A 57,671-nucleotide genomic window follows, 5' to 3' on the forward strand; every position below is an offset into this window, starting at 1 on the left:
AGACCCAGCTGCGCAAGGGCATCGAGGAGGGCCAGCTGGAGGTGTTCTACCAGCCCAAGCTGTGCCTGGCCGACGACAGCCTGAATGCGGCGGAGGCGCTGGTGCGCTGGCGCCATCCGCAGCTGGGGCTGGTGCCGCCCAGCGACTTCATCCCGCTGGCCGAGGAGACCGGGCTGATCGCGCCGATCGGCGAGTTCGTCCTGCGCCAGGCCTGTCGCCAGGCCCGCGAATGGCAGCGCCAGGGGCTGGCCGAGCTGCGCGTTTCGGTCAACCTGTCGGTGCACCAGCTGCGCCAGGGCAACCTGGTCGGCCTGGTGCGCCAGGTGCTCGACGAGACCGGGCTGGCGCCGCGCCTGCTGGAGCTGGAGCTGACCGAGAGCCAGCTGCTGGACAACGTGGAGAACGTCATCGCCACCTTCCAGCAGCTGCGCGACCTGGGGGTGAAGCTGGCGATCGACGACTTCGGCACCGGCTATTCCTCGCTCAGCTACCTCAAGCGGTTCCCGGTGGACTACGTGAAGATCGACCAGACCTTCGTCCGCGAGCTGGCCGCCGGTGGCGAGGACGCGGCGATCACCCGCGCCATCATCGCCATGGCCCACGGCCTGGAACTCAAGGTGGTGGCCGAGGGCGTGGAAACCCAGGCGCAGATGGATTTCCTCAAGCTGCAGCGCTGCGACGAGATCCAGGGCTTCCTGATCAGCCCGCCGGTGCCGGCCGAGCAGTTCGCCGCACTGCTCAGGGCGCAGGCGGAGATTTGCTGATCAGCCGTTCCAGCGCCCCGGCGCGTAGGAGAACACCGGCAGCGACCAGTGCCAGCGGATCGCCGCCAGGCGCAGGGCCAGGCCGGCGGCGAACGAGGCGAGCAGGTTGAGGTCCTCGTCGACGCCCAGGTGGCGCAGGCTCAGGTAGAGCAGGGCGACCAGCAGCGACACGCTGGCGTACAGCTCGTGGCGCAGCACCTGCGGCAGGCGGTTGCACAGGATGTCGCGCAGGATGCCGCCGAAGATGCCGGTGATCACCCCGGCCATCACCACCACCGGCAGCGGATAACCCAGCTTCAGGGCGACGTCACAGCCGATCACCGTGAAGGCGATCAGGCCCATGGCATCGAGCAGGAGGAACAGCCGGCGCAGGTGGTGCATGAAGCGCGCGATCAGCATGGTGAACAGGCCGGCGCAGATGGTCAGGTAGATGTAGCCGGGGTGCTGGGTCCAGCCCACCGGGAAGTTGCCCAGCAGGATGTCGCGCACGGTGCCGCCGCCGAGGGCGGTGATGAAGGCGATGAGGGCGACGCCGAACAGGTCCATGTTGCGTTTGCCGGCGGCAAGCGCCCCGGACATGGCTTCGGCGGTGATGGCGATCAGATAGACATAGAGCAGCACACAGAACTCCTGCGTCAGGTGCCTCTCCCCCTGTCCCCTGTACCTGAGAGTTTGCGCGGCGTGGCCGCTTGCCCCTTCGGTGGGTCGCTTGCAGCGACCGCTCTCCAGACGGCTATATCGGAATCTCGCAGTGCTGGGCCTGAGCGATCATGGGAGTTTGCGCCTTCGGCGGAGGCGCAGCGGGCGCCTCGCTCTCCTGCGAGGGCGCGCAGTATAGGGGCGTACCCGGCTCAGGCCAACTGGCGCAGCAGCAGGGCATGCTCCAGGGCGACCTCCGCCGGCAGCGGCAGGTAGACGATGTGGCTGTCGCCCGGCGCCAGCTCGGTGCGCTCGCCGCCGGCCTTCTCCAGGGCCGGCAGGCTGAACTGCAGGTTGCCGCGCGGGGTCATCAGCTCCAGCTGGTCGCCGACGGCGAAACGGTTCTTCACCCGCACCTCGGCCAGCTCGCCACGGCGCACGCCGGTGAATTCGCCGACGAACTGCTGGCGCTCGGCCAGCGAATTGCCGCGTTCGTAGTTCTGGTACTCGTCGTGCACGTGGCGGCGCAGGAAGCCCTCGGTGTAGCCGCGGTTGGCCAGTGATTCCAGGTCGTCCATCAGGCGCAGGTCGAACGGGCGGCCGGCCACGGCGTCATCGATGGCGCGGCGATACACCTGGGCGGTGCGCGCCACGTAGAAGTGGCTCTTGGTGCGGCCCTCGATCTTCAGCGAGTGCACGCCCATGCGCGTCAGCCGCTCGACGTGCTGCAGGGCGCGCAGGTCCTTGGAGTTCATGATGTAGGTGCCGTGCTCGTCCTCGAAGGCCTCCATCAGCTCGCCGGGACGGCTCTCGTCTTCCAGCAGGAACAGGCGCTCGGTCGCGGCGCCCGCGCCGAGGGTCGGCTGGCAGCCGCGCACGATGCCGCCCAGCTCATTCTCCTGGCCCTCGTGGGCCTGGTACTTCCAGCGGCAGGCGTTGGTGCAGGTACCCTGGTTGGGGTCGCGCTTGTTGATGTAGCCGGACAGCAGGCAGCGCCCGGAATAGGCCATGCACAGCGCGCCGTGGACGAACACCTCCAGTTCCATGTCCGGCACCTGCTGGCGGATCTCCTCGATCTCCTCCAGCGCCAGCTCGCGCGACAGGATCACCCGGGAGAGCCCCTGGCGGCGCCAGAATTCCACGCTGGCCCAGTTCACCGCATTGGCCTGCACCGACAGGTGCACCGGCAGCTGCGGGAAATGCTCGCGCACCAGCATGATCAGGCCCGGGTCGGACATGATCAGCGCATCCGGCCCCATCGCCACCACCGGCTCCAGGTCCTTGAGGAAGGTCTTCAGCTTGGCGTTGTGCGGCGCGATGTTGACCACCACGTAGAAGCGCTTGCCCTGCGCATGCGCCTCGGCGATGCCGATAGCCAGGTGGGCATGGTCGAACTCGTTGTTGCGCACCCGCAGGCTGTAGCGCGGCTGCCCGGCGTACACGGCATCGGCGCCATAGGCGAAGGCATGGCGCATGGCCTTGAGGGTGCCGGCGGGGGAGAGGAGTTCGGGGGCTGGGAGTGGGGACATGATGCGCGCGCATATGGAAGCGGGGCGCAGATGATGTCCGACCGGTCGTTACCGGGTTTTGATCCAGGGCAATGGGGTTCGCCGGAAGCAGGGCTAGATACAATCTGACGAGATGGCTGGGCTCGTCGTGCCGCAGGTTTCTGTGGCTCTGAACAATTGCCACGAGAAGCTAACTAGTAGCTGATTATTTCGGGCTGGCCGCGAATTGCGGTCAGCTTGCTTAGGAAGTCGCTCTCGTCGCTGAAGGTGTTCAGCCTTAGAAAATCCAGGAACCACTCGATATCCAGGGTAACGAAAAGATCCTGCCACTTGCTCAGGGAGGGGCTGTGCTGATCGATCTCGGCTCCCATGAGTCCATGCCCCTTGCCTTCCATGAACAGAAATGTTTTGTGCACAAATCTGTAGCCTATGAGTTTCGGCCACTCGGAGCTGTGGGGCTCAGCAGGATAGAGATCCTTTCCTGCAACGATGTAGTAGTACTTCATTACTCTATGGAGTGAGCTTTACTTCACGGCTGACAGCCATGCCTCGCACTGTTTGAACTTCTCATGATCAGACATAGTATGAGATATCTTCTTGTCGAGTTCTTCGAATTTAGCTGGTGAGTTTTCGCGATAAAATATTAACCAGCCGTCTCTCCCTTCGTGCTCAATCAGGTAGTTGTGCTCATCTTTTTTGATAGTAATCGACCAAGATGAGAAAAAATTCGGGTGGTCGGAAAATTGCACTACTTTAAAGCCGCAGCGCGAGGCCATATCATATAGCTCTCTCTGATTCACTGATGCTGACTCCAGATATATAATTTGGCAATTATTGTATTTTCTCAAAGTTGCTTTTTTTGCTGGTGAATATCTGTGTGCCTCCACCTGATGACGGTTGAGTTACACCCTTGACAGACCATGTATCATCAATCGCCTTTGCCGTGGACTTAAGGGCAGATGTCTTCTGATTTGTTCGGTATATACCCTGTAGCTTTAGCTCGACAGTGCCCGCTGCACGATTGTCACCCAATGGGCCTATGCCTAATTCAGATGGGCTAGTTTCTGAGTTCAATGAGTAGTAGTTGCCTTGAGGTGCGCCAGGGGACTGAAATTGATACACGGTTTTCCCTCTGTTTAAAGTCTCAATGCTTACAGGCTTGTTGAAATCTATCCCGTTCAAGTGGCCAGGAATACTGTCATCACTAAATCCTTGAGCTCGATAGAATTCGGTTGCTACCTCTTTACGTCCACGAGAGTTAATGTCGTCATTTAAGTTTCCTGTGCGACCGTATTTTTCGTTTAGCTGAGCCCTGTCAGGAGCAGGGCAATCCCCCTTTACCACCGCCAATCCCAACGGATCCACCCACCCTGTCGGGTTGGGCACATATTGATAGTTGTTCAACCCACCCGCCAGCTTGATCGGGTCCGGCGTCAGGAACGCTCCCGTACCTGGGTTGTAGTAACGATGGCGGTTGTAGTGAAGACCCGTTTCGGCGTCGAAATACTGGCCCTGGAAACGCAGTGGATTGTCGATTTCCGCGACTTCCACCTTGGCCAGGCTGCCATAGGCGCGGTACTTCACCGACCAGAGGATCTGTCCGCCTGCGCTGGTCAGCTCCTGCGGAGTGCCCAGGTGGTCGAGCTGGTAGTAGAAGGGCTGGCTAGCCTCTCCCTCGCCCTGCAGCAGCGCCAGCGGGCGGAAGGTGCTGGGTTCGTAGACATAGCTGCGGTAGTGCGCCGGGCCGCTTTCGGCGATCAGGCGTTCGCCCTGCCAGAGGAATTCAGTGGTCTGGCCATCCACTGTCTTGGCGATGCGTCGGCCGAAGGCGTCGTAGCGGTACTGGACCTGGCGGCCGTCCGGCAGGCTGGCGGCGATCAGGCGGTGCTGGCTGTCGTAGCGGTATTCGGTGACCAGTTTCTGCCCGGTGCCACGGCGTTCACGGACCAGGTTGCCGAAGGCGTCGTAGTCGTAGTGGCTGTCGCCCTGCATCAGCAGGCGGTTGCCCTTGACGTTGGCCAGGCCTTCCGACGCGGCGCTGTTCTGCGCCAGCAGGGTGCCGGCGGGGTCGTGGGCAAAACTCTCCGGCAGGTCGCCGCGCACCGCCACCAGGCGGTCCAGCGGGTCGTAGTGGAAGCTGCGGCTGCCCTTGCGCGAGTCCTCGATGGCGGCGAGGTTGCCGCTGGCATCGTAGCGGTACTGGCGTTGCAACAGCTGACGATGGTCGCTGCGTACCCGGTGAGCCTGCAGCCGGCCTTGCTCGTCGTAGTCATATTCACTGAGCAAGGTGCCCTGTCGCCGGTAGCGCTCGCGGCCCTTGTCGAACTGGTGGCGGGTCAATGGTTGACCGTTGAGGTCGATGCCTGCCAGTTCGCCGCCCGGCCGGTAGCGATAGTCCAGGCGGCTGCCATCGGGCAGGCGACAGTGACCGAGTTGACCGAGCGCGTCGTACTCGTAGCGCAGGGTGGCCCAGCCCTGGTGCTCCTCGATCAAGCGGTCACGCAAGTCGTAGGCGTAGGCCAGCGGCCATTGTCCGTCATCGACGCTGACCAGCCGCCCCAGGCCGTCATAGGCGTAGTGGATCTGTTCGCCATCGGGCAGGGTCTTGACCAGCAGGCGCCCGGCGCTGTCGCGCTGGTAGGCGGTGATTCGCTCGCTGCCGTCCTCGGCGAATTCCTTCTTCTCGATCAGATGTCCGGCCAGGTCGTAGCGGTACGCCGTCCTGCGCCCGTCGAAACCGGTCTCCTGGCTGATCAGGCCGTTGGGGTGGTAGTCCAGGCGGTAGTGCTCGCCGCGCTCGTTCTCGATAGCGGTGAGCAGCAGGCGGGCGTTGTCGTAGCGGTAGTGCAGCTGGCTGCCGTCGGGGTTGATGCGGCGGCTGACCAGATGCAAACCGTCGGCATACTCGTAGCGGGTGACGCGGCCCTGCTCGTCACGCTCGCTGGTGACCTTGCCATAGGCGTTGTAGCTGTAGGCACGGCTGGTGCCGCCGGGCAGGGTTACCTGCAGCAGCCGGCCGACGGCGTCCCACTGGTACTGGGTCAGCGCGCCATGCTCATCCTGTCGGGTGATCAGACGACCGAAGGCGTCGTAGCGATAGCGGCGGATACCCGAACCCGGCAGCTGTTCCTCGATCAGTTCGCCCTGGGCGTTCCACACCAGCAGGTGCTGGCTGCCGTCCGGATGCTGGACTTCCAGTAGGCGCCCGCGGGCGTCATAGCGGTAGCGGGTGCTCTGGCCGAGTGGGTCGATCTGCTCGGTGATGTCGCCCTGGGCGTTGCGTTCGTATTTCCAGATCGCCTTGCCGCGCCGCACGCTGCGCACCTGGCCATCGAAATAGCTGTAGTGAACCGCCTCGCCTTCAGCCGGGATGCGGCTCTCCAGGCGTCCGGCCTCGTCGTAGTGGTATTCGGTGATGGCGCCCAGTGGGTTCTGCTCGGCGACCAGCTGGCCTTTGTCGTCATAGCTGCGCAGCGTCTCGGCGCCATCCGGGTCGACCTGGCGCACCAGGCGGGCATTCTGGTCGTGGACGTAGGTTTCCTCGCTGCCATCGGCGTTGACGACGGTGACGCTACCCTGGTCGTCCCAGGTATAGCGGGCATCCATCTGGCCGAAGTTGGCCCAGTGGTGGACGCAACGTGCCTGCTTGCCCTGGCCCTGCCATTCCCAATAGAAGGCCGCGCCGCCGGCCAGGCGGCGTTCGAGAATCACGTGCTGGTCGTCGTAGCGATAGTGCTCGGTCTCACCGAGGGCGTTGCTGGCGCCGATCAGCTGGCCCTGCGCGTTGTACTGGTAGCGGACCAGGGTCTGCACGCTGTGCCAGCTGGCTTCCGCGTTCTCCGCCGGGCGCTGGATCTGGTAGTCCACGGCGACGATATGGCTGCCTTCGTAGCGCAGCAGCAGCGCGCGTCCGGCGCCGCTGAGACGCTGCAAGCGTCCGGCCAGGTCGCGACTGAGGCTGAGGCGGTTGCCATAGGCATCGCTGATGGCGATCAGGTAGCCGCCCAGAGCATCGCGTCGGAAGTGGTAGAAGCGTGGCGCCTCGCCGGCCTGGGCCAGGATCAGCTCGGCAGGATCCTGGCCGAGGTAGATGGCGGCGCGGGACAGGCGGTTGGTGATGGCCGGGCGCTGTTCACTGGGAATGGGAAAACGGGTGCGCCGATTTTCGTGGTCGGTCCACACCAGTTGGTCGCCGTCCAGCTCCAGGCGTTGGGCCAGGCTGTGGCTCCAGCCGAAACCCAGGCCACAATCCAGTTCTGCTGCGCTGGTGCGGTACAGCCGGTCCCAAGTGAAGGGCAGCACACCCTCCAGAGTACCGTCGGTGAGGGTGAGCAGCTCCTCGCCAGTGACCATCGATACCGGGCAGTTGTTGGTGCAGGTCTTGTCGGCCTGGTCCGCGGGTTTGCCGTTGGGTGTCTGGGCCGGGGCGGAGGCATCGTCCACCGGCTCGACCTGCTTGAGCGAGGTGGCATTCTGCGGCTTGCTGCGCGGATAGACGGTGGCGTCCGGTTCGATCTGCGGCGTGCCCGTCTTTGCTGCGGCGCTGGGGGGCACCTGGCTTGGCGGTTGGCTGGGTTTGCCCCCGCTGCGTCGCCCGGTCGGCTTGGCCGGAGGTTGTGCGCTTTGCGCCGGAGTCGGTGGGTCGATCTTCAACGTGGCTTTGCGCGTCGGTTGCATGCCGCCGCTGCCGTGGGCCAGCAGGGGCTTGGCCGAGCTGGCATGGGATTTCGCGTGACCCTGGCTGAACTTCATCAGCATGCTGGTGAAGTCTTCGATCAGCTTGACCACGCGCCCGCCGTTCTTGGCGGCGGTCAGTGCCTTGGTACCGACGCGCACGGCCAGGCCGATACCGCCGGTGAGCACCACGCCGAGCAAGATGTTCAGCAGTACCTCGCCGGTCAGCTCTGCCAGTACCTCGATGCAGGTTTGCGGCGGCAGCATGCTGACCCAGGCCACGATCGCGGCGACATAGATCCACAGCAAGGGTTCGTCGCTGGCGATCAGCAGGGCGGTTTCCAGGCCTTCCTTGGAGGCGTTGTAGATGCGCTTGATCTGCTCCTCGGTAAAGAACTTGCGCAGTTTCTGGTAGTTCTCGCGAGGGTGGGCGACCAGGTCGTAGAGCGACTTGATGTCTTCCCACAGCCCCATGATTACCTTGACCAGCCCCTTCCAGGCCGCTTCCAGTTGCTGCAGTGCCCGCTCACTCATGCTGGCGGCGTTATGGGCGCGCCACAGGGGCAGAAACTGGCTGCTCCATTCGCCGTTAAGCCAGCCTTCCAGTTGACCAATCACGCCCTGGTAAGAAGCGTACAGCGCGTCGATCTGGGCCCGGGTGGGATTGGGGAAGAAGGTCACCTTGTATTGCTGACCAGGCTTGCAGCCAGGGACCTCCTTGATCCCGCTGGGGCCGATGGTGACTTCGATGGCCTTGGCGATCTCGTTCTTGCCGAAGAAACTGCTGTCTTCGACCGCTACGATGCGCGCCGGGGTATTGCCGATGGGGACGAAGCGCGCGGCCTCGAAGCTGTGCACCAGGGTCAGCTTGCCGTTGGCCGGGCAGGTGGCATAGAGGGTAGCGGGGTCCTTGTCGTCCTTGTCCTGGGTGTCTACTTCGTCGCCGACCTTGAACTGCTGTTCGGCGTCGAGAACGCCGCCGTACCAGGCTTCGCTCTTCTCTCGATAATCGTGCAGACAGTTGCGGAATTGCTTGAGGATTACCTGGACATCGGGTTGCTTGGCGTTCAGTTGGCCGATCAGGGAGCCGATGACAAAGTTCATGGGGTGACCTCGTATTCCAGGTGGGCCAGTAGCTGCCCGCTGTAGTTGTCTTCCGTGATTGAGGTGCGGCGAACGAAGCGCTCGACCTTGTGCCGCAGATTCTGCTGCGGGATGGCGAAATAGAGCTCGGCGTGGTCTTCCAGCAGCCACTGCATGAGGTTGTCCACCAGGGTGGACGGGTCTTCCTCGGTGAGTGCCATGGCCACTGCGCCCGGTACCTGCCACCAGGGATATTCCCGGGGGGGCGGCAATGGTTTGCCGGCGATTTTCAGGGCCTGGCCATTGATCAGCAGGCGATCGAACATCGGCAGCAGTTCGCCGGCCGTATCGCCCAGATGGCGCAGGATCGGCAGCAGGTGACTGCCGTCCCAGTGGCGGAAGAACACCTCGGCACCATCGGGCATCAGCACCTGGGTCAGGCCGCGCAGGTGTTCGAGCACCCGGTCGGGCTCATGGTAGGAGAGGGCCAGCCAACCCCAGTCCTGGGTCGGGGCCTCGTCCACCCAGTCGAGAAAGCGGCTGTCGGGCTCCAGTTCGCCCAGGTAGGGCATGACTTCCTGCCAGCCGGCGTAGGGGGTGCCGCTCCAGATTGGCAGCGGTAGGAGGACGCTTTCCTGCTGGTAGTAGGCCTGCAGCGGATTGGCTTCGCTGGCGTTGCCCATCACCACATAGAGACGCTGTCCTTCCTGCCACTCCGTCTCCAGCCAGTCTCGGGGGGAACGGGCTTCAGATGGCACAGGCGCCTCCCTTGCACTTCTCGCACTCCTCGCAGAAGGGCGCGTTGCGCTTGAGTGTCTGGATCTGCGCCGGGGTCAGCAGGGCGCCTGCCTTGTCGGCATCGGCCTGCTGCAGTGCACCAGGCCGCAGGATGGCGATGCCGCTGCCTTTGCCCGGCGCGCCGCCGGAGTTCATCTTGATCGTCGCGCCGCTGAGGGTCACGCCGCTGGGGTCGAGTTTGAGCCAGCTGCCGCCGCCCTTGGCGGTGAGCTCCATGCCGGCGTCGATGACTACCTTGCTGCCGGCGTAGTAGTGGATCTCGTTGCCCGCCTCGACGAACTGCCCCGTACCCAGCTTCACGTGCTGATTGGTGGCCACGGTGAGGTGGTCGTTAGCGCGGACCTCGGTCTTGCGGTCCTGGTGGGTGGTGCGATGTTCCTCAGCCTTGAGCTCGGTGTAGCTGTTGGCCTCCACCGTGTCGTGGCGCTCGTGGCCGATGCGGATCTTCTGGTCGTGCTCGACGTTCTCGTCCCAATCCTTCTGGGCGTGGATGTAGATCTGCTCCTGGCCCTTGCGGTCTTCGATGCGCAGCTCGTTGTAGCCACCGCCACCGGGTGAGCTGAGGGTCTTGAACACGGTCCTGGTCTTGTTCGCCGGCAGGTCGTAGGGGACCACGTGTTCCTTGTGGTACAGGCAGCCGGTGACCAGCGGCTGGTCGGGGTCGCCTTCGAGGAAGGTGACCAGCACTTCCATGCCGATGCGCGGGATGGCGATGCCGCCGTAGCGGTCGCCGGCCCAGCTGGAGCTCACGCGCAGCCAGCAGCTGGTGCTGTCGTCGGCCTGGCCCTCGCGGTCCCAGTGGAACTGCACCTTGACCCGGCCGTATTGGTCGCAGTGGATTTCTTCGCCTTTGGGTCCGGTGACCACGGCGCTCTGGCTGCCGAGGATGCGCGGCTTGGGGTGGGCCAGCGGCGGGCGCCAGGGCTGGTCCCAGGGGGTGGCGCTGAAGCGGTTGCGGTAGCCCTGGTGGAAATCACCTGAGTTGGCGGATGCACCCTCTCCCCCGGCCCCTTTCCCATGAATGGGAGAGGGGAGAGGGCCGGCGCCGAAGCTGGTGATGGACTCTTCCAGCACCTGGGGCTGCTTGCCCTCGTGGTGGATCTCGTTCAGCAGCCACAGCTGGTTCCAGTCCGCGCGCGGGTGGGCGCAGAGGTCGAGGAAGTGGCCGGTTCTCAGCAGCGGCTGGTCGCTCTCGCCCTCGGCCAGCTGCTGGTCGGCGCGGTGGCGTTCCAGGGCGCGTTGCGACAGGTGCTTGCCGCGGGTGCGCTCGGTGAAGCGGCCGGGGTAGTCGTAGTCTTCCAGGTCTGGCTTGGCCTCACCCTTGTGCGCCGCTTCGAGCTGCAGGCGTGGCTTCTCGAAGTCGTAGTCGCGGCGGGTGACGCGGCTGGTGCGGGTAGCCAGGCGCAGGGCGAAGCGCTTGATCACCGGGTCGTCGGCCACCAGGCCGGAGTCCTGCTGGTAGGCGGTGGTCGGCAGCTTGGGAAAACCGGTCTGGTCATCGCCAAATACCAGCACATGGCCATCCGGGCCGTGCTGGAAGTGATAGTGGATGCCTTCTTCCTCGCACAGGCGCTGGATGAAGTGCAGGTCGGATTCGTCGTACTGCACGCAGTAGTCGCGGGCAGGGTAGGTCGCGCCGAGCTGGAAGCGCTGGCCGGAACCTTCGAGGATGCCGTGTTCGCTCAGCACCTGGGCGACGATCTGCGGCACCGTCAGGTGCTGGAAGATGCGCTGGTTGATGCGGTGACCGAGCCAGGCCAGCTGCGGGCGCAGGGTCAGGTGGTAGCGGGTCAGGCGCTGGCCGGAATCACCCTGGGCGCAGGCGTGCACCTGGGCATGGATGCCGCTGCCGTCGGCATTCAGGGCGAGAAAGGCCGGCTGGCCGAGCAGGGCTTCGAGGTCCAGGTCCGGGCGCTGGCTGACCAGGGTGACCTCGAACACGAAGGGCTGGCTGAGCGCCTCAAAGCCGGTGAACTCGAGCACCTGCAGGTCGTGCTCGACGCCGGGCAGGCTCAGGCTGAAATGCGTCTGGTTGGCGGGGGCGAACATCCGTTGTTCCTTCTGCCGAAAGGGCATCGGCCAGTCATGCTGGCCGATGGGGCGGCTCGCGTACCTGCGAGCCGGGGGCATTGTCGGGGATGCGCCACGGCGCTGCCGTGACGCGGGGGGCAAAAATGCCGCCCCGTCCCCGGTCGCCGATTAGGCGGAGATCGGCGAACGCCAGTCGTCGGAGCCGGAAGTGCCAGACACTTCGTGGGTCCAGATGATCTTGCGGTAGGTGAAGTAGACGTCTTCCAGATGGGTGAAGTGGGCCATGTTCGGGTCCTGGCAGTTGGGCATGCGCGACTGCACGTCGACGATCACGGCGTCTTCCAGTTCGATGGTGAAGTAGTGCTCCTGGGTGCCGGTGGAGGAGGTGCGGTACCACTCCAGGCGGCACTTGCTCAGACGCTCGCCGGAGGTCAGCGAGTTGAAGATCAGCGGCGAGGCCTTGTCGAACACCTTGGTGATCATCAGCGGCTTGTGCACGCGCTGGCCGGTCGGCTGGCCGGACTGCGGGTCGCGCGGGATGATCACCTGGTGGTTGAAGGCCTGCACCAGGATCTGGTCCTCGTGGCCTTCCTGGAAGATGTTGCCGACCGAGTCCTCGGTGAAGGTGCCGGCGGTGATCAGGCCTTGCTTGGTGCCTTCGAGGGACAGGTACGCGGGTGTTGGCATGGTGCTCTCCTTTGCATTGAGACGAGGACCGGGACTGGTCCGGGCGGCTGACTCAGTACAAGGGGCGTGCCAGGGGCGTGCGGGCCAGCAACGGCGGGGCTTGCGCGGATGGCGCGGGCTGCCCTGTGCGGGGCATCACGAAAGAGTGCGCAACAATTGGCGCAGGGCTGCGCAGGGGCTTGCGCAGAGGGGCTAGCCCGCGAAGAGTGGGGCCTGCAGCGTCGCCAGGGGTGAGGTGTGCGCAGAAAGTTGCGCAAAACGGGACGCGGGCTGCTTCCTCTCGATCTAGGTGGGGTTTCCCGGATTTCATTCGGGCTACAGGAGCTCCCTCTCCCCGGCCCTCTCCCATAAATGGGAGAGGGCGAGGTCCATACCGAGTTAAGAGGACTAGCAGGCGTAGGACGGGTAAGAGCGCGTCAGGCCAGACTCGATCCGCTCAGGACGAGCAGCTGATCTCCAGGTGCTTGCCCCATTCCGGCGGGCGCTCGGTGTAGCGCTGCATGCCGGGTTGTTCCTCGAAGGGGCGCGCCAGCACGGCGTGCAGTTCGCGCACCGGGCCGTAGTCGCCCTGTTCGGCGGCGCTGATGGCGTTCTGCGCCAGGTAGTTGCGCAGCACATAGAGCGGGTTGACCGCGTGCATGCGCGCCTGGCGTTCCTGCTGACTGCCGCCCTCCTGCTCGACGCGCGCCAGGTAGTCGCGGCCCCACTGGTCGAAGCCGGCGAGGTCGAGGAAGTCCTCGCGCAGCTGCACCAGGGCCTGCTCCGGGGCCTGCTCGCCGAGGCGGCGGAAGAACAGCGAGTAATCCACCGCGCCGCCCTGCATCAGTTGCAGCAGGCGCTCGACCAGCGCAGCGTCGCGCGCGTCCGCCGTGGTGAAGCCGAGGCGACGGCGCATCAGGTCGAGATGGTGGGCCTGGTACAGCGGCAGGAACAGGCCGAGGGTCTCGCGCAGCTGCTCTACCTCGACAAAGGGCGTCAATGCCTGGGCCAGGGCGGCCAGGTTCCAGTGCGCGATCGGCACCTGGTTGCTGAAGCTGTAGCGGCCGCTGTCGTCGGAGTGGTTGCAGATATGGTTGGCGTCGAAGTCGTCGAGGAAGGCGTAGGGGCCGTAGTCGAAGGTGATGCCGAGGATCGACATGTTGTCGCTGTTCATCACCCCGTGGCAGAAGCCGTAGGCCTGCCATTTGGCGATCAGCGCGGCGTTGCGCTCCACCACCTCGCGGAACATGGCCGCCCAGGGGTTCTCCGCCGCCAGGCAGTCGGGGAAATGACAGGCCAGCACGTGCTCGCCGAGTTCGCGCAGGCGCTCGTGCTGGTTGCTGTAGTAGAAGTACTCGAAGTGGCCGAAACGCACGTGGCTGGGCGCCAGGCGCAGCAGCATGGCGCCGCTCTCCTGGCGTTCGCGCCACACCGGGGTGCTGGAGCCGGTGACGCACAGAGCGCGGCTGGTGGGAATGCCGAGGGCGTGCAGGTATTCGCTGGCGAGGAATTCGCGGATCGATGAGCGCAGCACGGCGCGGCCGTCGCCCATGCGCGAGTAGGGCGTCTGCCCGGCGCCCTTGAGGTGCAGGTCCCAGTGCTCGCCGGCAGCGTTGACCACCTCGCCCAGCAGCAGGCCGCGACCGTCGCCCAGGCGCGGGTTGTAGACGCCGAACTGGTGCCCGGAATAGACCATGGCGCGCGGCTCGGCCTCGCTCCACAGCTTGTGCCCGGAGAACAGCTGGGCGAACAGCTCGGTGTTGGCCTCGCTCGGGTCGAGGTCGAGCAGGGCCATGGCCGCCGGGCTCGCCACCACCAGGCGCGGCTCGTCCAGCGGTTCGGGCAGCACGGGGCTGGAGAAGGCGTCGCCCAGGCGGGCGAAGCGGTTATCGAAGACGAGGTCGGCGAGGGCTTTCAACGGCGGGCTCCAACGAAAAAGCCCGAGCATTGTGCTCGGGCTTGTCGTGGGCCGTCCAGCGCCGCTATTCCTCGTCCAGCGCCGCCGGCGCGTCGGGCTTGCCGTCCTGGCCGGCGCTCTGCGGCTTGTTCTGGAGCAGCCGATACTCGCCGCCTTCCAGGTTCTTCACATGCACTTCGAGCTGGCGGAAGGAGATGTCGATGCCCTGCTTCTTGAACTCGCGGTCGATGAAGCGGTTGATCTCGTCGATCGCCGGATTGCGGTCGCCGAGGTCGCGCACGTGGACGCGCAGCTCATGGTTGAGGGTGCTCTCGCCGAAGGTCAGGAAGTACACCAGCGGCTCCGGCTCGCGCAGTACCCGCGGGTTCTCCCGGGCCGCCTGCAGCAGCAGCTTGCGCACCAGCTCCAGGTCCGAGCCGTAGCCGACGCCGATCTGGATGGTGACGCGTGTGACGGTGTCGGTCAGCGACCAGTTGACCAGCTGGCCGGTGATGAAGGTCTTGTTCGGGACGATGATTTCCTTGCGGTCGAAGTCGGTGATGGTGGTGGCGCGGATGCGGATGCGGCTGACCGTGCCGGACAGGTTGCCGATGGTGACCACGTCGCCGATGCGCACCGGGCGCTCGAACAGGATGATCAGGCCGGAGATGAAGTTGGCGAAGATCTCCTGCAGGCCGAAGCCGAGGCCCACCGAGAGTGCCGCCACCAGCCACTGCAGCTTGTCCCAGCTGACGCCGAGGGCCGACAGGGTGGCCACCGCGCCGATGCCGCTGATGGCATAGGACAGCAGGGTGGTGGTGGCGTAGGCGCTGCCCTGCGCCAGCTTCAGGCGCGACAGCACCAGCACCTCGAGCAGACCCGGCAGGTTGCTGGCCAGGGCCACGGTGATGGCCAGGATGATCAGGCCGCCGAGCAGGTCGAGCAGGCTGATCGGTACCATGCTCACGGCCTCGCCGCTGCCGCTGCTGTACTCGTACAGGGTGATGTTGTCGAGGTAGGTGAACACGCCGATCAGGTCGGCCCAGACCCAGTACAGGCAGGCGATGAAACCGCCCATCAGGGCCAGGCGCATCAGGCGCAGGGACTGCTGGTTGACCTGCTCGATGTCCAGGGTCGGCTCTTCCTGCGGTGCCTCGCCCTCCGGGCCTTCCTTGGGCTGCGCCTGGCGCTTGGCCAGGGCGCGGGCATAGGCCAGGCGCCGTGCGGCCACGGCCAGGCCGCGCTCGACGGCGGCCTCCAGCACCAGCCAGAAGATCAGCAGGTAGAGGGTGTCGATCAGGCGGTCGGTGAGCTTGAGCGCGGTGTAGTAGTAGCCGAAGCCCACCGCGACGATCAGGCCGATGGGCAGCGCGGTGAAGGCCAGGCCGATCAGCAGGCGGAACGGCGAGCTGTTCTCGCGCATCGGCCCGGACAGCAGCAGGCGGCTGAGCAGCCAGGCCATCAGGGCGAAGCCGGAGAGCACCACGAAGATGCCGATCACGTCGTCGGCCAGCACTGCCGGCTGGTGCTCGGCCACGGTGACCACCGCCACCAGGGCCAGTACCACCATGCCCAGGCGGCGCACCTGGGTACGCAGGTAGGCCACCAGCGGGCGGGTCCAGCGGAAGTGCAGTTCGGCCACGCCGCCCGGGGCGAGGATGCGGTACAGGGTGTAGAACACCAGCCAGGCCTGGGCCATCTCCAGCAGGGCGCTGCCGAGGGTGGCGTTCTGCCCGCGGGCGTCGATCAGCAGGGCCAGGCCGCAGAGGGCGAGGAACAGGGTCACCGGCAGGGCCAGCAGCACGTTGAGGAGGATCGCCAGCGGGGTATGCAGCTGGCTGTCGCGCTTGTAGTGGCCGATGTCCTCGTGCAGCGCCTGCAGCTTGCCGAACAGCCAGCTGCGCCGCCACAGCAGGGCGCCGATCACCAGCAGCAGCGGGATGAACAGCCAGGGCCGGTCGAGCAGGCCGGCGCCCAGCTCGCGCACGCCGGAGCCCCAGGGCATGGCCGCCAGCTGGCGTTCCAGCAGGTGCGGCACCTGCTTCAGCCAGGCCAGGTCCAGCGGCTTGTTGCTGGGAATCCAGAACATCTGCTCGTCGAGGGTGGCGCGCAGGCTGCTGATGGTGTCCTGCAGCTGCTTCTGGTTGAGCTGCAGGGTGATGGACTCGTTGAGCAGGGCGTTGAGCTCACGGTTCATCCGTTCCAGCAGCTCGCTGCGGGTGGTGGCCAGCTCCAGCAGGGTGCGGCGCAGCTCGGGGGTGACCTGCTCGGCGGGCTGGTCGGCGAGCAGACCGTCGACGTAGTCCTGCAGGTTGCCCAGCTTGTCGCGCTGCTGGTTCAGCTCGAACTGGTAGAGACGGATGTCGGCGATCTCGTCGGCCAGGTTGCGGTCCAGCTGCAGCTTGGGCAGGCCTTCCTTCTGCTGGTAGAGGATGCGCGCCAGCAGCAGGCTGCCGCGCAGCACGTCGATCTGCTCGTCCAGGGCCTGGTCAGCCTGGTTGACGCTGTCCAGCTGCTGCTTGGTCTCCAGGTTCTGCCGGGTCAGCTCGTTGAGCCGCTCGGTGGCGCGCAGCAGGTAGTCGGAAATCTTCAGGTTGGCCGCGCTTTCCCTGGCCAGCAGGCTGTCCGGGGTGGCCTTCTCGGCCTCGCGCGAGAGTTCGGCGACGGTCTGTTCCGAGCTCTCGCGGCGCTTGTCGCTGATCAGTGCCTGCAGGTCCAGGCTCTCCTGCTCCAGGCGGCGGATGCGTTCCTGCAGCAGCTCATGGCGGGCGCTGCCGAGGTCCTGCAGCAGGCTGTTGCCGGCCAGCTCCTGGCGGCGCAGCTCGGTCTGCGCCTCCAGCTGCGCCAGTTCGGCACCCAGCTGGTCGCGCTGCTCGGCGGACAGTGGCTTGCCGGCCTCCTTGCCGACCTTGAGCAGGTTGTTGATCTGCAGGCTGCGGCTCTGGTTGGCGCTGATTTCCGCCTGGGCCCGCTCCGGGCGGGTCTGCGCGGTGATCAGCAGGCTGTTGGCCTCGGCCAGCTCCTGTTGCCAGCTGCTCAGCTGGCTGCTGCGCTCGGCGAGCATCTGCTCCAGCTGCGGCACGCTGGACTTGGCGTAGCGCTTGGCCACCTCGACCGGCGCGGTGGCCTTGAGGCGGTTCAGCTCGCGCTGCGCCGCGGCGATCAGGGTCGGGGCATCGCGCAGCTGGCGCTTGAGCGCCTCCAGCTTCTGCTGGCTGTCGTCACGCCCGGCGAGCAGCGCCAGGGTCTGCTCCAGGCGCGCCTGCAGGGCCTTGTGCTCGGCCTCCGGCAGCTTGCGCTCGGCGAGCTGGTCCAGGCTCTGCTGCACTTGCGCGCTGCTCGGCGGCTCGGCGGCGAAGGAAGGGAGGGTGATGCTGCAGCCAAGCAGCAGGCTGAGGACGAGGGGACGGAGGAAAGGCATGGTCGCTATCGCGGCTCGGTAAAAAGAATGCGGCTAATGATATGCCAGGCGGGCAGTCGTTGCCGCCAAGCATGGCTCAGAGTCGTGCGCCCCTTGGCCAGTGGCTGCGCCGCGGGCTTGCCGCGGCGGCGGACGCTCAGAGGAACAGGCCGGGGCCGGGCTTGCCCTGGCCTTCGGGGAATCTGACGCCGACCTTGCGCACCTTGTTCCCTTCCATCAGCGCCACGGTCCAGGTCAGGCCGTTCCACTCCACCTGGTCGCCCACCACAGGCTCGCCGCCGATCTCGTGGGCGATGAAGCGGCCCAGCGCCTGGCTGCCGTCCTCCTCGCCGAGCTTGAGGCCGTACAGGGTGGCGATGGCGGCGAGCTGGGCGTCGCCCTCCAGCACGAAGTCGCCGAAGAAGCGCAGATCCAGGCCGCGCTGCGGCGCCTGGCTGAACAGCTTGCCGAGGGCCGGCAGGTCGTGTTCGTGGCCGACCACGCAGAGGATGTCGCCGGCATCCAGGGTGGTGCTGCCGGACGGGTGCAGCAGTTCTTCGCCGCGGAACAGCGCGGCCACGCGGGTGCCCTCGGGCATCTTCAGTTCGCGCAGCGGCGCGCCGATGCACCATTTTTCCGCGCCGAGGCGGTAGACGAACAGCTCCCACTGGCTGGTCGGATGGATCTCCAGTCCGGCGCGCGAGATCGGTGCCGGGTCTGGCGGTACCGTCACCTTCATCAGCTTGGCCGCCCAGGGCAGGCTGGTGCCCTGCAGCAGCAGCGAGACCAGGACGATGAAGAAGGCCACGTTGAAGAACAGCTGGGCGTTGTCCAGCCCGGCCATCAACGGGAACACGGCCAGGATGATCGGCACCGCACCGCGTAGGCCGACCCAGGCGATGAAGGCCTTCTCGCGGTCATGGAAGGCACGGAATGGCAGCAGGCCGAGGAAGATCGACAACGGTCGGGCGAACAGGATCATCCACAGCGCCAGGCCCAGGGCCGGCAGGGCGATGGGCAGCAGCTCGCGCGGGGTGACCAGCAGGCCGAGCACCAGGAACATACCGATCTGCGACAGCCAGGTCAGGCCATCGAGCATGTGCAGGATGCCGTGGCGCGAGCGGATCGGCTGGTTGCCCAGCAGCAGGCCGCACAGGTAGATGGCGAGGATGCCGCTGCCGCCGACGGCGTTGGTGATGGCGAAGATGATCAGGCCGCCGCTGACCACCAGCAGCGGATAGAGGCCGCCGGCCAGGCTGATGCGGTTGACCAGTTGCAGCAGCAGCCAGCCGCCGCCGAGGCCAAACAGACCGCCGAGGCCGAACTGCTGCAGCAGTTGCACGGCGAAGCTCCAGCTGAAGCCGGCCTGGCCCTTGATCAGCATGTCGATCAGGGTGACGGTGAGGAACACCGCCATCGGGTCGTTGCTGCCGGACTCGATCTCCAGGGTGGCGCTGACCCGCTCGTTGAGCCCGCGCCCGCCGAGCAGGGAAAACACCGCGGCGGCGTCGGTGGAGCCGACGATGGCGCCGATCAGCAGGCCTTCCAGCCAGTGCAGGTTGAACAGCCAGGCGGCGGCCACGCCGGTCAGTCCGGCGGTGACCAGCACGCCGAGGGTGGCCAGCGACAGCGACGGCCACAGGGCCACGCGGAAACTGGAGACGCGGGTGCGCATGCCGCCGTCGAGGAGGATTACCGCCAGCGCCAGGTTGCCCACCAGGTAGGCGGTGGAATAGTCGTTGAAGACGATGCCGCCGGGGCCGTCGACGCCGGCCAGCATGCCGACGGCGAGGAAGATCACCAGAATCGGGATGCCGAAGCGCGAGCCGAATGCACTGACCAGGATGCTCATGCCCACCAGCAGCGCACCGATCAGAAACAGGCTGTTGATGGCGCTGGCGTCCAAGGCTTACTCCGGGGCAGAGGGGGCGGGTGGGGCGCCTCTGAGCATGCAGAGGTCATGCCGGATTCTAACCCGTGCCTTCGCGCCGCTGTCAAAGAAAAACGCCCCGCGATTGCGGGGCGTTCTTCGCAGCCAAATCAGAGACTTAGAACCAGGCGTCGCGCATGCCCAGGCAGGTGTCGTCGCGCGCTTCGAGGATGTTCAGCTCGTGCTGGCAGCTCGGCACTTCCCAGGTCAGGAAGTAGCGCGCGGCCTGCAGCTTGCCGCGGTAGAAGTCGGCGTCGGCCGGGTTGCCGTTCGCCAGGCCTTCCTCGGCGCGGATCGCCTGTTCCAGCCAGCGCCAGCCGATCACCGCGTGGCCGAAGGCCTTGAGGTACAGCGCGGAGTTGGCCAGGCCCTGGTTGACCTTGCCGGCCAGCAGGTCGCCGAGCAGGGCCAGGGTCACGCCGCCGAGGCGTTGCACCAGTTGCTCCAGCGGCTGGCGCAGGCGGTCCAGCGAGTCGAACTGGCTGGCGCGCTGGCAGGTGGCCTGGATCAGCGCCATCAGCTGCTTGAGGGCGGCGCCGCCGTTCATCGACACCTTGCGCCCGAGCAGGTCGAGCGACTGGATGCCGTGGGTGCCTTCGTGGATGGGGTTGAGGCGGTTGTCGCGGTAGTACTGCTCCACCGGGTACTCGCGGGTGTAGCCGTGGCCGCCGAGGATCTGGATGGCCAGCTCGTTGGCCTTCAGGCAGAACTCCGAGGGCCAGGATTTGACGATCGGAGTGAGCAGGTCGAGCAGCTCCAGGGCCTTCCTGCGCTCCTCTTCGGTGGCCAGGGTCTGGGTGTCGTCGAACAGCCGCGCGGCGTACAGGCCGAGGTCAAAGGCGCCTTCGACGTAGGCCTTCTGGGTCAGCAGCATGCGGCGCACGTCGGCGTGCTCGACGATGGAAATCTGCGGGCTGCTCGGGTCCTTGCCATCCGCGTGGCGCCCCTGTGGGCGGTTGCGCGCATAGTCCAGCGAATACAGGTAGCCGGCGTAGCCGAGCATGATCGCGCCCATGCCGACGCCGATGCGCGCCTCGTTCATCATCTGGAACATGTAGGACAGGCCGTGGTGCGGCTTGCCCACCAGGTAGCCGACGCACTCGCCGTTGTCGCCGAAGTTCAGCGCGGTGGAGGTGGTGCCGCGCCAGCCCATCTTGTGGAACAGGCCGGCCAGGGTCACGTCGTTGCGCGCGCCCAGCGAGCCGTCCGCGTTGACATGGAACTTGGGCACCAGGAACAGGCTGATGCCCTTCACCCCGGGCGGGGCGTCCGGCAGCTTGGCCAGCACCATGTGCACGATGTTCTCGGAGATCGGCTGGTCGCCGCCGGAGATGAAGATCTTGTTGCCCTTGATCCGGTAGCTGCCGTCGGCGTGCGGCTCGGCCTTGGTGCGGATATCCGACAGCGAGGAACCTGCATGCGGCTCGGTCAGGCACATGGTGCCGAAGAAGCGGCCGTCGATGATCGGCTGCAGGTAGCGGGCCTTCTGCTCGTCATTGCCGAAGGCTTCGATCAGGTTGGCCACGCCCATGGTCAGCATCGAGTAGGAGCTGGTGGCGATGTTGGCCGACTGGAAGTGGGCGAAGCAGGCCTGCGACAGCAGGTTGGGCAGCTGCATGCCGCCGTACTCGAAGTCGCGGGTGGCGTTGAGGAAGCCGGCCTCGTGGAAGGCGCGCAGGGCCGGCTCGACCTCGGGGATCAGCACCGCGGCGCCGTCCACATACTGCGGCTCGTGCTCGTCGTTCTTGCGGTTGTGCGGGGCGAACAGCTCCTCGGCGATACCGCGGGCGGTAGCGATGGCCGCGTCGAAGGTCTCGCGGTTGTGCTCGGCGAAGCGCTCGCGCTGGGTCAGGGCTTCGGCGTCGAGCACTTCGTAGAGCTCGAAGGCCAGGTTGCGGGAACTGAGCAGGGACTCGGACATGAAGAACGTCTCCGGTGGGATCTTCTCGGAGTCTAGAGTTGTGAATAGAGCGCGCCTAGCAAGATTCATCGCCCTGATGCCGGGCTAGAAACTGCTCGCGTCGTCCCTTCGAGCTACAATTCGCGCCCCGCTTCAGGTCCTGCTCCAGGTAATGCGCCCATGAACTACCGCCACGCCTTCCATGCCGGCAACCATGCCGACGTGCTCAAGCACCTCGTCATCAGCCGCATCATCGCCCTGCTGTCGCGCAAGGAGGCGCCCTTCGCCTACCTCGACAGCCATGCCGGCGTCGGCCTCTATGACCTGCAGGGCGACCAGGCGACCCGCACTGGCGAGTGGCTGGAGGGCATCGGCCGCCTGTGGGAGGCCAGCGACCGGCCCGAAGCCACCGCCGATTATTTCGGCGTGCTGCACGACCTCAATCCGGACGGTGCGCTGCGCTACTACCCCGGCTCGCCCGAACTGGCGCGCCAGCTGACCCGCGAGCAGGACCGCGTATTGCTCAACGAGAAGCACCCGGAAGACGGCCGGCTGCTCAAGGACAACATGAAGGGCGACCATCGCGTGGCCGTGCACCTGGGCGAAGGCTGGCACGTGCCGCGCGCCCTGCTGCCGGTGGCGGAGAAGCGCGCGCTGCTGCTGATCGACCCGCCGTTCGAGAAGGCCGACGAGCTGGAGCGTTGCGTCGCCGCGCTGGACGAGGCCATCGGCCGCATGCGTCAGACGGTGGTGGCGATCTGGTACCCGATCAAGGACGAGCGTCAGCTCAGGCGTTTCTACCAGGCGTTGGGCAAATCCAGCGCGCCCAAGCTGCTGCGCGCCGAGCTGTTCGTCCACCCGGCGGACGACGCCAGCCGCCTGGCCGGTTCCGGCCTGGCCATCGCCAACGCGCCCTGGGGCCTGGAAGACGAACTCAAGCAGCTGTTGCCCTGGCTGGCCGGCAAGCTGGCGCAGAGCCAGGGCGACTTTCGTCTGGACTGGCTGATCGCCGAGTAAGCGTCCGCTTGCCGCAACCGGCGTCTGTCCGCCCCTGAGGTGCTAGCGGCCCTCGGGTTGCGTGGCGTCGGCGGCCTGCTGCTGCAGCTGCCCGGCCAGCTCGGCCAGGCGCCGCTCCTGTTCGTCCAGCTGATGTAGCACGCCGTCCGTCTCGTCCGTCGCCGGGGCGAGGGCGGTGGCCTGCTGCGCCAGTGCCTGCAGCAGTCCGTACAGCTGCTCGGCGCCCGCCCGGGCCGCGGCCTGTTGCTCGGCGAGGCTCGCCAGCTGGGCGGCGATCTGCCGGCTGGCCTCCTCCTCGTCCTGCCGGTCACGCCGGGCCAGTTGCCCGGCCTGCGTCGCCGTGTCTTGCAGGGCTTCGAGCATGCCGGCCAGCGTGCTGCGGATGGCCTGGGAGAAGTCGGTGGAGCGGCTGGAAAGGGCGCGCACCTCGTCGGCGACCACGGCGAAGCCGCGCCCGCTGTCGCCGGCCCGCGCCGCCTCGATGGCGGCATTCAGGGCCAGCAGGTTGGTCTGCTTGGCGATGGCGTCCATGTCGTCGGTGGCGCGCAGGATGGTTTCGCCCTGCTGGGTGATGGCGAGCATCCGCTCGGCCAGCTCGCCGGCCTGCTCGCGGCTCTGGCGCAGGTCGGCGGTCAGGCCGGCAAGGGCCTGGCTTGCCTCTGCGCCGTTGCTGCCTGCGGTGGCTGGCAGCAGATACTGCTGGGCGCCGTGGACCTGCTGTTCGAGCTGTTCGCGCAGGGCCTGCCGCTGCTGTTGCTGGGTGTCGGCCTGCACCGCCAGTTGCTGGCGCAGGCGGGCGAGCAGGGCGAGGCGCTGCTCGTGCTGGGCGGCGAGGTCCGCAGCCAGCGGGGCGATCCAGGCGGCCGGCGGGTTGGCGCTGCTGCGCGGTTGCATCAGCGCGCGCCAGTGGGTGGCGGTGGCCAGGGCGGGCAGCAGGCCGAGGCTCAGGCAGACGCCGCAGAACAGGCAGATCCACAGCGGCAGGCCGCCCCAGGCGCCGAGGCCGACCAGCAGCCAGGGCGACACCTGCAGCGCCAGGGCGGTGGGGCTGAAGGCCCTGGGTGGTATGTCGTGGAGGTCGGAGAAGCGCGGGTTGTGCATGGGCCGGTTCTACTTCGGGTGGGCGGCGGGCGTCCGCAGAGTCTAGGCGGATTATTTTCCGCGCTGGCGCGGGTCGACGTAATAGGTCAGTTGCTGGCGCGGATTGAGGTATTCCAGGGCCTCCGCCGGCAGTTGCGCCGGGCGCAGGCTGCGGGCGATGGCCAGCCCGGGTTCCTGTTCCAGGTTGACGATCAGCGCCTCGGCCTTGGGGATGCTCGGCTCGTAGAGGATCAGCGTGGGCCGCAGCGGCAGGCTCGGGTGCATGGCCAGGACCAGGGCGTAGCGCTGGTCTTCCAGCTGCACCAGGCTGCCCGGCGGGTACACGCCCATGCCGCGGATGAAGGCCTTCAGCGCCACCTCGTCGAAGCGTTCGCGCTGCTGCTTGAACAGCAGCGCCAGGGCCTCGTGCGGACTCAGGGCCGCGCGCGGGTCGGGCGGGTTGCACAGGTTGTCGAAGGCGTTGGCGATGCTCACCACCCGGCTCAGGCGGCCGATGGCCGCCTCGCGCAGGCCCTTGGGGTAGCCGCTGCCATCGCAGTACTCGTGGTGCTCCTGGATGATCCGCAGCACCTCGTCGTCGAGCATCAGCTCGTGGCCGCGGCGCACGCCGAAGTCCACGTGCAGTTGCAGCAGCTGCTGCTCGGGGCGGGTCAGCGGCTCGGTCTTGAGCAGTACCTTGCTCGGCACCTCCAGCTTGCCCATGTCGTGCAGCAGCGCGCCGAGGCCCAGGCTGTGGCAGGCCTCGCCGTCGTAGCCGAGCTGGCGGCCGAGCATCACCGACAGCACGGTGACGTTGAGCGGGTGGAAATAGGCGTCGTCGGCGGCCTTGCCGTTGATGCTGTGCAGCGCCGCGCCGTCCTCGCCGAGCAGTGCCTCGACCAGCTCGCGGACTATCTCGCCGGCCAGCTTGAGGGCGTCTTCCGGCTGGTTGCGCAGGGCCTGGTTGAGCGATTTCACCCGCTGGCTGGCCTGGACGAACGTGCGGTCGACCTCGGCCAGGCGCTTGCGCAGGGCGCCGAGCTTGGCTGCGCGGGCCTGGCGCGCCAGCTCCTCGGGGCTGGGCGGTGGCGACTCGGGGGCGGCGGGCTCCGTGTCTAGCGGAGCCAGGGGCAGCGGCGCGCAGTCGCTGCGCGCCGGCTCGTAGCGCAGCTGCTTGAGTCCCAGCGCGCGCAGGGCCTGGAGCTGCGCGGCGTCCTTGATCTTGAAGCTGCTGAAGGCGAAGTTGTGCTCCCACCAGCTCAGGTCGAGGTGGACATACAGGCCCACGCACAGCTGGTCGGGCGTGATGTAGAGGGTGGCTGCGGGCATGCCGGACTCGGGGCTGCTGGCTTATTGATGGCAGTCTAGCGTGGCGCCGGCCCGCCGGCGATGGCGCTTGCCGCGCTGCCCAGCTCCGCTTCCACCTCGGCCGCCCAGGCCAGCCAGGACTGCTCGCCGAGGATGCCGCGGCGCAGGGTCAGGTAGGGCAGGCGCAGGGCCTGGCGCTGTTCGGTGGGCAGGGCCTGGTAGTCGCGCTCGATGGCCAGCAGGCTGTCCAGGGTCTTGCGGTGCACGGCCACATGCCGCTGCATTTCCTCGCGCAGGTTGGCGGTCGAGGTGTGCGCGCCGCCGAACAGCTTCACCAGCAGCGCGTCGTTGATCTTGTTCGGCTGCACCGGCTCGCCCAGCCAGCGCAGCAGCTCGGCGTGGCCGGCGGCGGTGAGGCGGTAGACCTTCTTGTCCGGGCGGGTCTCCTGGGCCTGCGCCTCGCAGTCCAGCCAGCCGGCCTCGTTGAGTTTCTTGAGTTCCTGGTAGACCTGCTGGTGCTTGGCGTTCCAGAAGTAGCCGAGGCCCTCCTTGAAGCGCTTGAGCAGGTCGTAGCCGCTGCCGGGTTCGCTTTCCAGGAGGATGAGGATGGCGTGCTTGAGCGACATGGACGAACTCGGCGAGGACGGTGCGCCGCAGTATACGGATTATGCAAAGAGTTGCATGGTGGTGAGCTGCTGCTATTATGCAAAAACTTGCATAACAACAATGACGCAGGAACCTTCCATGAAACGCACCGGTACCCGCTTCCGCCCGCGCCTTGCGGCCAACCACTACGACGCCATCGTCATCGGCTCCGGCATCGGCGGCCTTACCGCCGCCGCGTTGCTGAGCAAGCTGGGCAAGCGCGTATGCGTGCTGGAGCAGCACTACACGGCCGGCGGCTACACCCACAGCTACGAGCGCGAGGGCTACGAGTGGGACGTGGGCGTGCACTACATCGGCGAGGTGCACAAGCCCTGGTCGGTGATCCGCCGGGTGTTCGACGTGATCAGCGACGGCAAGCTGGAGTGGGCGCCGATGGATGCGCACTACGACCGTATCGTCATCGGTGAGCAGAGCTACGACTACGTGGCCGGCCGCGACGAGTTCAAGACTGAGATGAAGCGCCACTTCCCCGCCGAGTCGGCGGCCATCGACCGCTACGTCGAGCTGCTCAGCGAGGTCAGCGCGCGGGTGCCGCGCTTCTTCGCCGGCCAGGCCCTGCCGCGTTCGCTCGGCATGCTCTACGCCAGGCTGCGCCGCCTGTGGCTGCCGGCCTACTTCTTCAAGAGCACCCGCGAGGTGCTGGAAGGCCTGACCAGCAACCAGGAGCTGATCGGCGTGCTCACCGCCCAGTGGGGTGACTACGGCCTGCCGCCGGCGCAGGCGGCCTTCGTCATGCATGCGATGGTGGCCAAGCACTACATCACCGGCGGCAACTACCCGGTGGGCGGCGCGATCAGGATTTCCGAGACCATCATCCCGCTGATCGAGGCGGCCGGCGGCAACGTCTTCACCTATGCCGGCGTGGACAGGATCCTGGTGGAGAACGGGCGCGCCGTGGGCGTGCGCCTGCACAAGGACGGTTTCGAGATCCGCGCGCCGCAGATCGTCAGCTGCGCCGGCCTGGTGCCGACCTACACCCGCCTGCTGGAGCCGCAGGTGGCCGAGGCGCACGGCCTGCTGGCGCCGCTGCGGCAGGTGAAACTGTCGGCGGCGACCCTGTGCCTGTACGCCGGTTTCAGGGGCAGCGCCGTCGAGCTGGGCCTGCCGAAGACCAACTACTGGGTCTACCCGAGCCATGACCACGACCACAACGTGAGCAGCTTCGAGAGCGGGCAGAACCCGGCCATGCCACTGATCTACATCAGCTTCCCCTCGGCCAAGGACCCCAGCTGGGACGCGCACTACCCGCACAAGGCAACGGTGGAGATCGTCGCGCCGACCCTGCCGCAGTGGTTCGCGCCGTGGAAGGGCAGCACCTGGGGCAAGCGCGGCGCCGACTACGAGGCGTTCAAGGCGCAGCTCACCGAGCAGCTGCTGGAGACCCTCTACCGCCACCAGCCGCAGCTGCGCGGCGCGCTGGACTTCTGCGAGCTGGCCACGCCGCTGTCCACCGAGTGGTTCCAGTGGAACGAGCAGGGCGAGATCTACGGTATCGACCACACGGTGCAGCGCTTCGACCAGCACTGGATCCACAGCCAGACGCCGATCAAGGGCCTCTACCTGACCGGTGCCGACACCGTCACCGCCGGCGTCGGCGGCGCGCTGATGGCCGGCGTGCTGACGGCCACGCGCATGCTGGGCTGGCGCGGATACAAGGTGACCAGGTTGCTGAAGGGCTGGAAGGCCAATGCAATAGTGGCTGGAGATCAGGCCGCCGCCAGCCAGCAGACCTGATGGGGCTGCGACGGCTAGACCGTCACATCGATGCTGTTGCCCAGGTTGGGCGGATTGCTCGGCGTGCTGGCCGGCGTGGCGGCCTGGACCAGGCCGCTGGCGTTCGCGGCCTGCAGCTCCAGGGTCTTGCGCAGGAGCAGCAGCGAGGCGAGGGCGGAAGCCTGGGCCGCCGCCTGTGCGGAGATCTGGCTGGTGTTCAGCTCCATGGTGCTTCTCCCGGTTCGTCTCGCGGCGGCACTCAGCCCGGCAGGCACACGCCGGTGCCGCCCAGGCCGCAGTAGCCGCCGGGGTTCTTGGCCAGGTATTGCTGGTGGTAGGCCTCGGCATAGTAGAACGGCGGGGCGTCGGCGATCTCGGTGGTGATGGCGCCGAAGCCGGCCTTCTTCAGTTCGGCCTGGAACTGCGCCTGGCTGGCTTCGGCAGCGACGCGCTGGGCAGCGTCGAAGCAGTAGATGGCCGAGCGGTACTGGGTGCCGATGTCGTTGCCCTGGCGCATGCCCTGGGTCGGGTTGTGCGCTTCCCAGAAGACCTTCAGAAGCTGCTCGTAGGAGGTCAGCTGCGGGTCGAACACCACCAGCACCACCTCGGTATGGCCGGTCAGGCCGGAGCAGACTTCCTCGTAGGTCGGGTTCGGCGTATGGCCGCCGGCATAGCCGACGGCGGTGCTCCACACGCCCGGCTGTTGCCAGAAACGCCGCTCGGCGCCCCAGAAGCAACCGAGGCCGAACACTGCCTGTTGCAGGCCGGCGGGGAAGGGGCCCCGCAGCGGGTTGCCGTTGACATGATGGGCGGCCGGGACTGCCAGGGGTTCGGCCCGGCCCGGCAGGGCCTGCTCGGCGCTGGGCAGTTCGAGCTTGTGGGCGAGGATTTGCGAGCGCAGGACCATGATCTGTTCCCCGTGATGGCGATGAGGGCGGGGGATAGCTTACCCCGACATGGGGGGTAGACGGCGGGGGCGGGCAAAAATTACAGCACCCGCTCGGGTGAACGGGCGAGGGGAGAGCTCAGGCGCCGCGGCAGGGGTAGCGACGCAGGCTGCCGACCAGCTCGCGGCCGGGGATCGGCCGGTCGAACAGGTAACCCTGGCCGACGTCGCACTGCTGGCGGCGGAGGAAGGCCAGCTGGGCGGCGGTCTCGATGCCCTCGGCGACCACCTTGAGCTTGAGGTTGTGGGCCATGGCGATCACCGCCGAGGTGATCTCCATGTCGTCCTGATTCTCCGGGATGTCCTTGATGAAGCTGCGGTCGATCTTGATCACGTCGATGGGGAACTTCTTCAGGTAGCTCAGCGAGGAATAGCCGGTGCCGAAGTCGTCCATCGCCAGGGTCAGGCCCAGGGCCTTGAGGCGTGCCACCTGCTGGCGGGTATCGTCGTTGCCTTCCAGCAGCAGGCTCTCGGTCAGCTCCACTTCCAGCAGGTGGGCCGGCAGCTGCTCCTCGGCGAGGATGGTGGCGATCGAGCCGACCAGGTCGGGGTCGGTGAACTGCTTGGCCGACAGGTTGATCGCCACCTGCACCTGGCCCATGCCCAGCGCGGCCAGTTCCAGGCTGGCGCGGCAGGCCTGGCGTACCACCCACTTGCCGATGGGGATGATCAGGCCGGTCTCCTCGGCCACGCTGATGAACTGCTCCGGGCTGATCATGCCCTTCTCCGGGTGCTGCCAGCGCAGCAGGGCCTCCAGGCCGACCAGCTGGCCGCTCTTCAGGCACAGCTTGGGCTGGTAGTAGACCTCCAGCTCGTTCTGGGTCAGGGCGCGGCGCAGGTTGTTCTCGACGAACAGCTTGTAGTTGGCCTCGGCGTTGAGCGCCTCGGTAAACATCTGCACCTGATGCTTGCCGTTGGCCTTGGCCTTGTGCAGGGCCAGGCCGGCGTGCTTCATCAGCAGGTGCGGATCGTCGCCGTGGGCCGGCGCGCAGGCCAGGCCGACCGAGCCGCTGACGCTGATCAGCTGGTTGTCGACGAACAGCGGCTTGTCCAGGGTGCCGAGCAGTTCCTGGGCGCGCTGCAGGCTGCTCTCCGGCTCGGCGCCATCGAGCAGCACGGCGAACTCGTTGCCGGCGAAGCGCGCCAGGCTGGTGTTCTGCCCCAGGCTGTTGCGCAGGCGCCGGGCCAGGTTGGCCAGCAGCTTGTCGCCGGTCTGGTGGCCGAGGCTGTCGTTGATCCGCTTGAAGTTGTCGATGTCCACCAGCAGCAGGCTGAAGGCCTGGCCGTCGCGGCGGGCGAAGCGCTCCTCCAGGCAGCGGATGAAGTAGGGGCGGTTGCCCAGGCCGGTGAGGTTGTCACTGTAGGCCAGGCGCTCGATGCGCTGCTGGGCCAGCTTGCTCTGGGTGATGTCTTCGTAGATGCCGATGTAGTGGGTCAGCTCGCCGTCGTCGTTGTACACCTTGGAGATCGACAGCTGGCCCCAGTAGGGCTCCAGGTTCTTGCGCCGGCTGCGCAGCTCGCCCTGCCAGCTGCTGCGCTCGGCCAGCCCGGCCTGGGCGTCGAACAGCAGGTCGCCGAGGTTCTCCAGCGCCGGCAGCTGGGAGATGCGCCGGCCCTGCACTTCCTCGGCGCCGTACTGGGTGATGGCGGTGAAGCTGGGGTTGACGTACTGCACCAGGCCGTCGCGGTCGAACAGCAGGAAGGCGCTGGCGCTCTGCTCGACGGCGCGCTGGAACAGGAACAGGGCGCTGGTGGCGTCGCGCCGCTGCTGGTTGCTCATGACCTGGGCGAACTGGTCGGCCAGTTCGCCGGCGAAGGCGATCTCGTCGGCCTGCCAGGTGCGCGGCGGGCCGATGTGCTCCAGGCACAGCACGCCGACCACCTCGCCGCCGAGGCGGATGCTGGCGTCGAGTATGGCGCCGATGCCCAGTGGCTTGAGGTAGCTGCGCGCCAGTTCGCTGGTGCGCGAGTCGCGCTGGGCGTTGTGCGCGTCGATGGCGCGGCCGCTGTGCAGGGCGTCGAGGTAGCGCGGGAACTGGCGCGCATCGATGGGCGCCGGCAGCTCGTGGCGCTCGATGTCGCGGCGGTACAGGGCGACCGGCTCCAGGCGCTCGTCGCGCAGGTGCCAGATGCTGGCACGGGCGACCTCGTAGGTTTCGCAGGCAGCCTGGGTGATCAGCTCGGCGGCCTCGCGCAGCGGGTCGAGGGCGTTGTAGCGATGCCGGGCCAGGCGCACGATCAGGCTCTGCTGGGCGCGCGAGCGGATCAGGTGCTGCAGGTGCTCCTCCTGGGCGTGCTGGTACAGCTCCAGGGAAGTCTTGAGCTTTTGGTTCTGCTCCTCCAGCGCCTGCAGGCGCTCCTCGACCAGGGCCTGCTCGGGCTCGGTGCAGACCAGCAGGTAGCCGCGCAGCAGCTGGCGGCCGCGCTGCTGGAAGGGTTCGCCGATCTCCAGCAGGTGCAGGGCGCCATTGGGCGTGTGCAGGCGGTAGCGCACCGAGTAGTGGGCCGCGCTCAGCAGCTGCAGCTGGATTTCGTCGTGCAGGCGGTAGCGCGCCTCGGGTTCCATCAGGCTGGCGTAGGGCGAGTCGAGCAGGGCGCAGAGCTCGCCGGCACTGACGCCGAGCTGGCGCTCGCAGGCCGGGTCGAGGAACAGCAGGGTCCAGCTGGGTTCGTTGATGCGTTCGAAGCGCAACATGCCCAGGCGTGACGGCACCGGCAACTGCGTCACAACCTCGGCCGCCGAACGGCTGGCGGCATCGGGATGGCTTTTCATCGAACGACTGGCTTCCAGTATGCTGCCTGGGGCAGGCTAGGGTCTGTCACATCTACCAACGTCGAGCAAGGGTGCATCATGCGGCTGGGACTGACAAGAAGACTGAGCGGGTTGCTGTTGTTGCTGAGCCTGGGCAGCGCCGCCCCGGCGCAGGCCAGCGAAGCCCAGCTGAGCGGAGAGGAGCAGGCACGCTACCTGGCCGACCTCAAGCGGCTGTATCTGACCAAGGACGAGCGCAAGGCGCTGCTGGCGCACAGCAACGCGCTGCTCGACACCTACGCCCTGCGTGCCGGCTACCAGCTGGGCAAGGCCCCGGCGCAGCGCAGCGACCTGCGCTACCAGCTGAGCATCGCCGGCCCCGGCGAGCTGCTGGTGCGCCAGGAAACCCGCGCGGAACACGCCAACAGCCTGGCGGTGAGCAACCGGCGCCTGTCGGTGTTCGGCCTCGATCCCTACATCCACTACGACTGTCCGGTCGGCGGCATCACCTGCGTGCTGAGCAGCCCGGCCGACGGCAGCCCGTGGATCACCGTGCTGCGCGACCACCAGGGCGCCGAGGACCTGGCCAAGGCGATCAGCTTCCTGATTCGCAATCTGCAGAAGAACTGAGCGGCCTGCCGCAGCGCAGCGGCAAGAGGCCGCGGCGCTGGTCGTTCAGGGCGGCTTCCTGAGCCAGGCGCAGCGCCTCTTCCTCGCTGCTGCAGGCGATGAAGTACTGGTTGAGGTAGAGCCGCCACTGCGGCTGCTCGGCTGTCGGTGCGACGACGCGGATCTGCATGGCCTGGCCTCCGGTAACCTGCACAGGCTAGCACTTGGCCATTATCGTCGCGTGTCACTGCCCGCATAAAAAAGCCCCGCCAGGTGGCGGGGCCGAGGGGGAGAGGCGTCGATGCCTCCAAAGCACAGCGTGGTTCGTTACAGCAGCAGGGTGCGGATATCGCCCAGCACGTCGCTCAGGCGCTTGGTGAAGCGCGCGGCGGCGGCCCCGTTGATCACCCGGTGGTCATAGGACAGCGACAGCGGCAGCATCAGGCGCGGCTGGAAGGCCTTGCCGTCCCATACTGGCTGCATGGTCGCCTTGCTCACCCCGAGGATCGCCACTTCCGGCGCGTTGACGATCGGCGTGAAGCCGGTGCCGCCGATATGGCCGAGGCTGGAGATGGTGAAGCAGGCGCCCTGCATGGCGTCCGCCGACAGCTTCTTGCTGCGCGCCTTCTCCGCCAGTTCGGCGGCCTCGGCGGCCAGCTGCAGCAGGCTCTTCTGGTCGACGTCGCGGATCACCGGGACCAGCAGGCCATCCGGGGTGTCCACGGCGAAGCCGATATGCACATAGCCCTTGCGAATGAGTGCCTTGCCGGACGGGGCCAGCGAGCTGTTGAAGTCCGGCAGCTCCTTGAGCAGGTGGGCGCAGGCCTTGAGCAGCAGCGGCAGCACGGTCAGCTTGACCCCGGCCTTCTCCGCCACCGCCTTCTGCGCCACGCGGAAGGCTTCCAGCTCGGTGATGTCGGCGCTGTCGAACTGGGTCACGTGCGGCACGTTGAGCCAGCTGCGGTGCAGGTTGGCGGCGCCGACCTGCATCAGGCGGGTCATCGGCACCTCTTCGACCGGGCCGAACTTGCTGAAGTCCACTTCCGGGATCGGCGGGATGCCGGCACCGCCGGTGGCGCCGGCGGCCGGGGCCTCCTTGGCCTTCTGCAGCATGGCCTTGACGTAGTTCTGCACGTCTTCCTTGAGGATGCGGCCTTTCGGGCCGGTGCCCGGCACGGCGGCCAGGTCGACGCCGAACTCGCGGGCAGTCATGCGTACCGCCGGGCCGGCGTGCACCTTGCTGCCGTCACGCACAGGCGGCGTCACGGCGGCAGCGGCGGCGGCCAGGGCGGCGATGGCGCCAACCTCGGCGGCCACCTCGGGCTTGGCGCCCGGCGGAGTGCGATGCACCGGCTCGCTTGCCGGTGCCGGGGCGGCCGCGGGGGCTGCAGCAGCCTCATTGGCGCCGCCTGCCACGCGCAGCTTGAGGATCAGGTCGCCGGTGCCGACTTCGGCGTCCAGCTTGACCACGACTTCCTCCACCACGCCGGCGGCCGGCGCGGGGATTTCCATGCTGGCCTTGTCCGACTCCAGGGTGATCAGCGACTGGTCGGCCTCGATGGTATCGCCAGCTTTGACCAGCACCTCGATGACCTTGACCTTGCCACTGGTGCCGATGTCCGGCACGTGCACGTCCTGCACGCTGGCGGCGGCAGGGGCCGCTGCCGGCGCTGCAGCGGGCGCCGCTTCCGCGGCCTTGGGCGCCTCGGCCGCGACGGCAGCCGCGGCGGGCTCGGCGGCCGGGGTAGCGCCCTCGACTTCCAGCACCAGCAGCTCGTCGCCTTCCTTGAGGCGGTCGCCCAGCTTGACCTTCAGTTCCTTGATCACCCCGGCCTTGGGCACAGGGACTTCCATGGAGGCCTTGTCGGACTCCAGGGTCAGGATGCTCTGCTCGGCCTCGACGCGGTCGCCGACCTTGACCAGCAGTTCAATGACCTCGCCTTCACCGCCGAGGTCGGGTACGCGAATCAACTCACTCATCGCTACGCTCCTTAGCAGTCCAGGGGATTGGCTTTTTCAGGGTCGATGCCGAACTTGGCGATGGCATCGGCCAGCACCTTGGCTTCGATCTCGCCACGGTCGACCAGCGCTTCGAGCGCGGCCAGGACCACCCAGTAACGGTCCACCTCGAAGAAGTGGCGCAGCTTCTTGCGGCTGTCGCTGCGGCCGAAGCCGTCGGTGCCGAGCACCTTGTACTCCTTGCTGGGCACCCACTGGCGCACCTGCTCGGCGAACAGCTTCATGTAGTCGGTGGAGGCGACCACCGGGCCCTTGCGCCCGGTGAGGCATTCCTGGATGAACGCCTGCTTGGGCTTCTGCCCCGGGTGCAGGCGGTTCCAGCGCTCCACGGCCAGGCCGTCGCGGCGAAGTTCGTTGAAGCTGGTGACGCTCCACACGTCCGAGCCGATGTTGAACTCGTCGCGCAGGATCTTCGCCGCCTCGCGCACTTCGCGCAGGATGGTGCCCGAACCCAGCAGCTGCACGTGGTGGGCGGCCTCCTTCTTGTCCTCTTCGAGCAGGTACATGCCCTTGATGATGCCTTCCTCGGTACCGGCCGGCAGGGCCGGCTGCTGGTAGGACTCGTTCATCACGGTGATGTAGTAGAAGACGTTCTGCTGCTGCTCGATCATCTCCTTGATGCCGTGGCGGATGATCACCGCCAGCTCGTAGCCGTAGGTCGGGTCGTAGGTGCGGCAGTTGGGGATGGTCGCGGCCATGATGTGGCTGTGGCCGTCCTCGTGCTGCAGGCCTTCGCCGTTCAGCGTGGTGCGGCCGGCGGTACCGCCGATCAGGAAGCCACGGGCGCGGCTGTCGCCGGCGGCCCAGGCCAGGTCGCCGATACGCTGGAAGCCGAACATCGAGTAGAAGATGTAGAACGGCAGCATCGGCTGGTTGTGCGTGGAGTAGGAAGTACCGGCGGCGATCCAGCTGGACATGGCGCCGGCCTCGTTGATGCCTTCCTCGAGGATCTGGCCCTTCTTGTCCTCGCGATAGAACATCACCTGGTCCTTGTCCACCGGCTCATACAGCTGGCCGACCGAGGAGTAGATGCCGAGCTGGCGGAACATGCCTTCCATGCCGAAGGTGCGCGCTTCATCCGGCACGATGGGCACGATGCGCGCGCCCAGGTCCTTGTCCTTGACCAGCTGCGAGAGGATGCGCACGAAGGCCATGGTGGTGGAGATGTCGCGGTCACCGGTGCCGTCGAGGATGGCCTTGAGGGTGTCCAGCGGCGGGGTCGGGATGCTGAAGCTCTGCGTGCGGCGCTGCGGCACGAAGCCGCCGAGGGCCGCGCGGCGCTCGTGCAGGTACTTGTATTCCGGGCTGCCCGGCTCGGCCTTGACGAAGGGCAGGCTCTCCAGCTCGTCGTCCTTGACCGGGATGTCGAAGCGGTCGCGGAATTTCTTCAGGCTGTCGATATCGACTTTCTTGGTGTTGTGCGCGGTGTTCTTCGCCTCGCCGGCACCGGTACCGTAGCCCTTGATGGTCTTGGCCAGGACCACGGTCGGCTGGCCCTTGTGGTTCACCGCCTGGTGGTAGGCCGCGTACATCTTGTACGGGTCGTGGCCGCCGCGGTTGAGGTTCCAGATTTCCTGGTCGGAGAGGTCCTTGACCATCTCCTTCAGCTCGGGGCTGTTGAAGAAGTGCTCGCGCACGTAGGCCCCGTCCTTGGCCTTGTAGTTCTGGTACTCGCCGTCGATCACCTCGTCCATGCGGCGTTGCAGGATGCCGTCCTTGTCCTTGGCCAGCAGCGGGTCCCAGAAGCGGCCCCAGACCACCTTGTTGACGTTCCATTCGGCGCCGCGGAACACGCCTTCGAGTTCCTGGATGATCTTGCCGTTGCCGCGCACCGGGCCGTCCAGGCGCTGCAGGTTGCAGTTGATGACGAAGATCAGGTTGTCCAGCTTCTCGCGGCCGGCCAGGGAGATGGCGCCGAGGGATTCCGGCTCGTCGCACTCGCCGTCGCCCATGAAGCACCAGACCTTCTGCTTGCCGGCGGGGATGAAGCCGCGGCTTTCCAGGTACTTCATGAAGCGTGCCTGGTAGATGGCCTGGATCGGGCCGAGGCCCATGGACACGGTGGGGAACTGCCAGAAGTCCGGCATCAGCCAGGGGTGCGGGTAGGAGGACAGGCCCTTGCCGTCGACTTCGCGGCGGAAGTTGTTCATCTGCTCTTCGCTGATGCGTCCCTCGAGGAAGGCACGGGCGTAGATGCCGGGGCTGGCGTGGCCCTGGAAGAAGATCAGGTCGCCGCCGTGTTCTTCGGTCGGGGCCTGGAAGAAGTAGTTGAAGCCGATGTCGTAGAGCGTCGCGCTGGAGGCGAAGCTGGAGATGTGACCGCCCAGGTCGGGGTCCTGCAGGTTGGTGCGCATCACCATGGCCAGCGCGTTCCAGCGCACCAGCGAGCGGATTCGCCGCTCCATGAACAGGTCGCCGGGCATGCGTGCCTCATGGCCGACCGGGATGGTGTTGCGGTAGGGCGTGGTGATCGCATAGGGCAGCTGGGTGCCACTGCGGGTGGCCAGTTCACCCATGCGGGTCAGCAGGTAGTGGGCGCGTTTCTCGCCCTCCTTGTCGAGGACGGACTCGAGGGCGTCCAGCCATTCCTGGGTTTCGACGGGATCGAGGTCTTGCATGGCTTGCTCCAGGGCGGAAAGGCTTCCAGAATCGGAGGCCTGGGCTCGTGCACGCTTTTTGGGCGGGCTACGTGAAGTCGTGGTCGACCAGAGTGCTCATGGTCGCTTTTGTAGTTTTACTACATTTCGATGGCGCCTGTAGAGTCCGGGACACATTCTTTAGTAGTAAAACTACAGTTTTCTCTGGAAGGGCAGTGGCGCCTGGGTGGATTCGGGGCGGGCTACCCGTCCCCAAGGATAGACCATGAGCCTGCCGCCACTGGCCGCCCTGCCGGCCCCCCTGCAAGCCCTCGCCGAACGCGCCGCCACGCTGCTGCCCGCCGACTGGCCGGCGCCGCGCGCGGAGGCGTTGCGGCGGCTCTGCGCGCTCAGCGACTTCGTCTTCGAGCAGGCCGTGCGCGATCCCGGGCTGCTGCCGGCGCTGGGGGCGAGTGGCGAGCTGGAGCGACGCTTCGCCGCCGGGGAGCTGCGCGCGCAGTTGCAGGCCCTGCTGCAGGACTGCGCCGACGAGGACGAGCTGGGCCGGCGCCTGCGCCGCTTCCGCAACCGCCAGCAGCTGCGCATCATCTGGCGCGACCTGACCCGCCAGGCCGACCTGGGCGAGACCTGTGGCGACCTTTCCGACCTGGCCGATGCCTGCATCGACGGCGCTTACCAGTGGCTCTACCCGCGCCACTGCGAACAGTTCGGTACGCCGATCGGCCGCCGCAGCGGTCAGCCGCAGCACCTGGTGATCCTCGGCATGGGCAAGCTCGGTGCCCACGAGCTGAACCTGTCCTCGGACATCGACCTGATCTTCGGCTACCCCGAGGGTGGCGAGACCGAGGGGGTCAAGCGCGCGCTGGACAACCAGGAGTTCTTCACCCGCCTGGGGCAACGGCTGATCAAGGCGCTGGACGCCATCACCGTCGACGGCTTCGTGTTCCGCGTCGACATGCGCTTGCGCCCCTATGGCTCGGCCGGCGCCCTGGTGCTCAGCTTCAATGCCCTGGAGCAGTACTACCAGGACCAGGGCCGCGACTGGGAACGCTACGCCATGATCAAGGCGCGCGTGGTCGGTGGCGACCAGGCCGCCGGCCGGCAGCTGCTGGAGATGCTGCGGCCCTTCGTCTATCGGCGCTACCTGGACTTCTCCGCCATCGAGGCGCTGCGCGCCATGAAGCAGCTGATCCAGCAGGAAGTGCGGCGCAAGGGCATGAGCGACAACGTCAAGCTCGGCTCGGGCGGCATCCGCGAGGTGGAATTCATCGCCCAGGCCTTCCAGCTGATCCACGGCGGGCGCGACCTCAGCCTGCAGCAGCGGCCGCTGCTCAAGGTGCTGGAAACCCTGGAGGGCCAGGGTTACCTGCCGCCGGCGGTGGTCGCCGAGATGCAGCAGGGCTACCGCTTCCTGCGCTACACCGAGCATGCCCTGCAGGCCATCGCCGACCGCCAGACGCAGATGCTGCCGGACAGCGACCTCGACCGCGCGCGGGTGGCCTGCATCATGGGCTTCGCCGACTGGGCGAGCTTCCATGAGCGCCTGATGCACTGGCGTGGGCGCATCGAGTGGCACTTCCGCCAGGTCATTGCAGACCCCGACGACGAGGAGGGCGGCGAGGCCGAGAGCTGCATCGGCGGCGAGTGGCTGCCGCTGTGGGAGGAGGCGCTGGAGCCGGACATGGCCGTGCGTCAGCTGGCCGAGGCCGGTTTTGCCGAGCCGGCGGCCGCCCTCAAGCGCCTGATCGACCTGCGCGGCGGCAGCCAGGTGCGCACCATGCAGCGCCTCGGGCGCGAACGCCTGGACGCCTTCGTCCCGCGCCTGCTGGCGCAGGCGGTGGAGCACGCCAATCCCGATCTGGTGCTGGAGCGCGTGCTGCCGCTGGTGGAGGCGGTGGCGCGGCGTTCGGCCTACCTGGTGCTGCTCACCGAGAACCCCGGCGCCCTGCAGCGGCTGATGACGCTGTGCGCGGCCAGCCCGTGGATCGCCGAGCAGATCACCCGCTTCCCGCTGCTGCTCGACGAGCTGCTCAACGAGGGCCGCCTGTTCAAGCCGCCGCTGGCGCCGGAGCTGGCCGCCGAGCTGCGCGAACGCCTGACGCGCATCCCCGAGGACGATCTGGAGCAGCAGATGGAGGCCCTGCGCCACTTCAAGCTGGCCCACGGCCTGCGCGTGGCCGCCTCGGAGATCGCCGGCACATTGCCGCTGATGAAGGTCTCGGACTACCTGACCTGGCTGGCCGAGGCCATCCTCGACCAGGTGCTGGCCCTGGCCTGGCGCCAGACCGTGGCCAAGTACGGCACTCCGCGGCGCGCCGACGGCAGCCTGTGCGACCCGGACTTCATCATCGTCGGCTACGGCAAGGTCGGTGGCCTGGAGCTGGGCCACGGCTCGGACCTGGATCTGGTGTTCATCCACGACGGCGACTCGCAGGCCGAGACCGACGGCGCCAAGCCGATCGATGGCGCGCAGTTCTTCGCCCGCCTGGGCCAGCGCATCATCCACCTGCTGACCACCCAGACCACCTCCGGCCAGCTCTACGAGGTGGATATGCGCCTGCGGCCCTCGGGGGCGGCGGGCCTGCTGGTCAGCTCGCTCGGCGCTTTCCAGCGCTACCAGGAGAGCGAGGCCTGGACCTGGGAGCACCAGGCCCTGGTGCGCGCCCGCGTGCTGGCCGGCTGCGGCCGGGTGGCCGAAGGCTTCGAGCGGGTCCGTGCGGCGATCCTCGAACGCGAGCGCGACCCGGCCAAGCTGCAGGCGGAAGTCAGCGAGATGCGCGCCAAGATGCGCGACAACCTGGGCACCCCGGCGACCGCCGCCGGCACCGCGGAAAACGCCTTCGACGCCGCGGCTTCCTTCGATCTGAAGCAGGACGCCGGTGGTATCGTCGATATCGAATTTATGGTGCAATACGCGGCCCTGGCGTGGTCAGGGCGGCATCCCGAGCTGCACCGCTACACCGACAACATCCGCATTCTCGACGGCCTGCGCGATGCTGGGCTGCTGCCCGCCGCGGACGTCGAGCTGCTGCAGGAGGCCTACAAGGCCTATCGCTCCGCCGCCCACCGGCAGGCGTTGCAGAAGCAGCCGGGCAAGGTCGGCGGCGACCAGTTCGCCGCCGAACGCCGAAGCGTCATGCGCCTGTGGCGCGCGCTGGGCCTGAGCTGACCCGCGAATCGAATGAAACGAACACTGAGGAGTGGTAAAGATGTCGATGTCCGACCGTGATGGCGTGATCTGGTACGACGGCGAGCTGGTGCCGTGGCGCGACGCCACCACCCACGTACTGACCCACACCCTGCACTACGGCATGGGCGTGTTCGAGGGCGTGCGCGCCTACAACACCCCGGACGGCACCGCCATCTTCCGCCTGCAGGCCCACACCGACCGCCTGTTCGACTCGGCGCACATCTTCAACATGCAGATCCCCTTCTCCAAGGAAGAGATCAACGAGGCGCAGCGCGCCGCCGTCCGTGAGAACGGCCTGGAAAGCGCCTACCTGCGCCCGATGGTGTTCTTCGGCAGCGAGGGCATGGGCCTGCGCGCCTCGGGCCTCAAGGTGCACGTGATAGTCGCGGCCTGGAACTGGGGCGCCTACATGGGCGAGGAAGCGCTGCAGAGCGGCATCAAGGTGCGCACCAGCTCCTACACCCGCCACCACGTCAACATCTCCATGACCCGCGCCAAGGCCAACGGCAACTACATCAACTCGATGCTGGCCCTGCAGGAAGCCATCTCCGGCGGCGCCGACGAGGCCATGCTGCTGGACCCGGAAGGCTACGTGGCCGAAGGCTCCGGCGAGAACATCTTCCTGGTCAAGGACGGCGTGGTGTACACCCCGGAAGTGACCTCCTGCCTCAACGGCATCACGCGCAGCACCATCCTCACCCTGGCTGCCGAGCACGGCATCAAGGTGGTGGAGAAGCGCATCACCCGCGACGAGGTGTACATCGCCGACGAGGCCTTCTTCACCGGCACCGCCGCCGAAGTCACGCCGATCCGCGAAGTGGATGGCCGGCAGATCGGCGCCGGCCGCCGCGGCCCGGTCACCGAGAAGCTGCAGAAGGCCTACTTCGACCTGGTCACCGGCAAGACCAGCGCCCACGCCGAGTGGCGCACGCTGGTCAAGTGAGCGGACGCTGAAGCCTGATAGGGGAGGCCACGTGCCTCCCCGCGCATTTCTGGAACGAGCATGAAGATTCTGATCGTGGGGCCCAGTTGGGTCGGTGACATGGTGATGGCGCAGACCCTGTTCGTCTGCCTCAAGCAGCGCCATCCCGGCTGCGAGATCGACGTGCTGGCGCCCGAGTGGAGCCGGCCGATCCTCGAGCGCATGCCCGAGGTACGTGCGGCGCTGAGCTTCCCGCTCGGCCACGGCGTGCTCGACCTCGCCACCCGCCGGCGCATCGGCCAGTCGCTGGCCGGCCAGTACGATCAGGCGATCCTGCTGCCCAACTCGCTCAAGTCCGCGCTGGTGCCGTTCTTTGCCAAGGTGCCCAAGCGCACCGGCTGGAAGGGCGAGATGCGCTATGGCCTGCTCAACGACATCCGCAAGCTCGACAAGGAGCGCCTGCCGCTGATGATCGAGCGCTTCATGGCGCTGGCCTATGAGCCGAATGCAGAGCTGCCTAAACCCTACCCGCAGCCACGCCTGGTAATCGACGAGGCCAGCCGCGCCGCCGCCCTGGCCAAGTTCGGTCTGAGTCTGGACCGCCCGGTGCTGGCCCTGTGCCCCGGCGCCGAGTTCGGCGAGGCCAAGCGCTGGCCGGCGGAGCACTACGCCAAGGTCGCCGAGATCAAGATCCGCGCCGGCTGGCAGGTGTGGATGTTCGGTTCGAAGAACGACCACCCCGGCTGCGAGGCGATCCGCGAGCGCCTGATTCCCGGTCTGCGCGAGGAGAGCGTCAACCTGGCCGGCGAGACGTCGTTGGCCGAGGCCATCGACCTGCTCTCCGCTGCCGCTGCCGTGGTGTCCAACGACTCCGGCCTGATGCATGTGGCCGCCGCGCTGAATCGCCCGCTGGTGGCGGTCTACGGCTCCACCTCGCCGCAGTTCACCCCGCCTTTGGCGGACCGGGTGGAGATCGTGCGCCTGGGCCTGGACTGCAGCCCCTGCTTCGAGCGTACCTGCCGCTTCGGCCACTACAACTGCCTGCGCGAGCTCAAGCCGCGCCCGGTGATCGAGGCGCTGCAGCGCCTGGTCGCCGACCCGGTCGAGGTGCAATAGCTTGCGGGTTCTGCTGATCAAGACTTCTTCGCTGGGCGACGTGATCCACACCCTGCCGGCGCTCACCGACGCGGCGCGGGCCATCCCCGGCATCCAGTTCGACTGGGTGGTGGAGGAGGGCTTCGCCGAGATTCCCGCCTGGCACCCGGCCGTGGCGCAGGTGATCCCGGTGGCCATCCGCCGCTGGCGCAAGCACCTGCTGCAGACCTGGAAGAGTGGCGAGTGGAAGCGCTTCAAGCAGCGCCTGGGCGAGGTCGACTACGACCTGGTGATCGATGCCCAGGGCCTGTTCAAGAGCGCGGTGCTGACCCGTTACAGCAAGGCGCCGGTGGCCGGCCTGGACCGTGACTCGGCGCGCGAGCCGCTGGCCTGCCGCTTCTATGATCGCCTGTATGCAGTGCCCAAGGAGCAGCACGCCCTGGAACGCACCCGCCAGCTGTTCGCCCAGGCCCTGGGCTACGAGCTGCCGCAGCAGATCGGCGACTACGGTCTGGATCGCGCGGCCATGGCCGATGCGTCCGCCCAGCCCTACCTGCTGTTCCTGCATGGCACCACCTGGGCCAGCAAGCACTGGCCGGAGGCCGACTGGCGCGCCCTGGCCGAACGCATGGCGGCGCAGGGCTGGGCCATCCGCCTGCCCTGGGGCAACGAGACCGAGCGTGAGCGCGCCCAGCGCATCGTCGCCGGCATCGACAACGCCGCCGTGCTGCCCAGGCTGAATCTGGCTGGCGTGGCCAAGGTGATCGCCGGCGCCACCGCCTGCGTCGCCGTGGACACCGGCCTCGGCCACCTGGCGGCGGCGCTCGATGTGCCGACCATTTCCCTCTACGGGCCGACCCTGCCAGGCAAGGTCGGCGCCTATGGGCGCGGCCAGGTGCACCTGTGCGCCACCGGGCCGGGTGCCGGCCAGGGTGACCGCCACAAGCCCTGCTTCGACGGCCTCGATGCCCAGCGCGTTGGTGATGCGCTGAACGCCATGCTGCTGGCGCAGCAGGAGGCGGTGTGATGCAGTTGGCCTTCGTGCTCTACAAATACTTCCCGTTCGGCGGCCTGCAGCGCGATTTCATGCGCATCGCCCTGGAGTGCCAGGCGCGCGGTCATGCCATCCGCGTCTACACGCCGATCTGGGAGGGCGAAGTGCCCGCCGGTTTCGATGTGCGGGTGGCGCCGATCAAGGCGTTCTTCAACCATCATCGCAACGAGAAGTTCAGCGCCTGGCTGGCCGCCGACCTGGCGCGCGACCCGGTGGATCGGGTGGTGGGCTTCAACAAGATGCCGGGCCTCGACGTCTACTACGCCGCCGACGGCTGCTACGAAGACAAGGCGCAGACCCTGCGCGCGCCGATCTACAAGCGCTGGGGCCGCTACAAGCATTTCGCCGACTATGAGCGGGCGGTGTTCGCCCCGGAGTCGAAGACCGAGATCCTGATGATCTCCGAAGTGCAGCAGCCGCTGTTCATAAAGCATTATCAGACTCCGGAGGCGCGCTTCCACCTGCTGCCGCCGGGCATCGCCGCCGATCGCCGTGCGCCGGCCAATGCCGGCGAGATCCGCGCCGAGTTCCGCCGCGAGTTCCAGCTGACCGACGACGACCTGCTGCTGGTGCAGATCGGCTCCGGCTTCAAGACCAAGGGCCTGGACCGCAGCCTCAAGGCCCTGGCCGCGCTGCCGCGCGAGCTGAAGAAACGCACCCGCCTGATCGCCATCGGCCAGGACGACCCCAAGCCCTTCCTGGTGCAGGTCAAGGCGCTGGGGCTGTCCGATCAGGTGCAGATTCTCAAGGGGCGCAGCGATATTCCGCGCTTCCTGCTTGGCGCCGATCTGCTGGTTCATCCGGCCTACAACGAGAACACCGGTACCGTGCTGCTGGAGGCGCTGGTCTCCGGCTTGCCGGTGCTAGTCAGCGCAGTCTGCGGCTATGCCCACTACATCGCCGAAGCCGAGGCCGGGCGCGTGGTGCCGACGCCGTTCGAGCAGGAGGTGTTCAACCGCATGCTCGCCGAGATGCTTGGCGACGACGCGGCGCGCGCCAAGTGGGGCGCCAATGGTCTGGCCTTCGCCGACTCGGCCGACCTCTATTCCATGCCGCAGCGCGCGGCTGACGTGATCCTGGCGGAGCGCGCATGAAACTGATGCTTGCCGAGCCGTTCAAGGGCCTGTGGGCCGGACAGGATGCCTTCGTCGCCGTGGAGGCCCTGCAGGGCCAGGTCTACCGCGAGCTGGAGGGGCGCCGCACGCTGCGCACCGAGGTCGGCGGGCGTGGCTACTTCGTCAAGATCCACCGCGGCATCGGCTGGGGCGAGATCGTCAAGAACCTGCTCAGTGCCAAGCTGCCGGTGCTCGGTGCCGGCCAGGAATGGCGGGCGATCCAGCGCCTGACCGAGGCCGGCGTGCCGACCATGACCGCCGTGGCCTATGGCGAGCGCGGCAGCAATCCGGCGGCGCAGCACTCCTTTATCGTCACCGAGGAACTGGCGCCGACCACCGACCTGGAGCAGCTGACCCTGAACTGGGCCCAGCAGCCGCCCGAGCCGCGCCTCAAGCGCGCGCTGATCGACGAAGTGGCGACGATGGTCGGCGCCATGCACCGGGCCGGGGTCAATCACCGCGACTGCTATATCTGCCACTTCCTGCTGCACACCGACAAGCCGGTAACGGCGGACGATTTCCGCCTCTCGGTGATCGACCTACACCGGGCCCAGGTACGCAGCTCCGTCCCCCTGCGCTGGCGCAACAAGGACCTGGCCGCGCTGTATTTCTCCGCCCTGGACATCGGCCTGACCCGCCGCGACAAGCTGCGCTTCCTGCGCACCTACTTCCAACGCCCGCTGCGCGACATCCTGCGCGACGAGGCACGGCTGCTGGCCTGGCTGGAGCGCAAGGCGGACAAACTGTATGAACGCAAGCAGCGCTACGGGGATGCGCTGTGAATCGGGATATTGCTATGACACAAATGGATTGGCGCGACAAGCGTGTGACCATCGTGCCGTGCTCTGCCCTCGGGGATGTCACTCTCTACCTGCACCTGGCCTGGCTATTCCACCGCGCGGGTGCGCGGGTGCGCTTCGTCGCCGGCACCCTGTATCCGGCGCGCGACTACTTCGACTGGTTGCAGGTGGAGTCCGCGCAGGTAGTCGATCTGTTGGCGCTGGCCGCCGAGAACGATCTGGTCATCAGCTACGTCAACTGGCTTACGCAGGATCCGCAGCGCATGCCGGAGATTCTCTCCCGGGCCAATATTGCCTTCGTCACGGCGAAGAAGTTGTCGCCACGCCTGGGGATCGAGGGGCGCGAGGTACGAGTCGGCGAGCGTGTGTTCGCCGGCGCCAGTCGCGCACTGTGCCTGCGCTCGCGAGCGGGCATGAGCATGGTGCAGTGGATCGACGAGTACGCTTCCAGTGTCTTCGGTCTGCGCAGTGAGGGCACGCTGACTGTCCGGCGCGCGAGCGCTTGCCCCGATGCCCATCGCCGCGTGGCCATCTTCCCGACTACGCCGCACGACAAGAAGAACTACGCGCAGGCCGGATTCCTCTGGCTGGCGCGGCGCCTGCGTGCGCAAGGCTGGGTCGTCGAGTTTGTCGGCATGCCCAGGGAATACGATGCACTGGCACATGCCTACAACGGGTTCCCGGTGCATTCCTTTGCCGATGTCCGTGGCCTGATGGACTTCCTTGCGACCTGCGCGGTGGTCATCAGCAATGACTCGGGAGGCGGGCACCTGGGCTCCCTGATGGGTTTGCGCAGCTTCACCATTACCCGCAAGCACGCGAACTTCGTCTGGCGCCCGGGGTTCAATGAGCGCAACGAGGTGCTGGCGCCACTGGCCAGCTTCAAGCTGCTGGGGCGCTACATCTGGCGCCCGTTTATCCCAGTCTGGCGTATTCCGCGGCGCTTGGGGCGGGCGCGCTGATGGCGAATTGGACGTTAATGCCTGAATACGGCGCGCTGCACCAGGATCTGGGCTCGCTGGCGGCCGTGTTCGCCCTGCAGGGGCGGAGGCTGACTTCCGACCCGCTGTCCGAAGTGATCCTCATCGAGCGCGACGGCGTGCGCTACTACGTCAAGCGCTACTGGGGCGCCGGCAAGGGCCTGCGTCGCTACATCGGCCGGCCGCGGGTCAAGGCCGAGTGGCAGAATCTGAAGAACTTCGCCAAGTGGGGCATTCCCACCGCACCCATCGTCGCCTACGGCCTGGAGCGCAGAGGTGGCGCCTTCGTGCGCGGCGCGCTGATCACCCGCGAGCTGGAGCAGACCCGTGACCTGGCCGCTATGGCCAATAGCCGTGATGAGCGCCTGCGCGACGCCGGCTGGGTGGATGGTGTCAGTCGCCAGCTGGCCCGGGCGACCCGCGCCCTGCACGACCACCATTTCGCCCACAACGACCTGAAGTGGCGCAACCTGCTGGTCAACGAGCAGGCCGAGCTGTTCCTGATCGACTGTCCGACCGGCAGCTTCTGGTGGGGGCCGTTCCTGCGCTACCGGGTGATCAAGGACCTCGCCTGCCTGGACAAGGTCGCCAGCAAGGTGCTGACGCGCAGCCAGCGTCTGCGCTTCTTCCTGCAGTACCGTGGGCGCGAGCGACTCTCTAGTGGCGACAAGCGCCGCGTGCGGCAGATAGTGAAATTCTTCGAGGGCAGGGAATGAGCGATTTCATCGCCGCCGAGGATCGCGCCATCCTCGAACGCCACGGACTGGCCGATTACGACGCGCTGTGGGCGCTGCAACTGGAAGCGGTGGACGAGCCCAACACCGAGCGCGGTGGCTGGAGCAGCGTCTATCGCCTCGACCTGGGCGAGGCGGCCTATTACCTCAAGCGCCAGAGCAATCACCTGACCCACAGCCTGCTGCGCCCGCTGGGCGAACCGACCTTCGCCCGCGAATTCCGCAATATCCGCCGCTATGCCGCGCTGGGTATTCCCGCGCTGCAGGCAGCCTTCTTCGCCGAGCGGCGGCTGCCCGGCGAGCGTCGCGCCATCCTGCTGACCCGCGCGCTGGATGGCTGGCAGGACCTGGATCACTGGCTGCAGGGTTGGGCGCAGTTGGACGGCGCCCGCCGCGCGGCCATCCTGCACTCCTGTGGCACGCTGGCGCGGCGGCTGCACGCGGCCGGCCAGGTACACGGCTGCTTCTACCCCAAGCACATCTTCCTGAAAGAGCACGGCGAAGGCTTCGCGGCGCAGCTGATCGACCTGGAGAAGACCCGTCCGCTGTTGCTCGGCGAGCGCGACCGGATCAGGGACCTGGAGCCGCTGCTGCGCCGCGCCAGCGTCTGGAGCGAGGCCGAGGTGTGCCAGTTGCTGGCCGCCTACCTGGGCGAGGCGGGCGACATCGAACGCTGGAGCCAGCGTCTCGGCGCGCGCCGCCGGCACAAGGAGTCGCGCTGATGCAGCTGGCCGATCTGCAGCTTGCCGGGCGCGCGCCTGAATTACCCCTGCAGCTGGTGCTGAATGGCGAGCCGCTGGTGCTGGAGCGCCTGCTGCGGGTGCTGCCGGGGCAGCGCTATGTCGGTCTGGCACGCTGGCGCGGCCGCGCGGTGCTGGCCAAGCTGCTGGTCGGCGGCAAGGCCGAGCGGCATTTTCAGCGCGAGCTGAGCGGTGCGCGCCTGCTGGCCGAGCAGGGGCTGTGCACGCCCGAGCTGCTGGCTGAGGGCTTCGTGGCTGGTCAGGGCGGCTGGCTGCTGTTCGACTACCTGGAGAGCGCCGAGAGCCTGTGGGATGCCTGGCGCGCCGTCGAGCGCGAAACCCTGCTGTCCGACGCGCAGCAGACGGTGCTGGGCGAGGCGCTGAATGCCATCGGCCAGCTGCATGCCAGGGGGCTGTGGCAGGCCGACCTGCACCTGGACAACCTGCTGCGGCACGATGGCCACCTGTTCGTCATCGATGGCGGCGGCGTGCAGGTCGAGACGGCCGGCCAGCCGCTGTCGCGCCAGCGCGTGCTGGAGAACCTCGGGGTGTTTTTCGCCCAGCTGCCGGCCGAGCTGGAACCCTTCACTGAGGAGCTGCTGGTGCACTACCTGCTGGCCAATGGCGAACATGCCCTGCCGCTGGAGGCGCTGCTCAAGGAAGTGGCGAAGGTGCGGCGCTGGCGCCTGCGCGACTACCTGAAGAAGGTCGGTCGGGATTGCAGCCTGTTCGCGGCCAAAATCGGTGCCTTCGGCCTGCGCGTGGTGCGTCGCGAGCAGGACGCCGAGCTGGCGCCGCTGCTGGATCAGATCGACGCGCGCATCGACGCCGGGCATATCTACAAGACCGGCGGCGCGGCCACCGTTGCCCGGGTCGAGCTGAATGGCCGGCCGCTGGTGGTCAAACGCTACAACATCAAAAGCTGGCTGCACTGGCTCAAGCGTTTCTGGCGTCCCAGCCGGGCCTGGCACAGCTGGGTCGAGGGTAATCGCCTGGAGCTGCTGGGCATCGCCACGCCGCGCCCGCTGGCGGTGCTCGAGCGGCGCTGGTGCTGGCTGCGCGGCCGTGCCTATCTGGTGACCGACTACTGTGGTGGCGAGGACCTGATCGCGCGCTTCACGCCGCATGTCGATGGCTGCCCGCCGGAAGCCGAGCTGGTGGCGCTGGACCGGCTGTTCGCCGCGCTGATCCGCGAGCGCATCAGCCACGGTGACTTCAAGGGGCACAACCTGTTCTGGGACCAGGGCCGCTGGAGCCTGATCGACCTCGACGCCATGCACCAGCACGCCGGGCCGAGCGGCTTCGCCCGTGCCTACGCCCGCGACCGCGCGCGCTTCCTGCGCAACTGGCCGGCGGATTCCGCCCTGCACCGCCTGTTGGACGCGCGCCTGCCACGTTTGTGACGGAACCGGGCGGTCGGCGCCCGGCGATACCCGTGGCGGGTGTCTGTCGCTATAATCCCCAGCTTTGTTCGGGTGAACGACAGTTTCGCCCATCCACCTGTCCCGGCGGCATCGTCCGCCCGTAGCTGCAAAGAGGCTTTCCCGTGGCATTGACCATTCTCGGCCTGTCCGGCGCGCTCAGCCATGACCCGTCCGCCGCCCTGTACATCGACGGCAAGCTGATCGCGGCGGTCGAGGAAGAGCGCTTCGTGCGCGACAAGCATGCGAAGAACCGCATGCCCTACGAGTCCGCCAAGTTCTGCCTGGAGCAGGCCGGGATCAAGCCCTCCGACGTCGATGTGGTGGCCATTCCCTTCGCCCCCATCTGCCTGTTCGGCAAGGCCCGCTGGCACTACGCCAAGCGCTACTGGTACGCGCCGGACCGCTCGCTCGACGCGATCCTGATGGGCAACCGCCGCTACAAGCGCTACCACAAGAAGATCCAGTGGTGCCTGGAGCAGCTCGGCTTCGACCTGAAGAAGGTCAAGATCGAGCCGGTCGAGCACCACCTGGCCCACGCCGCCAGCGCCTACCATTGCTCGGGGTTCAAGGAAAAGACCGCGATCCTCGGTATCGACGGCAAGGGCGAGTACGCCACCACCTTCTTCGGCTGGGGCGAGAACGGCAAGATCCACAAGATCAAGGAGTTCTACGATCCGGATTCGCTCGGCGGCCTGTACGGCGCGATCACCGAGTTCCTCGGCTTCGAAATGCTCGACGGCGAGTTCAAGGTCATGGGCATGGCGCCCTACGGTGATGCCGCCAAGTACGATTTCTCGCGCCTGGCCAAGTTCGAGAACGGCGAGCTGATCATCAACACCGACTACGCCAACGTCATCGGTTTCCGTCGCTACAAGGAGAACGGCAAGGGCTACTACTTCTCGCCCAAGCTGATCGAGTGGCTGGGCCCGAAGCGCCAGGGTGACATCGCCGACGACCCGTACATCCACTATGCCGCCAGCATGCAGGCACTGTTCGAGAAGCTGGCGCTGGAGATGATGGAGTACTACCTCGGCGACATCCTCAAGGAGACCGGCAAGATCGCCTTCGCCGGCGGCTGCGCGCTGAACGTCAAGCTGAACCAGAAGATCATCGCCCGCGACGACGTCAAGGAGCTGTTCGTCCAGCCGGCGGCCGGCGATGCCGGTACCGCGGTCGGCGCCGCCGCCTATGTGTCGGTGGCCCGAGGTGTGCCGGTGGAGAAGATGGAACACGTCTACCTCGGCCCGGCCTACTCCAACGAAGAAGTCATTGCAGCGTGCGCCAAGCACCCGAATCAGCCGGTATTCAAACGCATCGACAACACCCCCGAGCGCATCGCCAGAATCATGGTCGATGGCAACCCGGTGGCCTGGTTCCAGGGTCGCATGGAGTTCGGCCCGCGCGCCCTCGGTGGCCGCTCGATCATCGGCTGCCCGAGCGTGCCGGGCGTGGCCGACCGCATCAACGAACAGATCAAGTTCCGCGAGCGCTGGCGGCCCTTCTGCCCGTCGATGCTCGACACCGTGGCGCCGAAGATGCTCAAGGTCGATCATCCGAGCCCGTTCATGACCTTCACCTTCGAAGTGCATGAGGAGTGGAAGGAGCGCGTCGGCGAAGTGGTGCACGAGGACGGTACCTCGCGTGCGCAGGTGCTGGAGCGCCGCTTCAACCCGCGCTGGTACGACCTGATGCTGGAGCTGGAGAAACTGACCGGCAACGGCGTGTCGCTGAACACCTCGCTCAACCGCCGTGGCGAGCCGATGATCTGCTCGCCCACCGACGCCCTGAACATGTTCTACGGCTCGGACCTGCAGTACCTGATCATGGAAGACATCCTGGTGGTCAAGGACGGTCGCGACTGGTATGACCACGTCTGACGGCGGCGCTGCTGGGCAGCGCTGGGTGCTCCAGTTCTGCCACGGCTATGATGGCCCGTTCCTCGACTGCGCGCGGCAGTACGCCGCGCTGTTCGCCGGTACGCCGTACAGGGTCTGCACCGTCTACCTGACCGGTGCACCAAGCGCCGAGGTCGAGGCCGGTTCGGCCTCCGACGAGGTGATCTTCCTCGACTACTGCAGCAAGGACGTGCGCGGCCTCAAGCTCAGGGCGATCCGGGATTTCCGGCGCATCGCTGCCTCGCGCGACTTCGCGGTCTGCATCGCCCACCGTTTCAAGCCTATCTATGTCGCCCTGCTCGGCAGCCAGCTGCCGGTGATCGGCGTGCACCATGCCTTTGGTGACTACCGCCGGCGCTCGCGCCAGCTGTTCGCCAATCTCTTCCGCAAGCGCCTGGCGCTGCTCGGGGTGTCCGACGCGGTGCGCGACGACATGCGCGCCTGCCTGCCGGGTTGGCCGGGCGAGCGCATCGAGACCCTCTACAACCGCATCGACATCGCCGCCGTGCAGGCCGAGCAGGTCTCCCGCGAGGCGGCCCGCGCGCACCTCGGCCTGCCGCAGGACGCCTGGGTGGTCGGCAATGTCGGTCGCCTGCACCCGGACAAGGACCAGGCCACCCTGATCCGCGGCTTCGCCCAGGCCCTGCCGCACCTGCCCGCCGGCAGCCTGCTGGCGATCATGGGCAGCGGCAAGCTGGAGGCTTCGCTGAAGCACCTCGCCGCCGAGCTGGGGGTGACCGGAAGCGTGCATTTTCTCGGCCAAGTGGCCGGTGGCCGGCGCTACTTCAAGGCCTTCGACCTGTTCGCCCTGAGCTCCGACCACGAGCCCTTCGGCATGGTGTTGCTGGAGGCCATGGCCGCCGGCGTGCCGGTGATCGGCACCGACTGCGGCGGTGGCCGCGAGGTGGTGCAGGGCGTCGGCGAGCTGTTCCCGCTCGGCGATGCCGCCGCCCTGGCCGGCGCGCTGCAGCGTCAGGCACAGAACCGCGGTCTGCCGGCACTGCGCGAACGCCTGCAGACGCACCTGCAACAGCGGTTCTCCGACGCGGTGGTGCGCGAGCGTTTCTGGTCGCTGCCGCTGCGCGCGATGCTGAGCTGAGGTCGACCCGATGCAGGATGCCGTCGCCAACCCCTGGGCCGCCAAGGCCCGCGCCCTGGACCGCTACCGCTGGCTGCTGCTGCGCGAGCGCCACGGCCTGCTCGGCAGCGCCCTGCGCTTTGCCCGCGAGGCGCTGGGCGACTGGTGGTTCGGCGTGCGCGCCAAGTCCCGCCTGGCCGAGTCGGTCACTGCCGAGCCCTGCGATTTCCTGCTGCTGCAATCGGCGCCGAAAGTCATCGCCTTCCAGCGCAAGAAGCTGCTGATCGAGGGCCTGCGCGGCCGCGGCCACAACCTGGTGGAGACCGCACTGCAGGCGCCCAAGGCCATCCTGCGTGAGCGCCTGCTCAAGCGTCCGCCCCATCCAGTGCCGACCCGCTACTTCGGCATTGCGGCCTACGCCGAGTGGCTGGTCGAGCACCATCAGCCACGCGTCCTGCTCAACGACCGCAACGGCAGCCTGTATGCGCCGTTCCTGCGCCTGGCGCTTAATGCCCGCGGCAGCCGGCTGGTGCACCTGGCCCACGCCACCACGGTGGAAGGCTCGCGCCGCCTGGGCATGAACGACTACGACTACTACTTCCTGTTCGGCCAGAGCTCGCTGGAAGCCCTGCAGGCGCGCGCGCTGCGCTTCGGCAGTTCGATCGCGGTGCTGGCCGGCTCCCATATGATCGACAGTGCCTACGACCTGCCTCCGTCCGATCCGTCACTGCGCACCTTGCTGATCTTAGGTGTCGGCCCGGACAAGGAAAAGGAAGCGGGTTACCAGGCCACCTACGCGCTGCTGCGTGACTGGGCTGATGTCCATCCCGACTACCGGGTACTGGTCAAGGCGCATCCGCGCAGCCAGGTGCCGTTCTGGCAGCAGGCTGCCGCCGAGCTACCGAATCTGCGGGTGTTGCCGAAAGAATGTGGCCTGGCCGAGGCACTGGCCCAGGCCTCGCTGGTGGTCAACATCATGTCCAACGCGGTGATCGAGGCCGCGCTGGCGCGCCGTCCGGTGCTATATGTGAACGCCAGTGGCGAGGCCGATATCTTTGGGCAGGAGCGCTTCTTCGGGGCTGCTTTGGCAGCCGAGGTGGCGTTGGATATGCGGCTTCGCTCGATCGAGCAGGGCTATTCAACCGCCGTTGCTGCTAGCGAAAGCTTTGCATGCTTCCATCTGGCTGGTGGCTTCCAGGGGCTGCACAGATCCTTAGATATCCTTGAGTCGTTTGTCCGCCATGCTCATGCTGCCTTGCCTGATGGGGTGGCAAGTTCGGTAATACGTGGGACGGTATGAGGCGTGGCTTGGTAAACTGTAGCGTCATTTTGGTTGCCGGGCGCAGCTCGTCTCGTGCGGCCTTTGGGGTCGCTAATAGATCATAACGGGTATTCGTAGTATGGGTTTCACGGAATCTTTGCGGCTGCGTGGGCTGGCTATGCAAGAGGCTGCTTACAAGTGCATAGGTATTGGTTTTCTAGTCTATCTCGCCGCGACGTTCATTCTTGACAGTGGACAGCAGAGAAGTTTCTTCTTTCTGTTCATTGCATTGCCGGCCTTGTTTTTGCTGGTGAGGTCCCGGCAACTGTTCCGTACAGACGCTTTCCCGCTAGTTTCGATTCTCCTGTGCCTAGGTTATTTTTCGCTGAGCGCGGCTTGGGGAGAGGAGGAGAGCGTGGCGCACATGTTAAAGCTGAGCCTCTACCTCTATTGCTTGATGCTGGGCATCGAGGCGGCCTGTAAACGTTTCAGTTCGGCATACTTGGTGGGCTTTATTGCATTGGTTGGCGGCCTCGCTATGTGCGCCACTATGCTCGCCGTTCTGTATAGTGGGGCCGACTTATCAAGCCTGCTTACTCAGAGGCATTCCTTTGCCACCCTGAGTGGTTGGGGTTCGGACAACCCCATCAACTCAGCGATAGTCATGGGTTTGGTGGTTCTCGCGGCTTGGTGGGTATTCCCGGGCAAGAAATGGTATCTACAGTTCTTACTCTTGGCCGTCATCGTGATTAGTTTGATGCTGATGGTCTTCACTAAGAGTCGCGGTCCCATGCTTGCACTTGGTGTTGGCTTGGCGCTCATGACCGTATTCCGGCGAGACTGTGCCGATTTGCTACTGGCGCTTCTGATTGCGGCCTCGGCTGCTGTTCTGGTCGTCTCTACCGATATCCTCTCACTGTTTGCGCAGCGGCTGACCGAGCCTAACTATCGCATGGAGATATGGCTGCAGGTCTGGGAGCGTTTCCAAGACAACTGGTTGTTCGGGCAAGGCCTGGGGCATGATGCCCGGATTTCCCTTCTATCGGGGACAGTGTTCGTGACTCACTCCCACTCTTCTGTATTCGAGATGTTCAGAGTCGGTGGGGTCATCGGCGGTGGACTGTTTCTGTTAATGGTCGGTTGCTTGGTTGGGCGGTCTATCACCAAACCCGCTGGGTTCTTCTTGCTGTGGTTGATCTTCGGGCTGATCTGCCTATCGTCGAATGGGCGCGCATTGCTGTCGCGGCCGTCCATTGAGTGGTTCGCCTTCTGGATGCCCATACTGCTCCTGTACTTTTCGACTCGTGCCGATGCGGCGTCACAGCAGAGTGAGCATTCTGCCTGAGAGCCGTAACCTCCCCTAAGTGCATGGCGCTGCGTTCTCGGTGTGGATCTATGGCGCCTTGTCGCGGGGTGCGCTGACCCGGGCATAGTGCTTGAGTAGCTCATCCCAGGGGAAGTTCTGAACCTTGCGCCGATCCAGATAGCGCTTCAGGTGATGAAAGTTTCGCTTCACCAGAGTGTTGCTTAGTGGGTGGCGCTTGAAGCGGGTGTCGAGGAAGTCGATCAGGCCGAAATCATCATCCGGGGTGCGCAGAATGTTGCCTAGGTGCAGTGAGCGGAAGTAAATGCCGCGCTGGTGTAGTAGGTGGATATAGGCGGCCAGATGCGGTAACAGGCGATAGAATTCGTCCCGCGAATCGCGGAACAGCTTGTCAAGCGGTTGCCCTTCCAGTGGCTGGTAGAGGCAGGCGCTAACCACCTTGTCGCGATCGATCCAGTAAAGCTCGTCGATATGGGGCGTATGGATGCCAAGGCGCTGCAAACGCTCGGCGCACTTGGCAAAGCGTCGTGCATCGGGGCGTAGGCGGGCGAGCAGAGGGTTGCGCCGGCTGCGGAAGATCTTGAGGAAGCTACCATCGGTCAGGCGCACCACCTTGGGGCCATGGCTGTCGCGCTCCAGCACATGACCGGTGTCCAGCCAGTTTTGCAGTTCGTTCGCTGATACAATCCGCATTTCGTTTCCAGTTGTTCTGTGGGGCTTGCCGAATGGCCAATTCTAACCAGCAATCCAGTGCCAGGGTTTATCTGCGATTGCTGAAGTACGTGGTGCCCTACTGGGGGCTGTTCGCCATCAGCATCGTAGGCTTCATTATCTTCGCCTCAACCCAGCCGATGCTCGGCTACATGCTCAAGTACTTCGTTGACGGGTTGAACAACCCGGATGCGAGTTTCTTCGCCGGCGTGCCCTGGCTCGGTGAGCAGCCCTGGCTGGCCCAGCTCAAGCTGCTGCAGGCGGTTCCACTGCTGATCGTGTTGATCGCCCTGTGGCAGGGCGTGGGCTCCTACCTGGGCAATTACTTCCTGGCTAAGGTATCGCTCGGCCTGGTCCACGACCTGCGCGTGGCACTGTTCAATAATTTGCTGGTGCTGCCTAATCGCTACTTCGACAACCACAACTCCGGCCACCTGATCTCGCGCATCACCTACAACGTGACCATGGTCACCGGTGCTGCCACCGATGCGATTAAAGTTGTGGTGCGCGAGGGTGTGACGGTGATCTTCCTGTTCGCCTCGCTACTGTGGATGAACTGGAAGCTGACCCTGGTGATGCTGGCGATTCTCCCGATCATCGGGGTGATGGTCAGCAGCGCGAGCAAGAAGTTCCGCAAGCAGAGCAAGAAGATCCAGGTAGCCATGGGTGACGTCACCCACGTGGCCTCAGAGACCATCCAGGGCTACCGGGTGGTGCGCAGCTTTGGCGGCGAGGGCTACGAGCAGCAGCGCTTCGCCGATGCCAGTGAGACGAACTCGCGCAAGCAGCTGAGCCTGGTGAAGACCAATGCGATCTATACCCCCAGCCTGCAACTGGTGATCTACAGCGCCATGGCTGTGCTGATGTTCCTAGTGTTGCTGTTGCGCGGCGATGCCTCGCCGGGAGAGCTGGTGGCCTATATCACCATGGCAGGCCTGCTGCCTAAGCCTATTCGCCAGCTGTCCGAGGTCAGTTCGACCGTCCAGCGCGGTGTGGCGGGCGCCGAGAGCATCTTCGAGCAGCTCGACGAAACCCCCGAGGTCGATCATGGCACCCAGGAGCGTGAGCGAGTCAGCGGACGCCTGGAGGTCAGCAACCTGAGCTTCCAGTATCCGGGCGCGGAGAAGGCCGTGCTCAGGGGCATCTCCTTCGTCGCCGAGCCGGGGCAGATGGTCGCCCTGGTCGGTCGCTCCGGCAGCGGCAAGTCGACCCTGGCCAGCCTGATCCCGCGCTTCTACCACCATGAGACCGGGCAGATCCTGCTCGACGGCCTGGATGTCGAGGACTACCGCCTGCGCAACCTGCGCCGGCACATTGCCCTGGTCACCCAGCACGTCACCCTGTTCAATGACACGGTGGCCAACAACATCGCCTACGGCGACCTCGCCGGTGCGCCGCTGGACGACGTCAAGCGTGCCGCCGAGGCGGCCTTCGCCGCCGAGTTCATCGAGAAGATGCCGCAGGGCTACGACACCCTGGTCGGCGAAAACGGCGTGCTGCTCTCCGGTGGCCAGCGCCAGCGCCTGGCCATCGCCCGCGCGCTGCTGAAGAACGCGCCGCTGCTGATCCTCGACGAGGCCACCTCGGCGCTGGATACCGAGTCCGAGCGGCACATCCAGGCGGCCCTGGACGAGGTGATGAAGGGGCGTACCACCCTGGTCATCGCCCACCGCCTGAGCACAATCGAGAAGGCCGACCTGATTCTGGTGATGGACCAGGGTGAGATCGTCGAGCGCGGCACCCACGCCGAGCTGCTGGCGCAGAACGGCTACTACGCGCGCCTGCATGCCAGGCAGTTCGAGGAAGGCGACGAGCTGCCGCAAGCGCTGGAGCAGGACGCCTGATGCTCAGTCACCTGCGCTTCTGGCGCGAACGCGGCTGGACGCCCATCGAGGCGGCCGACTACGCCGATGCCTGGGCCAATTTCGGCGGCAGCGTCGCCACCCACCCGCAGGTGGTGGCGCGCCTGGCGGACCTGGCCGGCATCCCGGTGCGCTACCTGGGCTGGATCGCCCAAGGCCAGCTGCAGGGCGCCATGCCCACCTGGGGCCGGCATATCGCCCTGGCCAAGGACGTGCTGAAGAAGCAGGGCAAGCGCGGCCTGTTCGACCTGGGCAATGCCGAGATCATCCTGCCACTGGCCCATGGCGTGCGCGTGCCGGTGCAGCACCGCATGCGCTACGTCTCGGCGCTCAATGCTGAGCAGATCAGCACCCTGCGCGAGCAGCCGGAAGGCCTGGCCCTGGCCCGCGAGCCCGAGGACTACAGCAAGAAGTTCCGCTATAACCAGCGCCGCGAGCAGCGCCTGCTGGAAGAGGCGGGCGGGGTGATCCGGCCGATGCTGGAGCTGACGGCCGAGGAGCAGGCGCGTATCTATGCCGAGCTGTTCCAGCGCCGCTGGGGCTTCGCGGCCACCGGCGCCGCCCACCTGGCCGAGGTGTTCGAGCGCCTGCGCGAGTTCATGACCGGCTCGCTGATCTACCTGAACGACGAGCCGGTGGCCATCCAGGTGCTGTACCGGGTCGAGGCGCCGCGCTGGGTCAGCCTGGAGTACATCAACGGCGGGGTCGACCCGCAGCAGCGCGAGTTCAGCCCCGGCAGCGTGCTCAGCTTCATTAATACGCAGGACGCCTGGGCCGAGGCACGCGCGCTCGGCAAGCCGCTACGCTATTCCTTCGGCCGCGCCGATCGCGAGTACAAGGATCGCTGGTGCCATCGGGTTCCCGTCTACCAGGTGTGAAGATGCAGGGTCGCAAGCAACAGCTGCTCAAACGTCATCGCCGCCACAAGCGCCTGGCCCTGCTGGCGGGCCTGCTGCTGTTGGCGCTGCTGGGCATCTTCGGCGCCTGGTGGTGGGTGCCGCTGCTCCTGCTGCTGGGCTGGATCGCCCACGAGGCCTGGTTCGCCGACCACCTGTTCTATGCGCCGCGCGACGACTATCGCTACGACTTCCCCGAGGGCACGCCCTGCCTGCCGGCGCGCCTGCAGGACGGGCACCTGCGGGTGGAGGGCGAGATCGGCGAGGCCGACACCCTGATCCTCGCCTGGCGCATCGAGGCCGGTTGGCTGGGGCGCCTGCTCGACCCGCAGCTGTGGATCGGCGCCGATCGGCAGGACTTCGAGCGTGGCGTGGCCGGCCTGCGCTACCTCAACCTGTCCGGCCAGGGCGAGGCGCTGCGCCGTGGCGAACTGCTGCTGCGTGGGCGCTTCTGCCACCTGGTCGGGGAGGGACGCCTCTATGCGATGCGCAACCCGGACTACGCCGCGTGCCGCCTGATGGTGATCGCGCCGCATGCCGACGACGCCGAGCTGGCGGCCTTCGGCCTCTACAGCCGCTGCCAGGAGGCCAGC

General features: G+C 66.7%; 42 protein-coding genes and 2 riboswitches (2 of these 44 running past the window's edge). Of the genes, 21 read left to right on the forward strand and 21 right to left on the reverse strand.

Features of this window, described 5'->3' with window-relative positions:
- Positions 1-764, forward strand: the end of a protein-coding gene (locus tag DMO17_RS02080; protein WP_110680644.1) for a putative bifunctional diguanylate cyclase/phosphodiesterase. It extends 2,116 nt beyond the left edge of the window; only the last 764 of its 2,880 coding nucleotides appear in the window; its start codon lies beyond the left edge, outside the window; the stop codon is at positions 762-764.
- Here the strand turns inward: DMO17_RS02080 and DMO17_RS02085 are convergent, their stop codons facing one another.
- From DMO17_RS02085 to DMO17_RS02135, 11 genes are all read right to left on the reverse strand, one after another.
- A complete protein-coding gene (locus tag DMO17_RS02085) occupies positions 765-1,385 on the reverse strand; it encodes a trimeric intracellular cation channel family protein (RefSeq protein ID WP_110680645.1) in 621 nt (206 codons plus the stop codon).
- A 20-nt stretch (positions 1,386-1,405) separates the two neighbouring features.
- A riboswitch (glycine riboswitch) is annotated at positions 1,406-1,503 on the reverse strand.
- A riboswitch (glycine riboswitch) is annotated at positions 1,504-1,594 on the reverse strand.
- Positions 1,595-1,615: 21 nt separating this feature from the next.
- A complete protein-coding gene (trhP, locus tag DMO17_RS02090) occupies positions 1,616-2,932 on the reverse strand; it encodes a prephenate-dependent tRNA uridine(34) hydroxylase TrhP (protein WP_110680646.1) in 1,317 nt (438 codons plus the stop codon).
- Between the two features lie 173 nt (positions 2,933-3,105).
- Entirely contained in the window at positions 3,106-3,417 is a 312-nt protein-coding gene (locus tag DMO17_RS02095; protein ID WP_110680647.1) for a hypothetical protein, read from the reverse strand.
- Between the two features lie 325 nt (positions 3,418-3,742).
- Positions 3,743-8,689 carry a polymorphic toxin type 46 domain-containing protein gene (locus DMO17_RS02100; RefSeq protein ID WP_110680648.1) on the reverse strand — a complete coding sequence of 1,649 codons (4,947 nt, stop codon included), beginning with the start codon at positions 8,687-8,689 and terminating at the stop codon, positions 3,743-3,745.
- A complete protein-coding gene (locus DMO17_RS02105; protein WP_110680649.1) occupies positions 8,686-9,426 on the reverse strand; it encodes a DUF4123 domain-containing protein in 741 nt (246 codons plus the stop codon). The genes DMO17_RS02100 and DMO17_RS02105 overlap by 4 nt, the downstream gene beginning before the upstream one ends.
- The gene (locus tag DMO17_RS02110; RefSeq protein ID WP_110680650.1) at positions 9,416-11,515 is read right to left on the reverse strand and encodes a type VI secretion system Vgr family protein; all 2,100 of its coding nucleotides are present in this window, start codon (positions 11,513-11,515) and stop codon (positions 9,416-9,418) included. Before DMO17_RS02110 ends, DMO17_RS02105 begins: the two co-directional genes overlap by 11 nt.
- A gap of 150 nt (positions 11,516-11,665) precedes the next feature.
- Positions 11,666-12,184 carry an Hcp family type VI secretion system effector gene (locus tag DMO17_RS02115; RefSeq protein WP_110680651.1) on the reverse strand — a complete coding sequence of 173 codons (519 nt, stop codon included), beginning with the start codon at positions 12,182-12,184 and terminating at the stop codon, positions 11,666-11,668.
- Between the two features lie 436 nt (positions 12,185-12,620).
- A complete protein-coding gene (gene selO, locus DMO17_RS02120; protein WP_110680652.1) occupies positions 12,621-14,081 on the reverse strand; it encodes a protein adenylyltransferase SelO in 1,461 nt (486 codons plus the stop codon).
- A 64-nt stretch (positions 14,082-14,145) separates the two neighbouring features.
- The gene (gene mscK / locus DMO17_RS02125; protein ID WP_110680653.1) at positions 14,146-17,481 is read right to left on the reverse strand and encodes a mechanosensitive channel MscK; all 3,336 of its coding nucleotides are present in this window, start codon (positions 17,479-17,481) and stop codon (positions 14,146-14,148) included.
- Positions 17,482-17,617: 136 nt separating this feature from the next.
- Entirely contained in the window at positions 17,618-19,366 is a 1,749-nt protein-coding gene (locus DMO17_RS02130) for a potassium/proton antiporter (protein ID WP_110680654.1), read from the reverse strand.
- A 142-nt stretch (positions 19,367-19,508) separates the two neighbouring features.
- Complete coding sequence (locus tag DMO17_RS02135; protein WP_110680655.1) at positions 19,509-21,311, reverse strand: acyl-CoA dehydrogenase; 1,803 nt, start codon at positions 21,309-21,311, stop codon at positions 19,509-19,511.
- Between the two features lie 159 nt (positions 21,312-21,470).
- Here DMO17_RS02135 and DMO17_RS02140 point away from each other — a divergent pair, with 159 nt between their 5' ends.
- Complete coding sequence (locus tag DMO17_RS02140; RefSeq protein ID WP_110680656.1) at positions 21,471-22,307, forward strand: 23S rRNA (adenine(2030)-N(6))-methyltransferase RlmJ; 837 nt, start codon at positions 21,471-21,473, stop codon at positions 22,305-22,307.
- A 42-nt stretch (positions 22,308-22,349) separates the two neighbouring features.
- On the opposite strand, the gene DMO17_RS19795 is transcribed toward DMO17_RS02140, so the two are convergent.
- Genes DMO17_RS19795 through DMO17_RS02155 form a run of 3 tightly spaced genes read right to left on the reverse strand, consistent with a single transcriptional unit; the run spans position 22,350 to position 25,321 of the window.
- A complete protein-coding gene (locus DMO17_RS19795) occupies positions 22,350-23,408 on the reverse strand; it encodes a methyl-accepting chemotaxis protein (protein ID WP_146224889.1) in 1,059 nt (352 codons plus the stop codon).
- Between the two features lie 51 nt (positions 23,409-23,459).
- Complete coding sequence (locus DMO17_RS02150) at positions 23,460-24,716, reverse strand: HD-GYP domain-containing protein (protein ID WP_110680657.1); 1,257 nt, start codon at positions 24,714-24,716, stop codon at positions 23,460-23,462.
- Between the two features lie 35 nt (positions 24,717-24,751).
- Positions 24,752-25,321, reverse strand: coding sequence for a PadR family transcriptional regulator (locus tag DMO17_RS02155; protein WP_110680658.1), 570 nt, complete (start codon positions 25,319-25,321; stop codon positions 24,752-24,754).
- A gap of 118 nt (positions 25,322-25,439) precedes the next feature.
- Here DMO17_RS02155 and DMO17_RS02160 point away from each other — a divergent pair, with 118 nt between their 5' ends.
- Entirely contained in the window at positions 25,440-27,095 is a 1,656-nt protein-coding gene (locus tag DMO17_RS02160) for a phytoene desaturase family protein (protein ID WP_110680659.1), read from the forward strand.
- Between the two features lie 14 nt (positions 27,096-27,109).
- Here the strand turns inward: DMO17_RS02160 and DMO17_RS02165 are convergent, their stop codons facing one another.
- From DMO17_RS02165 to DMO17_RS02175, 3 genes are all read right to left on the reverse strand, one after another.
- Entirely contained in the window at positions 27,110-27,301 is a 192-nt protein-coding gene (locus DMO17_RS02165) for a putative motility protein (RefSeq protein ID WP_110680660.1), read from the reverse strand.
- Between the two features lie 32 nt (positions 27,302-27,333).
- Positions 27,334-27,981 (reverse strand): peptide-methionine (S)-S-oxide reductase MsrA, encoded by a 648-nt coding sequence (gene msrA / locus DMO17_RS02170; protein ID WP_110680661.1) that lies wholly within the window; start codon positions 27,979-27,981, stop codon positions 27,334-27,336.
- A 118-nt stretch (positions 27,982-28,099) separates the two neighbouring features.
- Positions 28,100-30,793, reverse strand: a complete 2,694-nt coding sequence (locus tag DMO17_RS02175) for a bifunctional diguanylate cyclase/phosphodiesterase (protein WP_110680662.1) — start codon at positions 30,791-30,793, stop codon at positions 28,100-28,102.
- 78 nt (positions 30,794-30,871) lie between these two features.
- On the opposite strand from DMO17_RS02175, the gene DMO17_RS02180 reads away from it, so the two are divergent.
- On the forward strand, positions 30,872-31,402 hold the full coding sequence (locus DMO17_RS02180; RefSeq protein ID WP_110680663.1) for a hypothetical protein: 531 nt from the start codon (positions 30,872-30,874) through the stop codon (positions 31,400-31,402).
- On the opposite strand, the gene DMO17_RS02185 is transcribed toward DMO17_RS02180, so the two are convergent.
- The 3 genes from DMO17_RS02185 to aceE form a co-directional block, all read right to left on the reverse strand.
- Entirely contained in the window at positions 31,368-31,571 is a 204-nt protein-coding gene (locus DMO17_RS02185) for a hypothetical protein (RefSeq protein ID WP_110680664.1), read from the reverse strand. The two genes, DMO17_RS02180 and DMO17_RS02185, sit on opposite strands and share 35 nt — an antisense overlap.
- Positions 31,572-31,708: 137 nt before the next feature.
- The gene (aceF, locus tag DMO17_RS02190) at positions 31,709-33,361 is read right to left on the reverse strand and encodes a dihydrolipoyllysine-residue acetyltransferase (protein WP_110680665.1); all 1,653 of its coding nucleotides are present in this window, start codon (positions 33,359-33,361) and stop codon (positions 31,709-31,711) included.
- 11 nt (positions 33,362-33,372) lie between these two features.
- The gene (gene aceE, locus DMO17_RS02195) at positions 33,373-36,018 is read right to left on the reverse strand and encodes a pyruvate dehydrogenase (acetyl-transferring), homodimeric type (protein WP_110680666.1); all 2,646 of its coding nucleotides are present in this window, start codon (positions 36,016-36,018) and stop codon (positions 33,373-33,375) included.
- Between the two features lie 244 nt (positions 36,019-36,262).
- Between aceE and glnE the strand changes: the two genes are divergently transcribed.
- The 14 genes from glnE to DMO17_RS02265 all read left to right on the forward strand — a co-directional run bounded on the left by glnE (position 36,263) and on the right by DMO17_RS02265 (position 53,630).
- Positions 36,263-39,166 (forward strand): bifunctional [glutamate--ammonia ligase]-adenylyl-L-tyrosine phosphorylase/[glutamate--ammonia-ligase] adenylyltransferase, encoded by a 2,904-nt coding sequence (gene glnE, locus DMO17_RS02200; protein WP_110680667.1) that lies wholly within the window; start codon positions 36,263-36,265, stop codon positions 39,164-39,166.
- Positions 39,167-39,206: 40 nt separating this feature from the next.
- Positions 39,207-40,130: a branched-chain amino acid transaminase gene (locus tag DMO17_RS02205; RefSeq protein WP_110680668.1), complete on the forward strand. Its 924-nt coding sequence runs from the start codon at positions 39,207-39,209 to the stop codon at positions 40,128-40,130.
- A gap of 60 nt (positions 40,131-40,190) precedes the next feature.
- Positions 40,191-41,225 (forward strand): lipopolysaccharide heptosyltransferase II, encoded by a 1,035-nt coding sequence (gene waaF, locus DMO17_RS02210; protein WP_110680669.1) that lies wholly within the window; start codon positions 40,191-40,193, stop codon positions 41,223-41,225.
- A 1-nt stretch (position 41,226) separates the two neighbouring features.
- Positions 41,227-42,231, forward strand: a complete 1,005-nt coding sequence (waaC, locus tag DMO17_RS02215; RefSeq protein WP_110680670.1) for a lipopolysaccharide heptosyltransferase I — start codon at positions 41,227-41,229, stop codon at positions 42,229-42,231.
- Positions 42,231-43,352 carry a glycosyltransferase family 4 protein gene (locus DMO17_RS02220; RefSeq protein ID WP_110680671.1) on the forward strand — a complete coding sequence of 374 codons (1,122 nt, stop codon included), beginning with the start codon at positions 42,231-42,233 and terminating at the stop codon, positions 43,350-43,352. The genes waaC and DMO17_RS02220 overlap by 1 nt, the downstream gene beginning before the upstream one ends.
- Positions 43,349-44,155, forward strand: coding sequence for a lipopolysaccharide core heptose(I) kinase RfaP (rfaP, locus tag DMO17_RS02225; protein ID WP_110680672.1), 807 nt, complete (start codon positions 43,349-43,351; stop codon positions 44,153-44,155). The genes DMO17_RS02220 and rfaP overlap by 4 nt, the downstream gene beginning before the upstream one ends.
- A 14-nt stretch (positions 44,156-44,169) precedes the next feature.
- Complete coding sequence (locus DMO17_RS02230; protein WP_110680673.1) at positions 44,170-45,135, forward strand: glycosyltransferase family 9 protein; 966 nt, start codon at positions 44,170-44,172, stop codon at positions 45,133-45,135.
- Complete coding sequence (locus DMO17_RS02235) at positions 45,135-45,869, forward strand: lipopolysaccharide kinase InaA family protein (RefSeq protein WP_110680674.1); 735 nt, start codon at positions 45,135-45,137, stop codon at positions 45,867-45,869. Before DMO17_RS02230 ends, DMO17_RS02235 begins: the two co-directional genes overlap by 1 nt.
- Entirely contained in the window at positions 45,866-46,609 is a 744-nt protein-coding gene (locus DMO17_RS02240; RefSeq protein ID WP_110680675.1) for a lipopolysaccharide kinase InaA family protein, read from the forward strand. Before DMO17_RS02235 ends, DMO17_RS02240 begins: the two co-directional genes overlap by 4 nt.
- Positions 46,609-48,030, forward strand: coding sequence for a lipopolysaccharide kinase InaA family protein (locus tag DMO17_RS02245; protein WP_110680676.1), 1,422 nt, complete (start codon positions 46,609-46,611; stop codon positions 48,028-48,030). The genes DMO17_RS02240 and DMO17_RS02245 overlap by 1 nt, the downstream gene beginning before the upstream one ends.
- 143 nt (positions 48,031-48,173) lie before the next feature.
- Positions 48,174-49,928, forward strand: coding sequence for a carbamoyltransferase family protein (locus DMO17_RS02250; protein WP_110680677.1), 1,755 nt, complete (start codon positions 48,174-48,176; stop codon positions 49,926-49,928).
- Positions 49,915-51,045 carry a glycosyltransferase gene (locus DMO17_RS02255; RefSeq protein WP_110680678.1) on the forward strand — a complete coding sequence of 377 codons (1,131 nt, stop codon included), beginning with the start codon at positions 49,915-49,917 and terminating at the stop codon, positions 51,043-51,045. Before DMO17_RS02250 ends, DMO17_RS02255 begins: the two co-directional genes overlap by 14 nt.
- Positions 51,046-51,055: 10 nt before the next feature.
- A complete protein-coding gene (locus DMO17_RS02260; protein ID WP_110680679.1) occupies positions 51,056-52,324 on the forward strand; it encodes a polysialyltransferase family glycosyltransferase in 1,269 nt (422 codons plus the stop codon).
- A 100-nt stretch (positions 52,325-52,424) separates the two neighbouring features.
- Positions 52,425-53,630, forward strand: coding sequence for an O-antigen ligase family protein (locus DMO17_RS02265; RefSeq protein WP_110680680.1), 1,206 nt, complete (start codon positions 52,425-52,427; stop codon positions 53,628-53,630).
- A gap of 48 nt (positions 53,631-53,678) precedes the next feature.
- Here the strand turns inward: DMO17_RS02265 and DMO17_RS02270 are convergent, their stop codons facing one another.
- A complete protein-coding gene (locus DMO17_RS02270; protein WP_110680681.1) occupies positions 53,679-54,302 on the reverse strand; it encodes a BUD32 family EKC/KEOPS complex subunit in 624 nt (207 codons plus the stop codon).
- Positions 54,303-54,334: 32 nt separating this feature from the next.
- Between DMO17_RS02270 and msbA the strand changes: the two genes are divergently transcribed.
- The 3 genes in view from msbA to DMO17_RS02285 are tightly spaced (at most 2 nt apart) and all read left to right on the forward strand, a layout consistent with a single transcriptional unit that may run on beyond the window.
- Complete coding sequence (msbA, locus tag DMO17_RS02275) at positions 54,335-56,164, forward strand: lipid A export permease/ATP-binding protein MsbA (protein WP_110680682.1); 1,830 nt, start codon at positions 54,335-54,337, stop codon at positions 56,162-56,164.
- Positions 56,164-57,060, forward strand: a complete 897-nt coding sequence (locus DMO17_RS02280) for a GNAT family N-acetyltransferase (RefSeq protein ID WP_110680683.1) — start codon at positions 56,164-56,166, stop codon at positions 57,058-57,060. Before msbA ends, DMO17_RS02280 begins: the two co-directional genes overlap by 1 nt.
- Before the next feature lie 2 nt (positions 57,061-57,062).
- A protein-coding gene (locus tag DMO17_RS02285) for a PIG-L deacetylase family protein (protein WP_110680684.1) crosses the window boundary here: on the forward strand, positions 57,063-57,671 show its start. It continues 792 nt past the right edge of the window; only the first 609 of its 1,401 coding nucleotides appear in the window; it begins with the start codon at positions 57,063-57,065; its stop codon lies beyond the right edge, outside the window.

This window comes from Aquipseudomonas alcaligenes (assembly GCF_003205495.1).
Classification (GTDB): Bacteria; Pseudomonadota; Gammaproteobacteria; order Pseudomonadales; family Pseudomonadaceae; genus Aquipseudomonas; species Aquipseudomonas alcaligenes_B.

Bases quoted from the DNA above. Each gene is read 5' to 3' on its own strand.
- DMO17_RS02165 (WP_110680660.1), bottom strand. From the start codon at position 27,301: ATGGAGCTGAACACCAGCCAGATCTCCGCACAGGCGGCGGCCCAGGCT.
- DMO17_RS02175 (WP_110680662.1), bottom strand. From the start codon at position 30,793: ATGAAAAGCCATCCCGATGCCGCCAGCCGTTCGGCGGCCGAGGTTGTG.
- DMO17_RS02270 (WP_110680681.1), bottom strand. From the start codon at position 54,302: ATGCGGATTGTATCAGCGAACGAACTGCAAAACTGGCTGGACACCGGT.
- DMO17_RS02140 (WP_110680656.1), top strand. From the start codon at position 21,471: ATGAACTACCGCCACGCCTTCCATGCCGGCAACCATGCCGACGTGCTC.
- DMO17_RS02155 (WP_110680658.1), bottom strand. From the start codon at position 25,321: ATGTCGCTCAAGCACGCCATCCTCATCCTCCTGGAAAGCGAACCCGGC.
- DMO17_RS02265 (WP_110680680.1), top strand. From the start codon at position 52,425: ATGGGTTTCACGGAATCTTTGCGGCTGCGTGGGCTGGCTATGCAAGAG.
- DMO17_RS02095 (WP_110680647.1), bottom strand. From the start codon at position 3,417: ATGAAGTACTACTACATCGTTGCAGGAAAGGATCTCTATCCTGCTGAG.
- aceF (WP_110680665.1), bottom strand. From the start codon at position 33,361: ATGAGTGAGTTGATTCGCGTACCCGACCTCGGCGGTGAAGGCGAGGTC.
- DMO17_RS02235 (WP_110680674.1), top strand. From the start codon at position 45,135: ATGGCGAATTGGACGTTAATGCCTGAATACGGCGCGCTGCACCAGGAT.
- DMO17_RS19795 (WP_146224889.1), bottom strand. From the start codon at position 23,408: ATGCACAACCCGCGCTTCTCCGACCTCCACGACATACCACCCAGGGCC.
- DMO17_RS02160 (WP_110680659.1), top strand. From the start codon at position 25,440: ATGAAACGCACCGGTACCCGCTTCCGCCCGCGCCTTGCGGCCAACCAC.
- DMO17_RS02240 (WP_110680675.1), top strand. From the start codon at position 45,866: ATGAGCGATTTCATCGCCGCCGAGGATCGCGCCATCCTCGAACGCCAC.
- DMO17_RS02230 (WP_110680673.1), top strand. From the start codon at position 44,170: ATGACACAAATGGATTGGCGCGACAAGCGTGTGACCATCGTGCCGTGC.
- aceE (WP_110680666.1), bottom strand. From the start codon at position 36,018: ATGCAAGACCTCGATCCCGTCGAAACCCAGGAATGGCTGGACGCCCTC.
- glnE (WP_110680667.1), top strand. From the start codon at position 36,263: ATGAGCCTGCCGCCACTGGCCGCCCTGCCGGCCCCCCTGCAAGCCCTC.
- DMO17_RS02110 (WP_110680650.1), bottom strand. From the start codon at position 11,515: ATGTTCGCCCCCGCCAACCAGACGCATTTCAGCCTGAGCCTGCCCGGC.
- DMO17_RS02180 (WP_110680663.1), top strand. From the start codon at position 30,872: ATGCGGCTGGGACTGACAAGAAGACTGAGCGGGTTGCTGTTGTTGCTG.
- DMO17_RS02185 (WP_110680664.1), bottom strand. From the start codon at position 31,571: ATGCAGATCCGCGTCGTCGCACCGACAGCCGAGCAGCCGCAGTGGCGG.
- DMO17_RS02245 (WP_110680676.1), top strand. From the start codon at position 46,609: ATGCAGCTGGCCGATCTGCAGCTTGCCGGGCGCGCGCCTGAATTACCC.
- mscK (WP_110680653.1), bottom strand. From the start codon at position 17,481: ATGCCTTTCCTCCGTCCCCTCGTCCTCAGCCTGCTGCTTGGCTGCAGC.
- DMO17_RS02205 (WP_110680668.1), top strand. From the start codon at position 39,207: ATGTCGATGTCCGACCGTGATGGCGTGATCTGGTACGACGGCGAGCTG.
- DMO17_RS02280 (WP_110680683.1), top strand. From the start codon at position 56,164: ATGCTCAGTCACCTGCGCTTCTGGCGCGAACGCGGCTGGACGCCCATC.
- trhP (WP_110680646.1), bottom strand. From the start codon at position 2,932: ATGTCCCCACTCCCAGCCCCCGAACTCCTCTCCCCCGCCGGCACCCTC.
- DMO17_RS02115 (WP_110680651.1), bottom strand. From the start codon at position 12,184: ATGCCAACACCCGCGTACCTGTCCCTCGAAGGCACCAAGCAAGGCCTG.
- DMO17_RS02255 (WP_110680678.1), top strand. From the start codon at position 49,915: ATGACCACGTCTGACGGCGGCGCTGCTGGGCAGCGCTGGGTGCTCCAG.
- rfaP (WP_110680672.1), top strand. From the start codon at position 43,349: ATGAAACTGATGCTTGCCGAGCCGTTCAAGGGCCTGTGGGCCGGACAG.
- DMO17_RS02150 (WP_110680657.1), bottom strand. From the start codon at position 24,716: ATGCCCGCAGCCACCCTCTACATCACGCCCGACCAGCTGTGCGTGGGC.
- DMO17_RS02220 (WP_110680671.1), top strand. From the start codon at position 42,231: ATGCAGTTGGCCTTCGTGCTCTACAAATACTTCCCGTTCGGCGGCCTG.
- DMO17_RS02135 (WP_110680655.1), bottom strand. From the start codon at position 21,311: ATGTCCGAGTCCCTGCTCAGTTCCCGCAACCTGGCCTTCGAGCTCTAC.
- msrA (WP_110680661.1), bottom strand. From the start codon at position 27,981: ATGGTCCTGCGCTCGCAAATCCTCGCCCACAAGCTCGAACTGCCCAGC.
- DMO17_RS02100 (WP_110680648.1), bottom strand. From the start codon at position 8,689: ATGAACTTTGTCATCGGCTCCCTGATCGGCCAACTGAACGCCAAGCAA.
- DMO17_RS02260 (WP_110680679.1), top strand. From the start codon at position 51,056: ATGCAGGATGCCGTCGCCAACCCCTGGGCCGCCAAGGCCCGCGCCCTG.
- msbA (WP_110680682.1), top strand. From the start codon at position 54,335: ATGGCCAATTCTAACCAGCAATCCAGTGCCAGGGTTTATCTGCGATTG.
- waaF (WP_110680669.1), top strand. From the start codon at position 40,191: ATGAAGATTCTGATCGTGGGGCCCAGTTGGGTCGGTGACATGGTGATG.